Annotated in this window: 37 protein-coding genes and 1 riboswitch; of the genes, 20 read left to right on the top strand and 17 right to left on the bottom strand. The window is 70.1% G+C overall.

Annotated elements, in window-relative coordinates; all coding sequences use genetic code 11:
• Nucleotides 1–74: 74 nt before the first annotated feature.
• Nucleotides 75–1949: an FAD-dependent monooxygenase gene (locus tag ACFC3F_RS10630; protein ID WP_376129210.1), complete on the bottom strand. Its 1875-nt coding sequence runs from the start codon at nt 1947–1949 to the stop codon at nt 75–77.
• Between the two features lie 35 nt (nt 1950–1984).
• Nucleotides 1985–3373 (bottom strand): MFS transporter, encoded by a 1389-nt coding sequence (locus ACFC3F_RS10625; RefSeq protein ID WP_376129209.1) that lies wholly within the window; start codon nt 3371–3373, stop codon nt 1985–1987.
• Nucleotides 3374–3477: 104 nt separating this feature from the next.
• Here ACFC3F_RS10625 and ACFC3F_RS10620 point away from each other — a divergent pair, with 104 nt between their 5' ends.
• The 11 genes from ACFC3F_RS10620 (at nt 3478) to ACFC3F_RS10570 (ending at nt 18197) form a co-directional block, all read left to right on the top strand.
• A complete protein-coding gene (locus tag ACFC3F_RS10620) occupies nt 3478–4974 on the top strand; it encodes a fumarylacetoacetate hydrolase family protein (protein ID WP_376129207.1) in 1497 nt (498 codons plus the stop codon).
• Between the two features lie 41 nt (nt 4975–5015).
• Complete coding sequence (locus tag ACFC3F_RS10615; RefSeq protein ID WP_376129212.1) at nt 5016–5696, top strand: GntR family transcriptional regulator; 681 nt, start codon at nt 5016–5018, stop codon at nt 5694–5696.
• 25 nt (nt 5697–5721) lie between these two features.
• Complete coding sequence (hpaE, locus tag ACFC3F_RS10610; RefSeq protein WP_376129205.1) at nt 5722–7272, top strand: 5-carboxymethyl-2-hydroxymuconate semialdehyde dehydrogenase; 1551 nt, start codon at nt 5722–5724, stop codon at nt 7270–7272.
• 29 nt (nt 7273–7301) lie between these two features.
• Nucleotides 7302–8468, top strand: a complete 1167-nt coding sequence (hpaD, locus tag ACFC3F_RS10605; protein ID WP_376129204.1) for a 3,4-dihydroxyphenylacetate 2,3-dioxygenase — start codon at nt 7302–7304, stop codon at nt 8466–8468.
• A 143-nt stretch (nt 8469–8611) separates the two neighbouring features.
• Nucleotides 8612–9397: a 2-keto-4-pentenoate hydratase gene (locus tag ACFC3F_RS10600; protein WP_376129203.1), complete on the top strand. Its 786-nt coding sequence runs from the start codon at nt 8612–8614 to the stop codon at nt 9395–9397.
• The gene (locus tag ACFC3F_RS10595) at nt 9382–10182 is read left to right on the top strand and encodes an HpcH/HpaI aldolase/citrate lyase family protein (protein WP_376129201.1); all 801 of its coding nucleotides are present in this window, start codon (nt 9382–9384) and stop codon (nt 10180–10182) included. The genes ACFC3F_RS10600 and ACFC3F_RS10595 overlap by 16 nt, the downstream gene beginning before the upstream one ends.
• 42 nt (nt 10183–10224) lie before the next feature.
• Nucleotides 10225–13926 (top strand): nitrate reductase subunit alpha, encoded by a 3702-nt coding sequence (locus tag ACFC3F_RS10590; protein ID WP_376129200.1) that lies wholly within the window; start codon nt 10225–10227, stop codon nt 13924–13926.
• Nucleotides 13926–15602: a nitrate reductase subunit beta gene (gene narH / locus ACFC3F_RS10585; RefSeq protein ID WP_376129198.1), complete on the top strand. Its 1677-nt coding sequence runs from the start codon at nt 13926–13928 to the stop codon at nt 15600–15602. Before ACFC3F_RS10590 ends, narH begins: the two co-directional genes overlap by 1 nt.
• The gene (narJ, locus tag ACFC3F_RS10580) at nt 15599–16219 is read left to right on the top strand and encodes a nitrate reductase molybdenum cofactor assembly chaperone (RefSeq protein WP_376129196.1); all 621 of its coding nucleotides are present in this window, start codon (nt 15599–15601) and stop codon (nt 16217–16219) included. The genes narH and narJ overlap by 4 nt, the downstream gene beginning before the upstream one ends.
• The gene (narI, locus tag ACFC3F_RS10575) at nt 16219–16989 is read left to right on the top strand and encodes a respiratory nitrate reductase subunit gamma (protein ID WP_376129195.1); all 771 of its coding nucleotides are present in this window, start codon (nt 16219–16221) and stop codon (nt 16987–16989) included. Before narJ ends, narI begins: the two co-directional genes overlap by 1 nt.
• Nucleotides 16986–18197 (top strand): nitrate/nitrite transporter, encoded by a 1212-nt coding sequence (locus ACFC3F_RS10570; RefSeq protein ID WP_376129193.1) that lies wholly within the window; start codon nt 16986–16988, stop codon nt 18195–18197. The genes narI and ACFC3F_RS10570 overlap by 4 nt, the downstream gene beginning before the upstream one ends.
• A 10-nt stretch (nt 18198–18207) precedes the next feature.
• Here the strand turns inward: ACFC3F_RS10570 and ACFC3F_RS10565 are convergent, their stop codons facing one another.
• The 12 genes from ACFC3F_RS10565 to ACFC3F_RS10510 form a co-directional block, all read right to left on the bottom strand.
• The gene (locus ACFC3F_RS10565) at nt 18208–19866 is read right to left on the bottom strand and encodes a PucR family transcriptional regulator (protein WP_376129192.1); all 1659 of its coding nucleotides are present in this window, start codon (nt 19864–19866) and stop codon (nt 18208–18210) included.
• 19 nt (nt 19867–19885) lie between these two features.
• Entirely contained in the window at nt 19886–20986 is a 1101-nt protein-coding gene (gene menC / locus ACFC3F_RS10560; protein ID WP_376129190.1) for an o-succinylbenzoate synthase, read from the bottom strand.
• A complete protein-coding gene (locus tag ACFC3F_RS10555; RefSeq protein ID WP_376129189.1) occupies nt 20983–21789 on the bottom strand; it encodes a GNAT family N-acetyltransferase in 807 nt (268 codons plus the stop codon). The genes menC and ACFC3F_RS10555 overlap by 4 nt, the downstream gene beginning before the upstream one ends.
• On the bottom strand, nt 21786–22910 hold the full coding sequence (locus ACFC3F_RS10550) for a M20 family metallopeptidase (protein ID WP_376129187.1): 1125 nt from the start codon (nt 22908–22910) through the stop codon (nt 21786–21788). Before ACFC3F_RS10550 ends, ACFC3F_RS10555 begins: the two co-directional genes overlap by 4 nt.
• Complete coding sequence (locus ACFC3F_RS10545; RefSeq protein WP_376129185.1) at nt 22907–26311, bottom strand: serine hydrolase; 3405 nt, start codon at nt 26309–26311, stop codon at nt 22907–22909. Before ACFC3F_RS10545 ends, ACFC3F_RS10550 begins: the two co-directional genes overlap by 4 nt.
• Nucleotides 26308–27081, bottom strand: coding sequence for an ABC transporter ATP-binding protein (locus ACFC3F_RS10540; RefSeq protein WP_376129183.1), 774 nt, complete (start codon nt 27079–27081; stop codon nt 26308–26310). The genes ACFC3F_RS10545 and ACFC3F_RS10540 overlap by 4 nt, the downstream gene beginning before the upstream one ends.
• On the bottom strand, nt 27078–28982 hold the full coding sequence (locus tag ACFC3F_RS10535) for a dipeptide/oligopeptide/nickel ABC transporter permease/ATP-binding protein (RefSeq protein WP_376129182.1): 1905 nt from the start codon (nt 28980–28982) through the stop codon (nt 27078–27080). Before ACFC3F_RS10535 ends, ACFC3F_RS10540 begins: the two co-directional genes overlap by 4 nt.
• Nucleotides 28982–29977 carry an ABC transporter permease gene (locus ACFC3F_RS10530; RefSeq protein WP_376129180.1) on the bottom strand — a complete coding sequence of 332 codons (996 nt, stop codon included), beginning with the start codon at nt 29975–29977 and terminating at the stop codon, nt 28982–28984. Before ACFC3F_RS10530 ends, ACFC3F_RS10535 begins: the two co-directional genes overlap by 1 nt.
• 53 nt (nt 29978–30030) lie before the next feature.
• Nucleotides 30031–31626 (bottom strand): ABC transporter substrate-binding protein, encoded by a 1596-nt coding sequence (locus ACFC3F_RS10525; protein ID WP_376129179.1) that lies wholly within the window; start codon nt 31624–31626, stop codon nt 30031–30033.
• A gap of 41 nt (nt 31627–31667) precedes the next feature.
• A complete protein-coding gene (locus ACFC3F_RS10520) occupies nt 31668–33056 on the bottom strand; it encodes a serine hydrolase domain-containing protein (RefSeq protein ID WP_376129177.1) in 1389 nt (462 codons plus the stop codon).
• 75 nt (nt 33057–33131) lie between these two features.
• Nucleotides 33132–34025: a serine hydrolase gene (locus tag ACFC3F_RS10515; protein WP_376129175.1), complete on the bottom strand. Its 894-nt coding sequence runs from the start codon at nt 34023–34025 to the stop codon at nt 33132–33134.
• Nucleotides 34022–35398, bottom strand: coding sequence for a serine hydrolase domain-containing protein (locus ACFC3F_RS10510; RefSeq protein WP_376129173.1), 1377 nt, complete (start codon nt 35396–35398; stop codon nt 34022–34024). Before ACFC3F_RS10510 ends, ACFC3F_RS10515 begins: the two co-directional genes overlap by 4 nt.
• A gap of 53 nt (nt 35399–35451) precedes the next feature.
• Here ACFC3F_RS10510 and ACFC3F_RS10505 point away from each other — a divergent pair, with 53 nt between their 5' ends.
• The 3 genes from ACFC3F_RS10505 to ACFC3F_RS10495 are packed head-to-tail and all read left to right on the top strand — an operon-like array spanning nt 35452 to nt 38024.
• A complete protein-coding gene (locus ACFC3F_RS10505; RefSeq protein ID WP_376129171.1) occupies nt 35452–36120 on the top strand; it encodes a TetR/AcrR family transcriptional regulator in 669 nt (222 codons plus the stop codon).
• A complete protein-coding gene (locus ACFC3F_RS10500; RefSeq protein WP_376129169.1) occupies nt 36104–37456 on the top strand; it encodes a serine hydrolase domain-containing protein in 1353 nt (450 codons plus the stop codon). The genes ACFC3F_RS10505 and ACFC3F_RS10500 overlap by 17 nt, the downstream gene beginning before the upstream one ends.
• 31 nt (nt 37457–37487) lie before the next feature.
• Nucleotides 37488–38024, top strand: coding sequence for a hypothetical protein (locus tag ACFC3F_RS10495; RefSeq protein ID WP_376129168.1), 537 nt, complete (start codon nt 37488–37490; stop codon nt 38022–38024).
• A 567-nt stretch (nt 38025–38591) separates the two neighbouring features.
• Here the strand turns inward: ACFC3F_RS10495 and ACFC3F_RS10490 are convergent.
• The gene (locus ACFC3F_RS10490) at nt 38592–39473 is read right to left on the bottom strand and encodes a bifunctional methylenetetrahydrofolate dehydrogenase/methenyltetrahydrofolate cyclohydrolase (protein WP_376129166.1); all 882 of its coding nucleotides are present in this window, start codon (nt 39471–39473) and stop codon (nt 38592–38594) included.
• A gap of 158 nt (nt 39474–39631) precedes the next feature.
• Nucleotides 39632–40906: a serine hydroxymethyltransferase gene (gene glyA, locus ACFC3F_RS10485; RefSeq protein WP_376129164.1), complete on the bottom strand. Its 1275-nt coding sequence runs from the start codon at nt 40904–40906 to the stop codon at nt 39632–39634.
• 43 nt (nt 40907–40949) lie between these two features.
• A riboswitch (ZMP/ZTP riboswitch) is annotated at nt 40950–41034 on the bottom strand.
• Between the two features lie 9 nt (nt 41035–41043).
• Between glyA and ACFC3F_RS10480 the strand changes: the two genes are divergently transcribed.
• The 5 genes from ACFC3F_RS10480 to ACFC3F_RS10460 all read left to right on the top strand — a co-directional run bounded on the left by ACFC3F_RS10480 (nt 41044) and on the right by ACFC3F_RS10460 (nt 47665).
• Entirely contained in the window at nt 41044–42033 is a 990-nt protein-coding gene (locus tag ACFC3F_RS10480) for an N-acetylglucosamine-6-phosphate deacetylase (protein WP_376129162.1), read from the top strand.
• Between the two features lie 385 nt (nt 42034–42418).
• Nucleotides 42419–44236, top strand: coding sequence for a sigma-70 family RNA polymerase sigma factor (locus ACFC3F_RS10475; protein ID WP_376129160.1), 1818 nt, complete (start codon nt 42419–42421; stop codon nt 44234–44236).
• Between the two features lie 46 nt (nt 44237–44282).
• The gene (locus tag ACFC3F_RS10470) at nt 44283–44675 is read left to right on the top strand and encodes a YrdB family protein (RefSeq protein ID WP_376129158.1); all 393 of its coding nucleotides are present in this window, start codon (nt 44283–44285) and stop codon (nt 44673–44675) included.
• A complete protein-coding gene (locus ACFC3F_RS10465) occupies nt 44672–46063 on the top strand; it encodes an FAD-binding oxidoreductase (protein ID WP_376129157.1) in 1392 nt (463 codons plus the stop codon). The genes ACFC3F_RS10470 and ACFC3F_RS10465 overlap by 4 nt, the downstream gene beginning before the upstream one ends.
• Before the next feature lie 117 nt (nt 46064–46180).
• The gene (locus ACFC3F_RS10460; protein WP_376129155.1) at nt 46181–47665 is read left to right on the top strand and encodes a L,D-transpeptidase family protein; all 1485 of its coding nucleotides are present in this window, start codon (nt 46181–46183) and stop codon (nt 47663–47665) included.
• A gap of 92 nt (nt 47666–47757) precedes the next feature.
• On the opposite strand, the gene ACFC3F_RS10455 is transcribed toward ACFC3F_RS10460, so the two are convergent.
• Nucleotides 47758–49974 (bottom strand): NADP-dependent isocitrate dehydrogenase, encoded by a 2217-nt coding sequence (locus ACFC3F_RS10455; protein ID WP_376129153.1) that lies wholly within the window; start codon nt 49972–49974, stop codon nt 47758–47760.
• Nucleotides 49975–50137: 163 nt separating this feature from the next.
• Between ACFC3F_RS10455 and ACFC3F_RS10450 the strand changes: the two genes are divergently transcribed.
• Nucleotides 50138–50596, top strand: coding sequence for a GNAT family N-acetyltransferase (locus ACFC3F_RS10450; protein ID WP_376129151.1), 459 nt, complete (start codon nt 50138–50140; stop codon nt 50594–50596).
• The last annotated feature ends 146 nt before the right edge of the window (nt 50597–50742 follow it).

The following is a 50742-nucleotide window of genomic DNA, read 5'->3' as shown; positions in this document are numbered from 1 at the left end:
GGCCGAGACAGCGGGGTTAACCCACGGTCTCGGCCTCCCGTTGCAGTCTCGCGGTCAGGAGCGGTCAGGCGCGGTCAGGACATCGAGCGGGCGAAGAACGCGGCGAGCTCGGAGGTCGCGGTGAGCGGAAGCACGGCGGCGACGTACTGGTCGGGGCGCACCACGACCACGACGCCGTCGCGCGAGAGACCGCGCTCGGCGAAGATGTCGACGGTGTTCCACCGGGCGGGCCCGGCGGCGAACACCTTCTCCCAGTCGGTCAGCGCGAGCGGACCCGACTGCGGACGGAAGATCCCCGGCACGGTCGACAGGTCGACCTCGTCGTAGGACTGCGGGTAGATCGCCTTGACGTCGAAGACCGCGTCGAGGTCGGCACCCTCGGGCGTGTGCCGCCGCACGGGCGAGTCCTCGGCCGTGGCCATCCACTCACCCCATTCGGCGAGCGCCGTGCCCGCGGCATCCGCGAAGGCGTACACGCGCCAGCGACCGTCGGCCGTCGCGTGGTGCCCGAGGTGCACGGCGTTGCCGTCGCACACGAGCGTTACGGGAGCGGACTTGAAGCGCTTGCCGAGCGGGAAACCCGTCGCGAGCCCCTGGTGCGCGGCATCCCCGACGATCGAGGACTCGTCGTACTGCGTCATGAACCCCGACGGGAACTCCGCCGTCGCGAGGTAGTGGGTCGCCAGGTCCTGAGGGTCGGAGATCTCCTCGGGCTTGCGCGCCATGAGCGCCGACCACTCGCGGTCGAAGTCGATGAGCTGCTGGGCGACGGGCTGACGCTCGGCCGAGTACGTCGACAGCAGATCGACGCCGCTGCGGCCCGTGAGCACCGAGCCGAGCTTCCAGCCGAGGTTGAAGCCGTCCTGCATCGAGACGTTCATGCCCTGGCCGGCCTTCGCGCTGTGCGTGTGGCACGCGTCGCCCGTGAGGAAGACCCGGGGTGCGCGATCGGAGCCCACCTCGACGTCGTCGAACTTGTCGGTCACGCGGTGCCCGACCTCGTAGACGCTCGACCAGGCGACCTCTTTCACGTCGAGCGTGTAGGGGTGCAGGATGTCGTTCGCCCGCTGGATGACCTCTTCGACGGGCGTCTGGCGCACGCGGTGGTTGTCGTCTTCGGCGACCTCACCGAGGTCGACGTAGATGCGGCTCAGGTAACCGCCCTCGCGCGGGATGTGCAGGATGTTGCCGGCGGCCGAGTTGATCGCGCACTTCGTGCGCCAGTCGGGGAAGTCGGTGTTCACGAGCACATCCATGACACCCCACGCGTGGGCGGAGATGCCGCCGATGTGCTTGCGCCCGATCGCCTCGCGCACCCCGCTGCGCGCGCCGTCGCTGCCGACGACGTATTTCGCACGGATCGTGCGCTCCTGCCCCGCGCGCTCACCCCCGACGAACTTCACGCGCACCTCGACGGGGTACTCCCCCTCGTCGTGCACCGTGAGACCGAGGAACTCGACGCCGTAGTCGGGCACGATGCGCCCTGGACCGTGCGCCGCCGCTTCGGCGAAGTAGTCCAGCACGCGCGCCTGGTTGACGATGAGGTGCGGGAACTCGCTGATGTCGTACGCGTAGTCCTCGGTCCGCGACGTGCGGATGATGTTCTTCGGGTTCTCGGGATCGGCGTTCCAGAAGTTCATGTAGCCGATGTTGTACGCCTCGGCGATGATCCGCTCGGCGAAGCCGAACGCCTGGAACGTCTCGACGCTCCGCGGCTGGATGCCGTCGGCCTGACCGAGCGGCAGCCTCCCTTCGCGGCGCTCGATGATGCGCGTCGCGACGTCGGGGAACTGCGACATCTGCGCCGCCAGGAGCATTCCGGCCGGGCCCGACCCGACGATGAGCACATCCATCTCGTCGGGAAGGTCGGCCGGTCGGTCGAGGCCGATCCCGGCGGCCGGCTGCACGCGCGGATCCTTCGAGACATAGCCGTGGTGATGGAACTGCATGGGTCCTCCTCGCTGTCGTCAGGCTACGGGTCGGCTCACGCCTTGGACAGCCCGTAGATCGGGCTGACCGACTGCTCTTCCTCGTGGTCGGGTCCGAGCGGAATGCCCGAGCGGTCGCGCAGCAGCAGCGTCGCGATGAGCCCGATGACCGTCATGCCGGCCAGGTACCAGGTGACCGAGTCTGTCGTGCCGGTCGTCTGCACGAGCCACTGGGCGATCGTCGGTGCGAAGGCGCCACCGGCGATCGCGCCGATCGCGTACGAGATCGACACACCCGAGAAGCGGATGCTGGCGGGGAAGAGCTCGGAGTAGAGAGCCGCCTGCGGGCCATAGGTGAAGCCGAGGCCGATCGTGAGGATCGCCAGGCCCGCGAAGAGCAGTCCGACGTTGCCCGTGTTGACGAGCGGGAAGAGCGCGAACACGCCGCCCAGCTGCAGGACCCAGCCGATGAGGTACGTCGTGCGGCGGCCGATCTTGTCGGCGATCCAGCCGGCGAACAGCGTCGAGAGCAGCCACGTGACGGCCGAGCCGGTGACAGCCCACAGCACGGGACCGCGCTCGAGCTGCAGCGGACCCTCGGGGTTCGTCGCGTAGCCCTGGATGTAGCCGCCGGTCGTCATGTAGCCGACGGCGTTGTTGCCCGCGAAGACGAGTGCGGCGATGATCACGAGCAGCAGGTGGCGCTTGAACAGCTGCACGATCGGCATCTGCGCCTTCTCCTTGCGCTCGGCGAGCTCGGTGAACACCGGGCTCTCCTCGACCTTGCGACGCACGTAGTAGCCGATGACGATCAGCACGATGCTGAGCAGGAACGGGATGCGCCATCCCCACTCGAGGAACGCGTCACCGGGCGCGATGATCGCCATGAGCGCCATGATGCCCGAGGCCAGCAGGAGGCCGAGCGGCACGCCGATCTGCGGAGCGGCGCCGAAGATGCCACGACGGGTCCGGGGTGCGTGCTCGACCGCCATGAGCACGGCACCGCCCCACTCGCCACCGGCCGAGATTCCCTGCAGGATGCGCAGCAGGATGAGCAGGATCGGAGCGGCGATGCCGATCATCTCGAACGTGGGAAGGACACCGATCAGGGTCGTCGCCGCGCCCATCAGGATGAGGGTGACCATCAGCACGAACTTGCGGCCGTACTTGTCGCCGAAGTGTCCCGCGAGGAACGCGCCGAGCGGGCGGAACAAGAAGCTCACGCCGACGGTCGCGAACGAGATCAGCAGGCTGTTCGCACCGAGGCCCTCGAAGAAGAGCTGGCCGAAGACGAGGCCCGCCGCCGAGGCGTAGACGAAGAAGTCGTACCACTCGACGGTCGTGCCGACGACCGTCGCGAAGACGACGCGTCGGCGGTCTTTGTGTGACGCGATGGTGCCGGTGGGGGTGAAGCCCCCGGCGCGGTCCTGTTCTGGTGTGCTCATCGTCGATGCTCCCGTGTGACGTCGATGTCGGGCAAGGATCCTCGCTTGCCCCTTTCCGACGAATCATATACGATTTCGGATACGACGCAAGAGCGAGGGAGCTCATGACTGACAACATCGCACGCGGAACCCGGAACGAAGACCCCCGGTTCGCCGCGTTGCCCGTCCGCCCGGGCAAGATCATCGCCATTCACCTCAGCTACGCCTCACGCGCGGATCAGCGGGGTCGGCGCCCCGCGCACCCGTCCTATTTCTTCAAGGCGTCCAGCTCGGTCGCCGCGAGCGGCGGCACGGTCGAGCGCCCCGCGGGCACGGAGCTGCTCGCGTTCGAGGCTGAGATCGCGCTCGTGATCGGCGCCCCCGCGCGTCGCGTCTCGATCGACGAGGCCTGGGACCACGTCGCCTTCGTCACGGCGGCCAACGACCTCGGCGTCTACGACCTGCGCGCGAACGACAAGGGCTCCAACGTCCGCTCGAAGGGCGGCGACGGCTTCACGCCCATCGGTCCCGACCGGATCGACGCGCGCGCCGTGACGCCCGATGCCCTCCGTGTCCGCGCGTGGGTCAACGGCGAGATCGCGCAGGATGACACGAGCGCCGGGATGATCTTCCCCCTGACGCAGCTCGTCGCCGACCTGTCGCAGCACTTCACGCTCGAAACGGGCGATGTCATCCTGACCGGAACGCCGGCCGGATCTTCCGTCATCGAGCCCGGCGACGTCGTCGAGATCGAGGTGGACGCGCCCGACGCGGGGCTCACGACCGGTCGCCTGGTCACGACGGTCGTCGCGGGTGACATGCCGTTCGACGCCGAGCTCGGTTCGCTGCCGGCCGTCGACGACACGCAGCGCGCCGAGGCGTGGGGTTCGCGCGAAGCCGCGGGCCTGCCGCCCGCCGATGCCCCCACCCTCTCGCCCGAACTCCGCGCCAAGCTCGAGCGCGTGCCCGTCGCGGGCCTCTCGCAGCAGCTGCGCAAGCGTGGGCTCAACAACGTCACGATCGACGGCGTGCGGCCCCTGCATCCCGAGGCCAAGATCGTCGGCACGGCCAAGACCCTGCGGTTCGTCCCGAGCCGCGAAGACCTCTTCAAGAGCCACGGCGGCGGATACAACGCGCAGAAGCGCACGTTCGACGCCGTCCGTGACGGCGAGGTCATCGTCATCGAGGCGCGCGGCGAGAGCGGCTCGGGCACACTCGGCGACATCCTCGCGATCCGCGCCCATGCCCAAGGGGCAGCCGGCATCGTGACCGACGGCGGCGTGCGCGACATCGACGCCGTCACGGCGGTCGGCATCCCCGTCTACACGACCGGCGCGCACCCGGCCGTGCTCGGCCGCAAGCACGTGCCGTGGGACCACGACATCACGATCGGATGCGGCGGCACGACCGTGCAGCCGGGCGATGTCATCGTCGGCGACGCGGACGGAGTCATCGTGATCCCTCCCGCCCTGGCCGAAGAGGTCGCCGACGCGGCGCTCGCGCAGGAGGACGAAGATGCGTGGGTCGCCGCGCGCGTCGCGGAGGGACACCCCATTGAGGGCCTCTTCCCGATGAACGCCGAGTGGCGCGCACGGTACGACGCGGCGGTGAGCGGATCGTGACGCTCCGAGAGGCGTCGGCGAGCCGTCAGGAGACGACGGGGCTGCAGGAAGCGCAGCCCAGCAAGTCGCAGCTGGCGTACCGGTGGATCAAGGAGCGCATCGCCAGCCAGGAGTTCACGCCCGGCTACCGCCTCGTGCTCAGCACGATCGCCGGTGAGCTGGACATGAGCGTCGTGCCCGTGCGCGAGGCGATCCGCCACCTCGAGGCCGAGGGCCTCGTGATGTTCGAGCGCAACGTCGGCGCACGCGTCTCGATGGTCGACGACTCGCAGTACCGGTACAGCATGCACGCGCTGTCGATCCTCGAGGGTGCGGCGACGGCGTTGTCGGCACGCAGCCTGAGTGTCCAGGACATCCGCCAGGCACGGTCGATCAACGAGCTCATGATCGAGACGCTCGACCATTTCGATCCGCGCGCCTTCACGCGACTCAACCAGGATTTCCACACCGTCCTGTTCTCGACGTGCCCCAATCCGCGCATGACCGATCTCGTGCGCGGCGAATGGGCGCGCCTGGGCCACCTGCGCGATTCGACGTTCAGCTTCGTCCCCGGCCGCGCGGCGCAATCCGTCCGCGAGCACGAGGACATCCTCCACCTCATCGAGACGGGTGCCCCGCTCGACGAGATCGAGAAGACCGCGCGGCGCCACCGCTCGGCCACCCTCGACGCATACATGACACACGAACACCCCGACGAGAGCCTCGGGCTCCCGGCATTCTGACCCCCTCCCGCGAAGGAGCAATCCCATGACCGACACCGTCACGCGCCACGTCCCCACCGACCTGCCCGACCGCATCCAGCACTACATCGACGGCGAGTTCGTCGACTCGGGAGACGGCGACACCTTCGATGTGCTCGACCCCGTCTCGAACGAGGTCTACGTGCAGGCCGCCTCGGGCAAGAAGGCCGACATCGACCGCGCCGTCGCCGCCGCCGACCGCGCATTCCGCGAAGGACCCTGGCCGCGGATGCTGCCGCGCGAGCGGTCGCGGATCCTGCACCGCATCGCCGACCTGGTCGAGTCCCGCGATGCGCGACTCGCCGAGCTGGAATCGTTCGACTCCGGGCTGCCGATCACGCAGGCCCTCGGACAGGCGAGGCGGGCGGCCGAGAACTTCCGGTTCTTCGCCGACCTGATCGTCGCGCAGGCCGACGACACCTACAAAATGCCGGGCCGCCAGATCAACTACGTCAACCGCAAGCCGATCGGCGTCGCGGGGCTCATCACCCCCTGGAACACGCCGTTCATGCTCGAGTCCTGGAAGCTGGGACCCGCTCTCGCCACCGGCAACACCGTCGTGCTGAAGCCCGCGGAGTTCACGCCCCTGTCGGCATCACTGTGGGCCGGAATCTTCGAAGAGGCCGGACTCCCGAAGGGCGTGTTCAACCTCGTCAACGGGCTCGGCGAAGAGGCCGGCGACGCGCTGGTGAAGCACCCCGACGTGCCGCTCATCTCGTTCACGGGCGAGAGCAGCACGGGGCAGCTGATCTTCGGCAACGCCGCGCCGTACCTCAAGGGGCTGTCGATGGAGCTGGGCGGCAAATCCCCCGCCGTGGTCTTCGCCGATGCCGACCTCGACGCCGCGATCGACGCGACGATCTTCGGTGTGTTCTCGCTCAACGGCGAGCGCTGCACGGCAGGCAGCCGCATCCTCGTGCAGCGCGAGGTGTACGACGAGTTCGTCGAGCGGTACGCCGCGCAGGCGAAGCGCGTCGTCGTGGGCTACCCGCACGAGCCCGAGACCGAGGTGGGGGCGCTCGTGCACCCCGAGCACTTCGACAAGGTCATGTCCTACATCGAGATCGGCAAGTCCGAGGGCCGGCTCGTCGCCGGCGGCGGCCGCCCCGAGGGCTTCGACACGGGCAACTTCGTCGCTCCGACGGTGTTCGCCGACGTGGCATCCGATGCCCGCATCTTCCAGGAGGAGATCTTCGGGCCGGTCGTCGCGATCACGCCGTTCGACACCGACGAGGAGGCGCTCGAACTCGCGAACGGTGTGAGGTACGGCCTCGCGGCCTACGTCTGGACGAACGACCTCAAGCGCGCACACAACTTCGCGCAGGCGATCGAGGCCGGCATGGTCTGGCTCAATTCCAACAACGTGCGGGATCTGCGCACGCCGTTCGGCGGCGTCAAAGCCTCGGGCCTCGGCCATGAAGGCGGCTACCGCTCGATCGATTTCTACACCGACCAGCAGGCCGTGCACATCACGCTCGGCAAGGTGCACAACCCGACGTTCGGCAAGCAGTCGCCGAAAGCCGAGATCACCGAGGCGTCCGAAGACGCCGAGTCCTGACATCCGACACGACAAGCAAGGAAGCTGACATGACCCACCGTGACGACATGACCCTGACCTCCTCGGGCTTCTTCGTGAGCCAGGAGGCGCCGATCCACTCCGACGATCCCGTCCCGACCCCCTCCGCGCCGGCGCCCGACATCCTGCGGTGCGCCTACATGGAGCTCGTCGTGACCGACCTCGCCGCTTCGCGCGACTTCTATGTCGACGTGCTCGGCCTCACCGTGACGGCCGAGGACGACGACGCCGTCTACCTGCGCTCGCTCGAGGAGTTCATCCACCACAACCTCGTGCTGCGCCAGGGCCCCGTCGCCGCCGTCGCCGCGTTCTCGTACCGCGTGCGCACGTCGGAGGACCTCGACAAGGCGGTCGCGTTCTACGAAGAGCTCGGCTGCGACGTGCGCCGCAATCCCGAGGGCTTCACGAAGGGCATCGGCGACTCCGTGCGGGTCACCGATCCGCTGGGCTTCCCGTACGAGTTCTTCCACGACGTCGAGCACGTCGAGCGGCTCGCCTGGCGCTACGACCTGTACACGCCCGGTGCGCTCGTGCGGCTGGACCACTTCAACCAGGTGACCCCCGACGTGCCGCGTGCTGTGAAGTTCATGCAGGACCTCGGCTTCCGCGTCACGGAGGACATCCAGGACGAAGAGGGCACGGTCTACGCGGCATGGATGCGTCGCAAGCCGACCGTGCACGACACCGCCATGACCGGCGGAGACGGCCCTCGCATGCACCACGTCGCCTTCTCGACGCACGAGAAGCACAACATCCTCGCCATCTGCGACAAGCTCGGCGCCCTGCGGCAGTCGGATCGCATCGAACGCGGCCCGGGCCGGCACGGAGTCTCGAACGCGTTCTACCTCTACCTGCGCGACCCCGACGGGCACCGCGTCGAGATCTACACGCAGGACTACTACACCGGCGACCCCGACAACCCCGTCGTGACGTGGGACGTGCACGACAACCAGCGTCGCGACTTCTGGGGCAACCCCGTCGTTCCGTCGTGGTACACCGAGGCGTCGCTCGTGCTCGACCTCGACGGCAATCCGCAGCCGCTGGTCGCGCGCGAGGAGGAGAGCGAGATGGCAGCGACGATCGGCGCCGACGGGTTCTCCTACACGCGCCGCGACGAGGGCGAGGAATCGATGCCCGATTACAAGAAGGGCGAGTTCAAGCTGGGCAACCAGCTCTGAGCCCCCACCCGTCCGGTCGCTGAGCTTGCCGAAGCGTCGACCCTTCGGCAAGCTCAGGGACCACCCTTCGGCAAGCTCAGGGACCACCAAGCTCAGGGACCGGTGGAGAGACCAGTGGACGCGATGAACACCAAGGAGGACGGATGCTGGACCCAGAAGTGATCGCCGCGATCGCGGACGAACTCGCCGAAGCAGATCGCACGCACGGCGTGATCCCGCGGATCACGGCGCGCTACCCCGACGCGACGATCGAGGATTCCTACGCGATCCAGGGCGTGTGGCGTGACAAGAGCATCGCGGCCGGGCGCCGCCTCGTGGGCCGCAAGATCGGACTGACGTCGAAGGCCATGCAGGATGCCACCGGCATCACCGAGCCCGATTACGGCGTCATGTTCGACGACACCGTGTATGCGACGGGCGCGGACATCCCCGCTGACCACTTCTCGAACATCCGCATCGAGGTCGAGCTCGCGTTCGTGCTGAAAGAGCCGCTCGCGGGCCCGGACTGCACGCTCGAGGACGCCCTCGCTGCGATCGATTACGCCGTGCCCGCCCTCGAGGTGCTGAACTCGCACATCGAGATGGAGGGGCGCACGATCGTCGATACGATCGCCGACAACGCCGCGTACGGCGCCATGGTGCTCGGCGACGTGCACAAGCGCCCCGACGAGATCGACCTGCGCTGGGTGCCGGGCGTGCTCGCGCGCAACGGCGAGATCATCGAGACGGGTGTCGCGATGGGCGTGCTCGGGCACCCCGCGACGGGCGTCGCGTGGCTCGCGAACAAGTTCCACCAGCACGGCGCGCGTCTCGAGGCGGGCGAGCTTATCCTCGCGGGATCGTTCACGCGCCCGATGTGGGTTTCGCGCGGCGACGAGGTGCGCTGCGACTTCGGACCGATGGGAGTGATCGAATGCCGCTTCGTCTGACGCCGACCTTCCGCGACCGGCTCGGCGAAGCCACGCGCCCGCTCGCGGGCATGTGGATCTGCTCGGGCTCGCCGCTGGTCGCCGAGATCGGCGCCGGCTCTGGCCTGGACTGGCTGCTGATCGACATGGAGCATTCCCCCAACGGGCTCGAATCCGTACTCGCGCAGCTGCATGCCGTGTCGGCGTACCCGGCGACTCCCGTCGTGCGGGTGCCGATCGGCGACGTCGTGACGATCAAGCAGGTGCTCGACCTCGGTGCGCAGAACCTTCTGGTGCCGATGATCTCGTCGGCCGACGAAGCCCGCGAGGTCGTCGAGGCCGTGCGGTATCCGCCACGCGGCCGACGGGGCGTCGGGTCGGCGCTCGCGCGCTCGGCCCGCTGGAACCGCATCGACGACTACCTCGCGAACGCTGACGACCACGTCTCGCTGTACGTGCAGATCGAGACGGCGGCCGGTGTCGACGCCGCTGCCGAGATCGCGGCGGTCGACGGGGTGGACGGCGTCTTCGTGGGCCCGAGCGACCTCGCGGCATCCATGGGTCTTCTCGGACAGCAGACGCATCCCGACGTCGTCGCCGGTGTGCACCGCGCGTTCGAGGCGGTGAACGCCGCCGGAAAGCCCGTCGGCGTCAACGCCTTCGACCCGGGCGCCGCCCAGTCCTACCTCGATGCGGGCGCCGCTTTCGTGTTGGTCGGCGCCGACGTGGCGCTGCTCGCTCGCGGATCCGAAGCCCTCGCCGCACGGTGGAGCGCGGGCGGCGAAGGGGAGCGCGCCTCGTACTGAAGCCTCTTCCACTGACCCCACGGTTCCGATATCGTCCGGGGCATGACGCCCGCCATCGGTGTTGACGGTCCGGCTTCCGACGCTCTGCTGAAGGTCGGCAGGTTCTTCACGCGGTGGGAGGAGACATCCGACGGGCGTGCCGTGTTCCGTGAGGGCGGGCGCGAAGGAGACGCGTTCTACCGCGAGCGCTGGAGCCACGACAAGGTCGTCCGTTCGACGCACGGCGTCAACTGCACGGGCTCGTGCTCGTGGAAGGTCTACGTCAAAGACGGCATCATCACGTGGGAGGCGCAGCAGACCGACTACCCGTCGGTCGGCCCCGATCGCCCTGAATACGAGCCCCGCGGTTGCCCCCGCGGGGCTGCTTTTTCGTGGTACACCTACTCGCCGACGCGCGTGCGCTACCCGTACGTGCGCGGTGTTCTGCTCGAGGAGTACCGCAGAGCGAAGGCGCGCACGGGCGATCCCGTCCTCGCCTTCGGCGAAGTGACGAAAGATCCCGAGACCCGGCAGGAGTACCAGCGCGCGCGGGGCAAGGGCGGTCTCGTACGGGCATCGTGGCGCGAGGCGGTCGAGCTCGTGGCGGCCGGTTACGTCCACACGATCAAGGAGTACGGTCCCGACCGGGTCGCCGGGTTCTCGCCGATCCCCGCCATGTCGATGGTGTCGCACTGCATCGGCACGCGATTCACCCAGCTCGTCGGCGGCGTCATGACGTCGTTCTACGACTGGTACGCCGATCTGCCGGTCGCCAGCCCCCAGGTGTTCGGCGACCAGACCGACGTGCCCGAGTCGGGTGACTGGTGGGATGCCACCTACCTCATGATGTGGGGCTCGAACGTGCCCGTCACGCGCACCCCCGACGCGCACTGGATGGCCGAAGTGCGCTACCGCGGCACGAAGGTCGTGACGGTCTCGCCCGACTACGCCGACAACACGAAGTTCGCCGACGAGTGGCTGCCCTGCCAGGCGGGCACCGACGCGGCGCTGGCGATGGCGATGGGGCACGTGATCCTCAAGGAGCGCTACGTCGACCAGCGCGTGCCGTTCTTCGTCGACTTCGCCCGCACCTACACCGACCTGCCGCACCTCATCACGCTCGTGCCGCACGCGAGCGGCGGTCTCGTGCCCGGCAAGTTCCTCACGGCCGCCGACCTCGGCGAGACGGCGCCCGAGGACGCCTGGAAGACGGTCGTGCTGGATGCCGCGTTGGGCGAGCCGCGCGTGCCGAACGGCTCGCTGGGGTTCCGCTATGCCGAGTCGGGCGAAGGCCGGTGGAACCTCGACCTCGGCGACGTGCTGCCGGCGCTGTCGGTGCGCGACGCGAAGGTCGCGGAAGAGCCCACCGAGGTGCTCTTCCCCCGGTTCGACGCCCCCGACGGCTCGGGCGACGTGCTGCGCCGCGGAGTGCCGGCGACCCGGGTGAACGGCGTGCTCGTGACGACGGTGCTCGACCTCATGCTCGGGCAGTACGGCGTCGGCCGCGACGGGCTGCCGGGCGACTGGCCGACGGGCTACGACGACGCCTCGACCCCCTACACCCCCGCGTGGCAGGAGGACATCACGGGCGTTCCCGCCGAGGCGTGCACGCGCATCGCGCGCGAGCTCGCGCAGAACTCGGCCGAGTCCAACGGCCGCACGATGATCATCATGGGCGCCGGGATCTGCCAGTGGTTCCACGGCGACGCGACGTATCGGTCGATCCTCGCGCTGCTGATCCTCACCGGCGCGATGGGGCGCAACGGCGGCGGATGGGCCCACTACGTCGGCCAGGAGAAGTGCCGCCCCATCACGGGCTGGCTGTCGCTCGCGAACGCCCTGGACTGGGCGCGCCCGCCGCGCACGATGATCGGCACGGCCTACTGGTACATGCACACCGACCAGTGGCGCTTCGACGGATACGCCGCGGATGCGCTGGCCTCACCGCTGCACGAGGGCAACCTCACCGGCATGCACACCGCGGACACGATCGCGCAGTCCGCGCGCCTGGGGTGGATGCCGTTCTATCCGCAGTACGACGCGAACCCGCTCGATCTGGCCGATGAGGCCGCTGCCGCCGTCGATGCGGGCGAAGCGAAGGATGCCGCATCCTATGTCTCGTCGCGGCTCGTCGACGGCACCCTCAAGACCGCGATCTCCGACATCGACGCGCCCTCGTCATGGCCCCGTCTGCTCACCCTGTGGCGGTCGAACCTGATGGGCTCATCGGCCAAGGGCAACGAGTACTTCCTCAAGCACCTGCTCGGCACCCACCACAACGTGATGGGCGCCGAAGAGGCGACCATCCGGCCGCAAGAGGTGGCCTGGCGCGACGAGGCCCCCGAGGGCAAGCTCGATCTGCTCGTCTCGGCCGACTTCCGCATGACGTCGACGACGCTGCTCTCCGACGTCGTCTTTCCCGCCGCCACCTGGTACGAGAAGCACGACCTGTCGTCGACCGACATGCACCCCTTCGTGCACGCCTTCACCCCCGCGATCGACCCGCCCTGGGAGGCGCGCAGCGACTTCGACCTGTTCCACGCGGTCGCGCGCGAATTCTCCGAGATGGCCAAGACGCACCTCGGTGTGCGCCGCGACATCGTGTCGGTGCCCGTCCAGCACGACACCCCCGGAGAGACGGCGCAGCCCGGTGGCGTCGTGCGCGATTGGGCGCGCGGTGAGGTTCCGCCGATCCCGGGCACGACGATGCCGGCGCTGGCTGTCGTCGAGCGCGACTACACGGCGGTCGCCGACAAGCTCGCGACGGTCGGACCGCTCGCCGACAGCGCCGGGTTCACGATCAAGAACGTCACCTACGACGTGTCGGCCGAGGTCGGACTCCTGGCGCAGAAGAACGGGGTCATGCTCGGCGGCGCGGGCGACGGGCGGCCCGCGATCGACACCGACGTCAAGATGGCCGAGGCGATCCTGGCATTCTCGGGCACGACCAACGGCGAACTCGCGGTGCAGGGCTTCACGACGCTCGAGAAGCGGGTCGGCAAGAAGCTGCACGATCTCGCCGAGGGGTCGGAGGAGAAGCGCATCACCTTCGCGATGACGCAGGCCGCTCCCATGCCCGTCATCACCTCACCGGAATGGTCGGGGTCCGAGACCGGCGGCCGGCGCTACGCCCCCTTCACCGTCAACATCGAGCGGCTCAAGCCCTTCCACACCCTGACGGGACGCATGCACTTCTACCTCGACCACGACTGGATGCGCGATCTCGGCGAAGCCCTGCCGATCTACCGACCACCGCTGGACATGCACCGCCTGTTCGGCGAGCCCAAGCTCGGGCCCGACGGACGTCAGCAGGTGGTCGTGCGCTATCTCACGCCGCACTCGAAGTGGTCGATCCATTCGGAGTACCAGGACAACCTGTTCATGCTGTCGCTCTCGCGCGGCGGGCCGACCGTGTGGATGAGCCCCGCGGATGCCGCGGCGATCGGCGCCGCCGACAACGAATGGGTCGAGTGCGTCAACTCCAACGGCGTTCTCGTCGCCCGCGCGATCGTCTCGCACCGAATGCCCGAAGGCGTCGTCTACGTGCATCACGCGCAGGAGCGCACGATCGACGTGCCGAAATCCGAGGCGACGGGCCGGCGCGGCGGCATCCACAATTCGGTGACGCGTTTGCTCGTGAAGCCGACGCACCTCATCGGCGCATACGCGCAGCTCTCGTACGCGTTCAACTACCTGGGCCCGACGGGCAACCAGCGCGACATGACGGCGACGATCCGCCGTCGCAGCCAGGAGGTGACCTACTGATGCGTGTCATGGCCCAGATGGGCATGGTGATGAACCTCGACAAGTGCATCGGATGCCACACCTGCTCGGTCACGTGCAAACAGGCCTGGACCAACCGGGCCGGCACCGAGTACGTGTGGTTCAACAACGTCGAGACCCGACCGGGGCAGGGGTATCCGCGACGGTACGAGGACCAGGAGACCTGGCGCGGCGGGTGGACCGTCACCAAGCGCGGACGCCTCAAGCTGCGCACGGGTTCCCGGCTCAGCCGGCTGCTCACGATCTTCTCGTCGCCCGTGCAGCCCAAGCTCGAGGACTACTACGAACCCTGGACGTACGACTACCGCACCCTCATCGATGCGCCGCTCGGCGACGATTTTCCCGTCGCGCGGCCGAAGTCTCTCATCACGGGCGAAGACACCCAGATAACGTGGTCGGCCAACTGGGACGACGACCTCGGCGGCGCGACCGAGATGGGCCATCTCGATCCGATGGTCGAGAAGGTGCGGCGCGAGTCCGAGGACAAGATCAAGTTCCAGTTCGAGCAGACGTTCATGTTCTACCTGCCGCGAATCTGCGAGCACTGTCTCAACCCGTCGTGCATGGCGTCGTGCCCGTCGGGGGCGATCTACAAGCGCAGCGAAGACGGCATCGTGCTCGTCGATCAGGACCGCTGCCGCGGCTGGCGCATGTGCATCACGGGCTGCCCGTACAAGAAGATCTACTTCAACCACAAGACCGGCAAAGCCGAGAAGTGCACCCTGTGCTATCCGCGGCTCGAGGTGGGCCTGCCGACGGTGTGCTCCGAGACGTGCGTGGGGCGCCTGCGATACCTCGGGCTCTTCCTCTACGACGCCGACCGGGTCACCGCCGCCGCCGCGACCCCCGACGAACGCGACCTGTACGAAGCGCAGCTCGATCTCATACTCGACCCCGACGACCCCGAGGTCATCGCGCAGGCTCGCGCAGACGGGATCCCCGACGACTGGATGGATGCCGCGCGCCGATCCCCCGTCTACATCCTCGCCAAGAAGCACAAGGTCGCGCTGCCCCTTCACCCCGAGTACCGCACGATGCCGATGGTCTGGTACATCCCGCCGCTGTCGCCCATCGTCGACCTGCTGAGCGAGCAGGGCCACGACGCCGAGTCGGCCGGCACCCTGTTCGGCGCGATCGAGGCGCTGCGGATCCCGGTCGAATACCTCGCCGAGATGTTCACCGCCGGCGACACCGCCGTCGTGACGGAGGTGCTGCGCAAGCTCGCCGCGATGCGCGCGTACCTGCGCGACATGACGCTCGAGCGCGAACTCGACGAGTCGATCCCCGCGTCGGTCGGCATGGACGGCGAATCGATCTACGCGATGTACCGGCTGCTGGCGATCGCGAAATACGAGGACCGGTACGTCATTCCCACGGCCCACTACGAGCAGGCGCACGAGCTCGAGGAGCTCGGCTGCTCGCTCGACTTCGACGGCGGCCCGTACGAGAGCGCGTCGGGACCGTTCGGCGAGGCGAGCGGCCTGCCGACCCCCGTCGCGGTCGAGACCTTCCAGGCGCTGCAGGAGCGACAGACCTCCGGCGCGATGGCCAGCGGCGAACAGCTGCGCGGTCGCGTCAACCTGCTCAACTGGGACGGCAACGGCAGCCCCGACGGGCTGTTCCCCGAGCGCGGCGCCGACGGCGGGACGCCGACATGAATCGCGCCGTCGTCTATCAGGCCGCCTCGATCGTGCTGAGCTATCCCGACGACGACATCCTCGCCCTGCGGGAGGTCGTGCGCCGCGCGCTCGACGAGTCGGCGCGGGGTGCATCCGCCTCCTTCGCTCCCCTGCTGGAGTGGTGGGATGCCTCGACGCCCGAGGCCGTGCAGACCTCCTATGTCGACACGTTCGACATGTCCAAGCGGCACGCGCTGTACCTGTCGTACTGGACCGACGGCGACACGCGTCGGCGCGGACAGGTTCTCGCCGACCTCAAGCGCCGCTTCCGTGAGCAGGGCCTGGAGATCTCGGGCACGGGCGAGCTGCCCGATCACGTGCCCCTCGTGCTGGAATTCGCCGGCAGCAGGCCCGAAGCGGGGGCAGCGCTTCTGCAGGAGTACCGCGCGAGCCTCGAGCTCATCCGCCTCGCCCTCGCCGAGCGCGCATCACCGTATGCGGGCGTCGTCGCGGCGGTCTGCGCGACGCTGCCCGGACGGTCGCCGCAGGACCGGCAGCAGGCGATGGCGATGGCCGCCCAGGGCCCGCCGACGGAGACCGTGGGCTTGGACGCGTACGACCCGAGACTCCTGCCGATGGCGAGCGGAGGGCGCTGATGGATCTGTTCCTGTGGGGCATCCTGCCGTACATCATGGTGGCGATCCTCGTCGGCGGCCTGATCTGGCGCTACCGCTACGACCAGTTCGGCTGGACGACCCGCTCCTCGGAGCTGTACGAATCGCGGCTGCTGCGAATCGGGTCGCCGCTGTTCCACTTCGGCATCCTCGTCGTCGTGATCGGCCACGTGATCGGGCTGGTCATCCCCGAGTCCTGGACAGCGGCGGCCGGCGTGACCGAGGACACGTACCACGTCGTCGCCCTCAGTCTGGGCGGCGTCGCGGGCTTCGCGACGTTCGTGGGCATCGGCATCCTCATCTACCGGCGCCGCACGACGGGGCCCGTCTTCATGGCCACGACGAAGAACGACAAGCTGATGTACGTCGTGCTCCTCGCGGCGATCGTCGCCGGGCTCGCGACGACCGTCATCAGCGTCTTCGACCCGCATCCCGACCAGAACTACCGCGAGACGGTGTCGCCCTGGTTCCGGTCGCTGTTCGTCTTCCAACCGCAGATCGAGGCGATGGCGGCTGCGCCCTTCGCGTTCCACCTGCACACGCTCATCGGCATGGCGCTGTTCATCATCTGGCCCTTCACGCGGCTCGTGCACGCCTTCACCGCACCCGTGCACTATCTCTTCCGCCCCTACATCGTCTACCGCTCCCGAGATGCACGCCCGACGACCGCGGGCGCGACGAAACGCGCCTGGGCGCCCATCGGGACCCCCGATCGCGGCGAGCGCCGACCGAGCCGACGGAGACGTCGATGAGCGCCCCGGCGCCCGCCGCCGACGCGCTGCCCGGCCGCGGGCGCAACCTGGGACTGGCGCTGCTGGCCTTCACGATGACCTTCTGGGCCTGGAACATCATCGGCCCGCTCGGGGTGAGGTACGCCGACGAGCTCGACCTCACCCCGACGCAGCTGTCGGTCCTCATCGCGACCCCCGTGCTCGTCGGGTCGCTGGGGCGCATCGTCACGGGTGCTCTGACCGATCGCTTCGGCGGCCGCGCCATGTTCACGATCTTCACCGCGATCTCGGCCGTCCCCGTGCTGCTGGTGCTGTGGGCGGGCGAGTCCGGCTCGTACGCCCTGCTCATCGTCGTCGGCTTCGTGCTCGGCATCGCCGGGACCACGTTCGCGATCGGCATCCCGTTCGTCAACGCGTGGTATCCGCCCGCCAAACGCGGCTACGCGACGGGCCTGTTCGGCGCGGGAATGGGCGGCACGGCCCTGTCGGCGTTCTTCACACCGCGGATGGTGCAGTGGTGGGGATACACCGCGACGCACATCGCGATCGCGGGCGCGCTGCTCGTCGTCGCCGTCATCGTGTGGTTCGGGATGAAGGACTCCCCCGCGTGGAAACCCAATCGCGACCGCGTCGTGCCCAAGCTCGCGGGTGCCGGCAAGCTCGCCGTCACCTGGCAGATGGCCTTCCTGTACGCCGTGACGTTCGGCGGCTTCGTCGCCTTCTCGACCTATCTGCCGACCTACCTCAAAGAGGTGTACGGCTTCGACCTCGCCGACGCGGGTGCGCGCACGGCGGGATTCGCGATCGCCGCCGTCGTCGCGCGTCCCATCGGCGGATGGCTCTCGGACCGGATCGGTCCCGCCACGATCCTGGGCATCTCGCTCGGCGGCGCGGCCGTCATGGCGGTCGTCATCTCGCTCAAACCTCCTCCCGAGCTGCTCGCCGGGGCGACCTTCGTCGGGATGGCGGTCTTCCTGGGGCTGGGGACCGGAGCCGTGTTCACGTGGGTCGCGCAGCGGGCTCCCGCCGAGCGCGTCGGATCCGTGACCGGCATCGTCGGGGCGGCGGGCGGCCTCGGCGGCTACTTCCCGCCGCTGGTGATGGGTGCGACGTACGACACGGCGACGCACAGCTATACGACGGGACTCCTGCTGCTGTGCGCGACGGCGATCGTGGCGCTCGCCTTCACGATCTTCCTCGGAGCCCGCTCGCGGCAGCGTCGTCCCTGAGCGATCGGCGTCAACGGCCGAGCATGCGCAGTTGCAGCATCGCGGTGAACCGCGCATCAGCGTCGCCGAGGTCGAGCCGGCCGACCTCGGCAGCCTTGCGCAGCCGGTAGCGGAACGTGTTGGGATGCACGAACATCGTCGCCGCCGCACGCCCGACGTCACCGAAGTGGTCCAGCCACGCACTCAGGGTCGCGACGAGGTGGCCGCCCGCGCGATCATCGTGCTCGACCAGGCGCGCGACGGCGCCCGTCACGACGTCACCGCGCGCCGCGACGAGATCCCTCAACTCCAAGAGCAGCGATTCGGTCAGCACATCCGCCATGCGCGCGACGAGGCGCACGGGGCGGTCATCGGACGGCGGATGCTGCTCGCGGAGCACCCGCAGCACGCGCTGTGCCGCGGCGCGCGACCGCGCGACACCGGCGATGTCGTCGGCGCACGGGCCGACGGCGATGACGGCCGGCATGCGCGTGCCCACGCGCTCGAGGAAATCCCGGGCGATCCGCACGGCGCGCACCTGGTCGTCATCGCCCGCGACGGGGAGCAGACCGTAGACGGTGTCGCCCACGAGCGCCGCGGCCGAGCCCGGCCGCACCGCCGACAGGTGCACGGCGAGCGCATCGGCGAAGCGCTCCCGGTCGGCGAGGAGCTGCTGGTCATCCCGTGACGCCCCGTTCGGCGTCGCCGCCGTGAGGGATGCCGCCACGACGCTGACCGGCTCGCCCGCCAGACTCAAGCGCGCGAGGGCGTCACGCGCACCGGCGCCGCCCTCGAGCGCCGTGCTCACGAGCTCGGCGCGCAGGCGCCGCTGCACGTCGGCGCCCGCGCGCACGCGCAGCAGATGGAGCGCCACGAGCTTCGCCGCATCGCGCAGGGTCGCGACGCGCTCGTCGGTGAGCGGCCCGTCCATCGCCGCCCAGATCGAGCCGAGCATCTCATCGCCCGCGCGCACGGCGATCGCGACGCGCTGCGTCGTGACGCCCTCTCCGAGCTGGATCGGATCGATCACGACGGGATGGTCGTGACGGTACAGCTCGCGGAACACCCCGAGCTCGGTCAGCGTCCGGGCGTAGCGCTCGGGCACCTGGCGCCCGATGATCGTCTCGGCGCGCGAGGGGTCGGCCTCGTCCTGTCGTCCCGAGAAGGCGAGCACACGCGATGAGCGGTCTTCGATCGTGATGGGGGCGTCGAGCAGTGCCGCGATGGCGTTCGCGACCGCGAAGAGGTCCCCTGAAGGAAGCCCGCCAAGCGATTCGATCTGCTCTTCGCCGACGTCGTCTTCGGCCAGGAGCGACCGCAGCAGGGCCGCGAGCTGCGTCCAGGTCGCACCGCGCGCCAATCCGAGCAGCGTGACGCCCCGTCGATCCGCCGCGGCGCGCACGGCGTCGGTCACCGGAACGGGTGAACGCACGACGACGGCCGCGATCGAGCGCGGCGCGAGGTCGTCGAGCAGCGCCGTCAGGCCCGCGGCATCCTGGATACCGATCCCCAGAACGATCGCGTGCTCGGGGTAGACGGGTTCGTCGGCGGGGTCATGGATGACGACACCTCCGACGAGCCGCGCCGCGTCGATGCCGCCGTGCGCGATCTCGAGCAGCGTGATGCCGAGGTCGTCGTAGATGCGGCCGAGACTGGACCGCGCGAAGCCGTGCTCCGGAGCGGATGTCATGAGCGGGAGCATATCCGTCTCAGAGGGGAAGCCACTCCGTGTGGGTCGTGAGCTCGTCGAGCACGTCGGTCAGCGGGGCGACGCCGAGACCCGGCCCGTCGGGCACCGCGAGGTGCCCATCCTGCATGACGAACGGCTCGGTGATGTCGGTCCGGTAGAACCGGTCGCTCGCCGAGACATCACCGGGAAGCGTGAAGCCCGGCAGCGACGCGAGCGCGATGTTCGCTGCGCGCCCGAGACCCGATTCGACCATGCCGCCGCACCAGACCGGCACGCCGTGAGCCGCCGCCAGATCGTGGATGCGGCGCGCCTCGAGGTAGCCTCCAACACGGCCGGGCTTGATGTTGATGATGCTCGTCGCGCCGAGCCGGATCGCCGCCGCCGCGGTCTGCGCCGACGTGATCGACTCGTCGAGACAGATCGGGGTGCGCACGATCTTCGCGAGGTCGGCGTGGCCCAGCACGTCTTCCTCTTCGAGCGGCTGCTCGATCAGCAGCAGGTCGAAGTCGTCGAGCTTCGCGAGGTGGCGTGCGTCGCGCAGGGTGTACGCCGTGTTGGCGTCGACCTGCAGCAGCACGTCGTCGCCGAACCTCTCGCGCACGGCACGCACGACGTCGACGTCCCACCCCGGCTCGATCTTGAGCTTGATCCGCACGTACCCCTCGTCGAGGTACCCGCCGACCGCTTCGAGCAACTCGGGAGTGGAGTCCATGATCCCCACCGACACCCCGCACGGCACCGTGTCGGTGATCGAGCCGAGCTCGCGGGCGAAGGACCGACCCTCGCCGCGCAGCTCGGCATCGAGCACGGCCATCTCGATCGCGGCCTTCGCCATGCGGTGACCCTTGAAGCGGTGCAGCGCCGCCGCGACGCCGTTCGCATCGCGGACGCGCGCGACAGCGGGCAGGAAGAACCGCTTCATGACGTCGACGGCACCCTCGGTGTACTCGGGCGAGTACACGGGGTCGGGAAGCGTGACGCATTCGCCCCATCCCTCGGCGGCATCCGTCACGGCCCGCACGAGCAGGATGTCGCGCTCGGTCTGCGTTCCGAAGGACGTGCGGAACGGCGAGACGAGCGGCATCGCGACGCGTCTCAGCTCGAAGCCCTCGATCTTCATCGGCTGTCTCCTTCTTTCACGATGTAGCCCGCCGCCCGGTCGTAGCCGACGATGCGTCCTCCTGCGGCGAGCAGCCCGGACAGCTGCTCCCGCACGTCTCGGCGCCACACGCGGGCCCGCGCCGGGTCGCTCGATCGCAGCTGCTCGATCCGCTCCGGCAGCGCCACGCTGACGTGCCCCGGTGCGCGCGGATCGATGCGCCGAGCGGATCCGGATGCCGCGGCCCGCACGACGTCGTCGTTCAGCTCCCACCGCACGAGCAGACGGTCGGTCTCGTCGTCGCCGTTGATGGCATCGGACATCGCCCCGTAGAAGTTCGGAAGGTACTCGAGGGGTCGCGCGCGCAGCTTCTCGACGTTGAAGTACGCGTTGCGCGAGATGAGCGGATCGAAGGTCCACTCGATCGCCTCGATGTCGCGCTCGAGCGCCCAGCCGCGCTGATGCAGTTTGAGCGCGAACCCGACCGAGCGACCGCCGTGCGGATCCCGCACGCCCGCGATGTGACTGTGCATCGCGTGCCGGTCGGGCGAGGCATGGAAGGCGACGGCCGCACCGATCAGCTCGTCGCCGTCGAACGCCCCGCCGATGTAGTTCCCCGCCTTCGCGAAGGCGCGCAGCAGCTCGGGCGCCATCGGCGGATTCTCGGCGCTTCGACCCCAGATGCCGCAGAGCAGTTCGACCACGGCGTGCTCCTCGGCGATGTTCGAGATCTCGCGCACCGTGACCCCCGCTGCCCGGGCGGCGGTGTGTGCCGCCGCCCGGGCGTCGCCCACGGTGTCATCGGCGTGCAGCAGATCGGTCACGATGGGCCCTCTTCCGTGTCCGAACGCAGCTCCTCGACGAGCTCGGCGAGCAGCAGGGTGCGCGGCACGAGGTCGGCGATCTGCACGTGCTCGTGCTCGGCGTGCGCTCCGCCGCCGACGGCGCCGAGACCGTCGAGGGTCGGCACGCCGACACCCGCGGTGAAGTTGCCGTCGCTGGCCCCTCCCACGGCGACCCCTTCGAGGGGCGCCAGGCCGAGGCGCTCGGCGGTCGCCTGCGCGAGCGCGAACAGACGAGCGGATGCCGCAGCCTCGAGCGGCGGACGGTTGATGCCGCCGTGCACCTGGACGTGCGCGCCCGGGACCGTCGGCACGAGCGCGCGCAGCGCAGCATCCACCCGTTCCTGCTCGAGAGCCGTTTGCGCACGGACATCGATCCAGAACGAGGCCCGAGCGGGCACCGTGTTGGTGGTCGTGCCGGAACCCGCGACCGTCGGGGTCACCGAGGTGCCGGCGGTCGCGTCGCCGAGGGCGGCGACGGCGAGCACCTGATGGGCGAGCTCGATCGTGGCGTTGACGCCCTTCTCGGGCTCGAGGCCCGCGTGGGCGCCGAGCCCGTCGACGGCGATCTCGTAGAGCGAGACGCCCTTGCGTGCGATCTTGAGGGCGCCGCCGTCGGCGGAGGCCTCGAGAACGAGCGCGGCGTGCGCGCCGACAGCGGATTCCTCGATGAGGCCGCGCGAGGTCGGCGAACCGAGCTCTTCGTCGCCCGTCACGAGCAGCGTCACGCCATCGCGATCGTCGAGGGCGGCCAGGGCGTGCAGTGCCATCGCGAGGCCCGTCTTCATGTCGAAGCATCCGGGTCCGCGCATCACTCCGTCGATCACCGAGAACGGCAGGCGTTCGAGCGTGCCGATCGGCCAGACCGTGTCGTGGTGCGCGACGACGAGCACGCGGGTCGAGTCGCCGAAGCGCCAGCGCACGTGCGTCACACCGTCGATCACGATCCGCTCCGCGGGAACGCCGAGGAGCTCTTCACCCACGGCGGCGACGACGTCGGCCGAGCGGGCGACGGCGGCGAGGTCGGCCGAGGGCGACTCGCACTCGACGAGTCGGCGGATCGAGGCGACGAGCGTGTCGACGTCGGCGGGGGCGGTGATCATGCCTGTGTCCCGACCTTCTCACGGACCTCGGCGGACGCGGCCGGGGCGACGTCGCTCGAGACCTTCGGCGTCGCGCGCGCGCCGAAGTGCACGTACTCCTCACCCGTGGGCAGGGCATAGAAGGTCAGCGTCATCCAGGTCTGCGTCCCGGGTGCCCGCACGGCCCACAGTCGGTCGTCGAGTCCGACGAGGTCGTATTCCTCGACGGGGTCGGGCATCATCTCGGCGAGCGGACCGAGGGTCGTCGTGCGCAGCTTGGCACCGCCGTCGGCCTCGAGGATCTCCATGCGCACCGACGCCCGCTCGTACGTGCCGACGAGCGGGGTGATGTCGATGTCGAGCGGCTCGTCGGGCACCGACACGGGCGCCTTCATCTGCAGCCCCGAGAGTTCGGCGAAGATCTCGCGGTAGAGGTCCTCATAGAGGTCTCGCGTGTTGCCGCCGTTCGTGAGCAGCGTCACGGCGACGCCGGACTCGGGATGGATGCGCAGGAACGCCGCCTGTCCGAGCGTGTTGCCGTCGTGGCCGTAGAGACGCTCGCCGTTCCACTCGAAGCGGATCCAGCCGAGGCCCCACGAATCGCCGAGCACATGCTTGTCGGGCACCTCGGCGTGGAACTCGTTCATCGCGGCGACCGTGCGCTCGTCGAGCAGCCGCGTGCCGTCGGCGGCGAGGCCGCCCGCGAGGTGCAGGCGCGCGAAGGCGAGGACGTCCTCAGCACGTGCCGTGATGAGTCCGGCGGGGCCGACCGAACGCGGCAGCAGGAAGGCGGGCGTCACGATCTGCTCGCCGCCCGCGTCGACGTGGCCGACGGCGGCGCCGTAGAGGATCGCATCCTCGGGCAGCGTCACCGTGTGGGTGAGGCCGAGGGGCTCGTAGAGCAGCTCGCTGAGGGCCGCATCCCACGTCTTGCCCGTCACGACCTCGATGATCCGGCCGAGGATCGAGTACCCCGAGTTGCAGTACGACCAGGTCACGCCGAGGGGGTGGTTGCGGCCGGCCGTGTCGAGCGAGTCGACATACTTCTCGACGGCGTCGTCGCCGCGACCGGTGTCGGTGAAGATGTCGCCGTCGATGCCGCTCGTGTGAGTGAGCAGATGCCGGACGGTGACGCCGTCGGTCGTCTCGTCGTCGACGAGACGCACACCGGGAAGGATGTCGGCGACCTTCGTGTCGAGGTCGATCCTGCCCTCGTCGACGAGGCGCATGACGACGGTCGCCGTCCACACCTTCGAGATCGAGCCGATCTGGAAGATCGAGTCCTTCGTGACGGGTGCGACCTCGAGGTTCTTGTTGAGCGTGCCGTGCACGGCCGTGACGACCTCGTCGGCCCGGCCCTCGTGCATCCGCAGAATGCCCAGCTGCGCGCCGGGCACGTTGTGGCGCTTCGCGAGGGCGGTCAGCCGTCGTTCCCAGTGCCCCGCGTCGATCGCAGCCGGGCGGGGACCTGCGGCATCGCCGGCGTAGCGCTCGACCCAGTCGACGACACGCTCGTTGTAGTCGATGCGGTGGCTCGGACGCCCGAGGATCGGGAAGATGTGGCTGCCGCCGGGATAGAGCACGAGACGGGTCGGGATGCCGCGCTCGCGCAGCGCCGTGTGCCACTGGCGCGCCTGGCCGACGGGGCAGCGCAGGTCGTCATCGCCGTGCAGCACGAGCGTCGGCGTCGTGACGTTCTCGACCTGCGAGTAGGGCGACATCTCGGCGAGACGTTCGCGATCCGCGCTGCTCCACGGCATCGCCCCGATCTCGAAGACGTTGAGCAGGTGCGCGTCGTCGCTCGTTCCCCCCATACTCACGAGGTCGCTCACGACACCGCCCGCGACGGCGGCGGCGAAGCGGTCGTCGCGGCTCGTGAGATAGCACGTCATGAAGCCGCCGTAGCTGTAGCCGGTCACCGCGAGCCGCGCCGCGTCGACGACGCCCTCGGCGACGAGCTGGTCGATCGGCTCGAGGAAGTCGTTCGCGTCGCTCACGCCCCACGCGTCGTTGACGGCCGTGAAGAACTCCTCGCCGTACCCGTCGCTGCCGCGCGGATTGAGCATCAGGATGGTCCAGCCGCGTGCGGCGAGCACCTGGTGATACAGGTGCATGTCGTCGACGGCACCGTTCCACGCGTTGTGGGGGCCACCGTGCACGTCGACGAGGAGCGGCGTGGCACCGGACACCTCGGGGTCGCGCAGGATCCACCCCTGCACCCTCACGCCGTCGCCGATCTCGAACTCACGCGACTCCCGCACGAACAGCTCGACGCCCTCGGGTGCCGAGCCCTGCGCCGTCACGATCTCGTGCGTGCCGGTGGTGACCTCGAGCCGCACGATCTCGCCGAACGAGGCGGGCCCCGAGGCGGCGAAGGCCGCGACATCGCCGGCGACCGACAGACCCGCCACGACGATGCCGTCGCCGCCGTGGACGAGTCGGGGCTCACCACCCGTGAGCGCAACGGCATACAGGTGCGAGCATCCGCGGTCGCGCACGGCGAAGAGCACATCGCCCGATGCGGTCACCTGCGGAATCGCGCCGGGATACGCGGGGGCACCGGGCATGACGTTGCGATCGAGGGATGCCGCGAGTTCGACGGCATCGCCCGTGACGGCGTCCACGCGGTACAGCCGCGCGATGCCGACGGGCTCGGCCGCCCAGCCCACGACGACGAACTGCTCGCCGTCCGGCGTGTAGGAGACCGTCATGGCGCAGCCCTCGGCGAACCCGACGACCTTCGGCGCGGCGGCGGGGTCGGCCGGGTCGATGACGTGCACCGCCGCGCGGAAGACGAGGTCGCCCGCCCCTTCGGACGCCGCCGTGTACGCGATCCGCGAGCCGTCGGGCGACCACGCGGGGCTCATCGCCTGGGCGTCGGCCGATGTGAGCTGCCGCACATCGCCCGAGGCGAGGTCGAGAACGTGCACCTGCATCCGCATGCCGCGGAGGAATCCGGTGCCGTCGACCTCGTAGCCGACGCCGTCCGTCACGATGGGACTCGTCGAGCGCTCAGCGCGGTCGTCATCGGTCTCATCGCCGTGCGCCTCGAGCTCGACCGGCGCCACGAAAGCGATGCGGGTGCTGTCGGGCGAGAACACCGCGGAGCCGGCGCCGAGCGGCAGGTGCGTGCGCTGCTGCCCCTCTCCGCCGGCGACCGGCAGCGTCCACAGCTGGCCGTCGCGCAGGAAGGCGAGGGTCTGTCCGTCGGGCGAGAACACCGGCGCCGAGTCGGACGAGCCCTGCGTGAGGCGGCGGGCCGCGCCCGCGGCATCCGTCATCCACAGCGTCGTCGTCGGCCGGTCGGTGTCGCCGTCGACACCGGCGAGGACATAGGCGATGCGGTCGCCGCCGGGTGCGAGAGCGGGCTGGCTCGGGATGGTGAGGTCGAGCAAGTCGTCGATGCGGAGTCTGCGGGTCACGGGGTGCTCCTCGAAGGGTCGGGATGGGAACGGACTCGGCCGGGGATGGCGGCCAGAAGCTCGCGCGTGTACTCGTCGCGGGGGTGGGAGAGGACCTCAGCGGCCGGCCCCTCTTCGACGATACGGCCGCCGTGCATGACCGCGACGCGCGAGGCGACGTAGCGGACGACCGCGAGGTTGTGCGAGATGAACAGCATCGACAGCCCGAGCTCGGCCTGCAGTTCGCGGACGAGGTTCAGGATGGCGCCCTGGATCGAGACGTCCAGGGCCGAGGTGATCTCGTCGGCGATCAGCACGTCGGGTCGCCCCGCGAGGGCGCGCCCGATCGCGACGCGCTGCCGCTGGCCGCCGGACAGCTGCGACGGATAGGCACCGGCACGGGCGGGGTCGAGGTGCACGAGCTCGAGCAGTCGCTCCACCTCGAGACGCTGCGCCGCACGGGTCAGACCCCTCGGCAGGGTCTCGGCGATGCTCGCGCCGATCGTCATGCGGGGATCGAGCGACGAATAGGGATCCTGGAACACCATCTGCAGGGGCCGGCGGCCGCGGCGGACGTCGATCGGCCGTCCGTCGAGCAGGATGCGCCCCGCGTGCAGCGGGGTGAGACCCACCGACGCACGGGCGAGCGTGGATTTGCCCGAACCGGATTCGCCCACGAGGCCGAGCACTTCGCCGTCGGGCACCGTGAGGCTGACGTCGTCGACGGCGGTCGTCGCACCGCGGCCCGACCCGAAGCGCACCGAGACGGCGTCGAAGCGCAGCTCGCTCATACGACCGCCTCCTCGGCGTCGCGCACGGGATCCGTCACGACCGGCAGCGGCTCCCCGGCATGCCAGCACGCGACGCGGCGACCCGCCGCATCCGTCACGAGGTCGGGGTCGACCTCGCGACAGTGGTCGTCGGCCAAGGGGCATCGGGCGGCGAAGGCGCAGCCGGCAGGCACGAGCGCGGGGTCGACGGGTCGGCCGGCGACCGTCGCGAGAGGGCGATCGAGGTCGGTCTGCATGTCGGGGACGGCCGCGAGGAGGGCCCGCGTGTAGGGATGCTGCGCGTGCGACAGCTGCGCGGCGGGCAGGTCCTCGACGATGCGGCCGGCGTACATGACCAGCACGCGATCGCAGATCTCGGCGACGACCGACACGTCGTGGCTGATGAGCAGGATCGCGACGTCGTCGTCGTCCCGGATCGCGCGGAGCAGATCGAGCACCTGCCGCTGCACCGTCACGTCGAGGGCCGTGGTCGGCTCGTCCGCGATGATGAGCCGCGGACTGCCCATGAGTCCCATGCCGATCATCGCGCGCTGACGCATGCCACCGGAGAACTCATGAGGGTACTGGCGGGCGCGGTGCTCCGGGTCGGCGATCCGCACGGCACCCAGGCGGTCGACGGCGCGAGCGTGCGCTTCGCGGCGCGTCATGCCGTGGTGCTGCGTCGACAGTTCGGCGAGCTGACCGCCCATGCGCTTGGTCGGGTTGAAGCTCGTCATGGGGTCTTGGAAGACCATCGCGAGCGACGTGCCGAGCAGGCGTCGGTGATCGGCCGGTGCGCCGTCGAGCAGGTCCGCTCCGATGAACCGCAGAACGTCGGCGTCGACGACTCCGGGCGACTCGACCAGCTGCGCGATCGACAGTGCCGTCAGCGACTTGCCCGAGCCGGATTCGCCGACGATGCCGACGACCTCGCCCGCGCGCAGCGAGAAGGTGATGCCGCGCACGGGTCGGACGAGCCCGTGCTCGCCCGGGAACGTCACCGTGAGGTCGCGGACGGTGAGCACGTCGTCGGCCGGGACGGAGGCGGACGTCGCGGGCTTCGCGCGCCGCGGCTGCACGCTCGCGAGTTGCGCGACGATCCCCGAGGACTGGATACCGAGTGCACGCGCCGCCGCTTCACCCACGAGGTTGAACGCGAGGCCCGCGATCACGACAGCGAGGCCGGGCGCGAGCGCCGCGAGCGGATTGATGTAGATGCCCGACAGGCCCTCCATCATGAGCCGGCCCCAGTCGTACTCGGGCGGCTGGACGCCGAGGCCGAGGAAGGAGAGCCCGGCGAAGGCCAGCAGGCTTCCGCCGGCGCCGATCGTCGCGTTGACGATGAGCGGCTCGCCGATGTTGGGGAGGATGTGGCGGAAGAGCACGCGCACGCGACCGACCCCGCCGATGCGCGCCGCCGCGACGAAGTCGCGCGCCGCGATGCCCGCGACGAGCGTGTGGCACAGGCGCGCGAACGCCGGCGCCCCGGCCAGACCGATCGCGAGCGTGGCCCCGAACCATCCGGTGCCGAAGATGACGGCGAAGAAGAGCGCGAGGAGAAGACCCGGGAAGGCCACCGCGATGCCGACGAACCACGTCACGGCGCGCCCCGCACGGCCGAGGAGGAACGGCGCGACGCCCAGCAGAACGCCCGCCGTGACCGCGACGACGGTCGCCGTCAGGGCGAGCAGCACCGACAGCTGCGTCGCGACGAGCACGCGCAGCAGCAGGTCGCGACCGAGTCCGTCGGTTCCGATGGGATGCTGCGCCGACGGCCCCGCGAGGATGTTGTCGGTGTTCGTCACGTCGGCCTGCGCACCCCACAGCACGGGTGCGAGCACGGCGGTGAGCAGCACGACCGCGAGGAGGATCGCGGCCGTGAGGCCTAGGGGCGTGCCGAGCGTGCGGCGGACGGCGCGCATCAGTGCTCCGCCACCGTCGTGCGCGGGTCGAGCACCGCGAGGATCGCGTCGACGACCGTGTTGATGATGAGGACCCCCGCGCCGTAGACGAGCACCGTCGCCTGCACGACGGGGTAGTCCTTCATCTGGATGGACGACACGATCGTCGAGCCGAGACCCGGCCACGCGAAGACGTTCTCGACGAGAACCGTGCCGACGACGAGCGTGCCGAGCAGGAGGCCCGCGAGCGTGAGGGCAGCCGTCACGGCGTTCGGCAGCGCGTGACTGAGATAGATCCGCCACGCCGGCAGGCGCTTCGCCCGCGCCGTGCGGACGAAGTCCGCCTCGAGCACGCCGAGCATCTCGACGCGCACGATGCGCGCGAGCACGGCGGCGGGTCCGAGAGCCAGGGCGATGACGGGCAGGATGTAGGACTCGGGGCCCGTGCGGCCCGCGATCGGCAGCCAGCCGAGCGACACGCCGAAGACCGCGACGAGAGCGACGCCCAGGAGGAAGTCGGGGATCGCCGAGACGAAGACGCTCCCGGACGCGAAGCCCAGCTCGAGCTTGCGTCCGCGCCCGCGACGCGTCGCGACGGCCACCGCGACGCCGATCGGGATCGAAATGACGAGGGCGAAGAGGAACGCGAGGACGGCGAGGCTCGCGGTCGCCGGCAGACGCTGCGCGATGACGTCGACGACGGGGACGTTCGTCTGGATCGAGGTGCCGAAGTCGCCCGTGAAGACACCGCGGAAGTAGTTGACGTATTGCACGAGGAGCGGGTCGTTGAGCCCGAGCGCCTCACGACGGGCGGCGACGAGCTCGGCCGAGGCCGTCGGGCCGAGCGCAGCGCGCACCGGATCGCCGGGGATGAGGTGCACCATGAGGAACGCCGCCGTCATGAGCACCCACAGCGACACCACCAGTCGCCCCGTCCGGCGCAGGATGAACCGGAGCCAGCGATGATCGCGGGCTGGGCGCACCTCTGCGGCGGGCGGGGCGACGGCGGTGGTCATGCGGAGGGGTCCTTTCCGCGCCCGACCGGGTCCGACGCGTTCACGGGTTGATGTCAGCCGGCCAGCATCCGGATGCTGGTGGGGATGATCGTGTCGAGCTGATCGAACTGCACGCTCTTCCCGAAGGTCTTCACGACACTGTTCGCGAACGGCACGACATCGGCCGCACGATAGAGCTCGGCCTCGGCCTCGGCCCATGTGTCGCACCCGTCGATGCCCGGGATCGTCATCGCCTCGGCGACGCCCGCTTCGTACGCGTCGTTCTGGATGCCGGCGAAGTTGGTGCCCTCGGGAGCAGCCGGGCCCGACACGAAGCCGACGACCTGGTCGGGATTGTTGACGTTGAGCGGCACCCACGCGATGTCCCACGCGCCCGTGCCGAAGATCGCGTTCGTGAGGGTCGTCGAGTCATTCTGGGTCGGGCTGGCCTTGACGCCGATCTCTTCCCACGCCTTCGCCGCGAGCTCAGCGGCCGACGTGCCGCCCGTGCCCAGCGTGTTGGCGTAGAGGAAGGTGAACTCGAGTCGCTGACCATCCTTCTCACGCACGCCGTCGGACCCGAGTGTCCAGCCCGCGTCGTCGAGCATCGCGTTCGCCGCATCGACGTCGGTCTCGGGCAGGTTCCCCGTCACGGCGTCATATGTGCACGCCGAGGGAGCGACGATCGTGAGGCGCTTCGCGGGAGCGCCGGTGCCCCCGGTCAGCACTTTCTGCAGTTCAGCGAAATCGAGCGCCTGCGTGAGGGCCATCCGCACGGCGGGGTCGCTCGTCGCGTGCGCCTCGCCCTGGTTGTACCACTGCTCGCCGGTCAGGGCTTCGATGCTCGTCGAGAAGAGGTCTGCCGCCTCGAGGCGCTGCATGTCGGGGCCGACGATCTGCGCGGCGTTGATCTCGCCGGACATCACGAGGTTCGCCGCCGTCGTCTCGTTGGGGATGATGCGCGAGGTCACTGTCGCGGGCATCCCCAGCTCGGCTGTCGTCGCGCCCCCGGGACCCCACGTGTACCCCTCGCGGAGCTCATACGTGTAGTGATCGTTCGGCACCGCCTCGGTGAGCACGTATGGCCCGGTGCCGAACGTCTGCGTCGCGAGCTGACTGCGATCGGCCATGCCGGCATCGCAGACCATCGGCACGTTCGACAGCCCCTGCAGCACGAAGGGCGTCGATCCCGCCAGCGTCAGGGTCACGGTGCTGCCCTCGGCTTCGGCCGTCGACCCCGGAGGGTAGAACGACCCGAGGAACGGGCTCTGGTTCTCGGGGTCCGAGATCCAGTCCAGGTTCGCCACGACGGTGTCCGCGGTGAAGTCCGCGCCGTCCGCGCAGGTGATGCCGTCGTTCATGACGAAGGTCACCGTCTGGCCGTCGACATTCCATTCCTTCGCGAGCTGGCTGCCCACCGTGCCATCGGCGTCGACCGAGACCAGACTGTCGTAGGCGAAGACGCTCAGCTGGAACAGCGAGCTGACGGCGGATGCCTGCGGGTCGAGCGCGCCGGGATCGGCGACCTGCGCGAGGGTGAACGATGCTCCGTCGACGTACTCGCCTCCGTCGCTGGGCTGTCCCCCGCCCCCGCCCGAGCAGGCGGTGAGGGCGGCGACGGCGAGTAGTGCTGTGGCGGCGGTCAGCGCCGGCCTGGTGAAGGCGGTCATGCGGTTCTCCTGGAGTGTCGGGCGGTGTCGTGCTTTCGGTGTCAGTCCGCGCGGCTCATCGCGCGGCCGTAGTGCAGGTACTTCCGGCGACCTGAGCCGTCATCGCCGAGGAACGTGTAGACCATGTGCATGTCCTTCATCGCGGGCTCGAGCGCGATGAGCGAATTGGCGGCGAGCCCGACGATCTCGACGCGCTGGGGCTTCTCACCCATCTCGGCGGCGAGCCCCTTGGGCGTCGTGTCCATCCACAGGCGGCCGTCGTCGTCGACGCTCACGCTCATGTCGAACGTCGAGTTCGAGAAGGCGCCGACGAACGGGGCGGGATCGACGGCCAGCGGCTCGGCGGGCGGCAGCGGGAACCCGTGCAGCTCAGCGCCCGCGGCATCCTTCACGATGCGTCCCACGACCGCGTTGAACAGTCCCATCACGTCGCCGCCGTTGGTGAGCAGCGCCACGGCGATCCCCGCCTCGGGCAAGACGCGCAGGAACGATGATTGGCCGATCGTGCCACCGTCGTGGCCGACGATGCGCGGTGCCCTGTCGGCGAAGATCTCCCAGCCGAGCCCCCACGCGTCGCCCATGCCGGTGACGAGCGGAAGGTCGACGTGCGTGTCCTGCATGGCGCGGACGGATGCCTCGGCCAGCACGCGCGTGCCGTCTGCGGCGGCCCCGCCCTCGATGTGCATACGCGCGAACGCCACGAGGTCGCGCGCCCGCATCGCGAGCATCGATCCCGCCGGCTCGTTCGACTTCGCGAGGGCCCACACCGGCGCGGGCGTCTCGACGCCGTCCTCGCCCGGACCGACGTGACCGACGGCGACGCGGTGCAGGATCGCCTCGTACGCGCTCGGCGCCGTGTGAGTGAGACCCAGCGGCGCCACGAGGTGCTGCATGAGCGCGGCCTCCCAGGTCGTCTCGCGCAGCACCTCGATGAGGCGGCCGAGCACGATGTAGCCGGCGTTGTTGTAGGCGAAGAGCTCCCCGGGAGCGAAGACCTGCGGCAGCTCGGCGAGCGTCGCGACGTACTTCTCGATCGCGTCGTCTCCGCGGCCGGTGTCGGTGAAGACGTCACCCTCGAAGCCCGCCTGATGGCTCAGAAGCTGCCGCGTCGTGATCGCCGAGGCCGCGCCCTCGTCAGCGATCCGGAAGTCGGGCAGATAGTCGCGCACCGGGGCGTCGAGGTCGACAAGCCCCTCGTCCACGAGTTGCATGACGAGCGTCGCCGTCCACACCTTCGTGATCGATCCGATCTGGAAGACGGAGTCGGACGTCGCTTCGACACCCGTCGCCGTGCTCAGCACGCCGGCTGCGGCATCGATCACCTCGCCGTCCTTCAGCACGGCGACGGCGGCACCGGGCACTCCGTGCTCTGCCACGAGGCGAGCGAAGTCGGTGCGGAGGAAATCGGCGACATCGGCGATGTTCTGCATCCCCTCACCATAAGAACCGAAGCCGTCGCAGTTTTTGTTCAATCGGATGAAACTGACGCGGAGGATTGGTCCAGCTCACCCAAAGTCACGCAACGCGTCGACGGCCAGACGCGCAGCGACGCCGATCGCACGATCCACCTCGGGGCGATGACCCTCGAGCGAGTCCGCACGGGTGAACACGGCCACGGCGTAGACCCGGCCATCGGGGTACGTCACGGCTCCCACCTCGTTGCGGATCGCCGGAAGCGTGCCGGTCTTGCCTGCGACGCGCACGCCCGCCGGAAAGCCCGACGACAGTCGGTGGGGCCAGACCCGCTGCGCCATCGCGGCGCGCACGCGAGCGCACGCGTCGGGAGGTGCGGCGCGGTCGGTCCAGAGGGCGTCGATGAGCGTCGTCATCTCGCGCGGGGTCGACGATGTCGATCGCGTGGGATCGAGCGCCGAGAGGGCCCAGAGTCGCTCGGCGGGCTGCCGGCCCAGCGCCGCGTCGATGTCGGGGACGTCGCGCGGGATGCCCAGCTCGTCGACCATCGAGTCGATGATGTCCTCGCAGCATCCGTCGATCCGCGTGCCGGCCAGGCCGAGATCGGCGAGCACCCGATCGACGGCGGCCTGGCCGACACGATGGAAGAGAGCATCGGTGGCGGCGTTGTCGCTGAGGGTCAGCATGAGATGCGCCAGGTCGCGCCAGGTCAGTACGGCGTCGTCGCGGAGCCCGGCGAGCCCGACACCGCCACGGCGATAACGTGCGGTGATCGTCGTCTGCTCGTGCGGCAACAGCTCGCCCGCCGACACCGCGCGTTCGACCGCGACGGCGACGGGGATCTTGAACACCGACGCCAGCACGACTCGCGCGTCGGCCGAAACGTCGACCTCGGCTCCCGCACGGCTGCCCACGGGACGCGCGTGGAGGAAGCCCGAGACCCCCGCTTCGTCGAAAACGGTCCGGATGTCATCCTCGACGGTCATCGCTGCGCACCCGCGGGCGACTCCGTCCGCCGCAGCGTGCGGCCCTGCGTCTTCAGGCGGACGACGGCACCGTCTGCGCCGCGCTCGAACCGCCCGAAGACCGTCTGCGGCGCTTCGGGACGCACCACTTCGTCGCGCACCCCCGTGAACGCCAGGCGCAGCGGCGGCGGGAGCACCCGCTGCTCGTCGTCGGACGGCGAGGTGAAGAAGAACGTCGCGCGCAGCATTCCCTCGTCGGCGATGAGGTCGATCCCCCAGGTGCCTGCATCGAACCGTCCGCAGTAGGGCGCCAGCTCGCGCGGTTCTTGCGAGACCGCGGCGCGGGGCTCATCGGGCACGCGCCCGAGCAACGTGCGGAAGCACCATTCATCGACCGCGGCACCGAGCGCGCCGCCCGCCCCCGAGTTCGCGAGCACCGTGACGCCCAGCCCCTCGTCGGGAACGAGCGTCATCGTGGAGCGCTGGATGCCCGCGACGTTGCCGCCGTGGGTGACGGCGGTCGTGCCGTACTCCCGCACGAGGAGCCACGGGAGCCCCACCGCGTCGAACGGCACGGCGGCATCGGCCTGCGCCGTCTGCATCAAGCGACGCCGTTCCGGCGAGACGGGCGCCGAGACGGCGGCGGTGCCGTCGAGGTGGAACCGGAGGTATCGCGCCTGGTCGGCGATCGATGAGACGAGGCCGCCCTCGGGGAGCGCGGACCGGCCGAGACCCCACGTGTGCACGACGGTCGAGGCGCCGTCGGGTCCCACCTCGTGTCCGGCGACGTGGGGCCGGGAAAAGACATCCCACGGCAGGAACAGGCTCGATCCCATGCCGAGGGGCTCGAGCACGCGGCGGCGCACCACGATGTCGTAGTCGTCGCCGTCGACCACCTCGAGCAGACGACCGAGCAGCCGGAACCCGGCGTTGCTGTACGAGAAGCTCTCCCCCGGCGGCGCGTACTGCGGCAGTTCCCCGTACTGGGCGATGCTGCGCTCGAGAGCCGCACGCGACCAGTCGGACTCGTCGTCGGCGATGTCACCCTCGAAGCCGCCCGTGTGGGTGAGGAGGTGCCGCGGCGTCAGTGCCGCGAGTGCGCGCGAGCTGCTGAGCCGCAGCTCGGGCAGAAGGTCGGCGACGGGCCGGTCGAGGTCGAGACGCCCTTCCTCGACGAGAGCGAGCACCGTCGTCGCCGTCACCGTCTTGGTGGTCGAACCCGTCATGAAGAGCGTGTCGATCGTGACCGGAGCGGGGGCCGCGACGCTGGCGACGCCGGTCGTGAACAGTCGTTCGACACCGTCGTGCACCACCGCGACCGCCGCGCCGGGGATTCCGGCATCCTCGGCCGTGCGATCGATGAGCTCCTGGAGCGCCGCGAACGTGGCATCCATTGCATACACCTCGTATCCATTGTTGGAATCTGCCTCTTGATCAAGACTTGATCATGTCGATACAGTCTGTATCGAGGAGGCAAACCTTGGCAAGAGATCCCCGCGATGTGACTCGCGCACGAATACTCGAAGCGGCACGGCGCCTGTTTCTGGCACGCGGGTTCACCCGTGTGGCCATAGAGGATGTCGCGGCGAAGGCCGGCTACACGCGAGGAGCGGTCTACTCGAACTTCGCGAACAAGGGCGAGCTCTTCCTCGCGCTCGTGGACGAGCGGTTCGACAGGCAGCAGGACCGCTCGTCTTTCGTCGCACCCGCCACCGCGACGGCCGCACAGCGCGTGGACCTGCTGGCGCGCTGGCTCGCGGCGGAAGCATCGCAGACGCGCGAATGGCTGTCGGCCGAGGTCGAGTTCACCGCCTTCGCGTCCACCGATCCGGCGCTCAGCGTCCGGGTGATGCAGGCCCAGCGGGCGGGTCGCAGCGCTCTGGCCGAGCTGCTTGCCGAGCAGTGTCGCCTGATCGGCGTGACGCCGCCCCTCGCGGCCGACGATCTCGCCGCCGTCGTCACGAGCCTCATCCGAGGACTCACGATCGAATACCTCGTCGACCTGCACACCGACGTCGGGGGCCTGCTGGCAGCGACACTGCGCCGACTGCTGGGGGTGCCCGACGATTCCCCTGCCCCACCGAGAAAGGACTCCCCCGATGACCATCGACCGTGACGCCTGGCAGGCCAGGCTCGACGATCTCGCCTCCCCCGATTCCTTGCCCGGCCTGTCGCTCGGCATCCTGAGCGACGGCGAGGTGCACACGTTCGCCTCCGGGGTGCTCAACCTCGCGACCGCCGTCGACGCGACGCCCGACTCGGTCTTCCAGATCGGCTCGGTCACGAAGGCGTACACGGCGACGCTGCTGCTGATGCTCGCCGACGACGGCCTGCTGGACCTCGACGCACCGCTCGTGTCGGTCATGCCCGAGCTCGCCTGGGGCGATGCCGCCGCGCGAGAAGCGGTGACCGCCCGACACCTGCTCACGCATACGAGCGGCATCGACGGCGATCACTTCCTCGACCTCGGACGCGGCGAAGACGTGCTCGAGCGCTACGTCGCCACCTGCGGCGAACTCGCCCAGGTCTTCGCGCCGGGCGCGGCCTGGTCGTACAGCAACACCGGGTTCGCGATCGCGGGCCGACTCATCGAGAGGGTGACCGGCCTCACGTACGACGAGGCACTCGCCCAACGACTGCTGCGCCCTCTGGGGATGACGCACTCGTGCACGCTGCCCGAAGAGGCGCTGCGGCATCGAGCGGCGTTCGGCCACGTTCCGGGTGCCGACGGCCTCGAGCTGGCTCCCCTGGTCGCGACACCGCGGACCATGGGCTCGGCCGGAGGCCTCGCTGCATCCGCGGCCGACGTGCTCGCGTTCGCGCGCCTCTACCTCGACGGCGGCACGGGACCGGGCGGCGGGCGGCTGTTGTCCGAGAGCGCTGTCGCGGCGGCGTTCGCGCCCGCGGTGCGCGTGCCGGACCCGTCGCTCGCCGACGACTGGGGGCTCGGGTTCATGCTGCGCACGTGGGACGGCACCCGGATCACTGGCCACGACGGTGGCACGGTCGGACAGGGCGCGTCGCTGCGGATCCTGCCCGACCACGGCACCGCCGTCGTCGTGCTCGGAAACGGTCCGGGCCTCGGCGCCGCGATGGAGTCGCTGACCGCCACGGCGATCGAGGAGATCTGCGGCATCCGCCCTCCGGCACCGCTCGAGCCGAGCACCGGCGCGGCTGATGTGAGCGAATGGGCAGGTGTCTACGAGCGGGTCAACATGCGCATCGCCGTGTCGGATGCCCCATCGGGCGCCCCCGCGGTGCAGATCGACATCGGCGGGCTCGCGGCGGAGAGCCTCGGGCGCGACAGCTTCTCGGGCACGATCCGGCAGGCGGCCGACGGCACCTTCCTGACCGACGCCCTCGGCGCCTTCATGCCTATCGTGCCGTTCTCGCTCTCCGACGGCACACGCTGCCTGCACTTCGCGGGACGCGCGCAGCCCGAGGTGCGCTGACAACGACGACTCGACATGCCACGCTGGGGCCATGAAGGCCTGGCTCGTGCGTTTCGTGTCGCTCTACGTGTTCAACGTCGTCGTGCTGCTCATCGTCGGCATGCTGCTGTCCTCGGTGCGCGTCGGGTGGGCGGCCCTGTGGGCGGGCGTCGTGCTGACGGCCGCGACGATCTGGCTCAAACCCCTCGTCGGTCGGATGTTCCGCGGCGCCGCGGCGAAGTCGGCCGGTCAGCGCACGCGGCTCGGCGAGAAGCTCGTGCAGTTCGGGCTCGTGTTCGTCGTCGAGCTCATCGTGTGGATCCTCGTCGTCGTCCTCTCGGGCGTCAACGTGTCGGGCTGGTTCTGGGGCTGGGTCATCCCGCCCCTCGCCCTGCTGCTCGCCTGGGTCATCTACGACGCCGTCGACGACAAGATCGAGGCGCGCGCGGGGGCTCTCTACGACCGTGCGACCGGGGGTCGGGTCCGGTCAGCGGACGCGACCCCCGAAACGCCCGCCTCGGCGGCAGGCCGCCGCGAACTGAACGACGGCCTCACCGACGAGCAGCGGAAGATGCTCGACGGGCTCTGAATCGCCGCGGCGCCGCGGGTGCGGCCACGGGGTGGCGGGATCCGCTGGTCTGCTCTCGCGTCGTGGGCGGCGGGTGGCGGCCACGGGGTGCGGCATCCGCTGGTCTGCTCTCGCGCCGTGGGCGGCGGGTGGCGGCATCCGCTCGTGTCGACCTCGGAGAACCGCGCCAAGCTCGGACCCGCAAGCCCGTCCAGCCCGAACCCCGCGCGAGCCTCCGAACCCCGCGCGAACCTCCGAACTTCGCGAAGCCCCCACCCGACTCCACATCCCAGCCCCGGAGAATCGCGCCGCGGGCGGCAGGTGGCGGCATCCGCTCGTGTCGACCTCGGAGAACCGCGCCAAGCTCGGACCCGCAAGCCCGTCCAGTCCGAACTCGACGCGAGCCTCCGAACCCCGCGCCAACCTCCGAACTTCGCGTGACGCGCGACGCCTGACGCGCACGGTTGCGCATCTCGACCTCGGAGGTCGGCGCGAAGCTCGGACTCGCGCGGCCATCCCATCCGGACTCCGCGCGAAAGTCCGAACTTCGCGCGAAGCTCCGAACTTCGCGACCCGCACGCCGCGCGGTCAGGCCAGGGAGCGTTCGGCGGCCTCGACGACGTTCGTCATGAGCAGGGCGACCGTCATGGGCCCCACGCCCCCGGGGTTGGGTGAGAGGTAGCCGGCGACCTCGGCGACATCGGGATGCACATCGCCGTGGACCGTGCTCTTGCCCGTCTCGGGGTCGGTCTCCCGCGTCACGCCGACATCGAGCACGGCGGCCCCGGGCCTGACGTGCTCGGGCCGCACGATGTGCTTGACCCCCGCTGCCGCGACGATGACGTCGGCCTCGCGCAGGTGGCGGTCGAGGTCGGTCGTGCCGGTGTGGGTCAGGGTCACGGTCGCGTTGATGTCCCGGCGCGTCAGCAGCAGGCCGATCGAACGGCCGATCGTGACGCCGCGTCCGACGACGACGACGTGCTTGCCGTTCAGGTCGTAGTCGTTGCGCAGCAGCAGCTCGATGACGCCGCGGGGCGTGCACGGCAGGGGGGTCGTGATGGGCTTGTTGACGTTCAAGACGAGGCGCCCGAGGTTGGTCGGGTGCAGTCCGTCGGCGTCCTTCGCGGGGTCGATCCGCTCCAGGATCGCGTCGGTGTCGATGTGCTTCGGCAGCGGCAGCTGCACGATGTAGCCGTGGCACGCGGCATCCGCATTGAGGTCGTCGATGACGGCTTCGACGTCGGCCTGCGACGCGTCGGCGGGAAGCTCGATCTGGATCGAGTTCATGCCGATCGCCTCGGACTGACGGTGCTTCATGCCCACGTAGAGCTGCGACGCGGGGTCGGCGCCGACGAGCACGGTCGCGATGCCGGGCACGACGCCGCGCTCGCGCAACGCGTCGACGCGGCCCCTCAGCTCGTCCTTGATCGCCGCCGCCGCGGCCTTCCCGTCGAGTGTGTTCGCGGTCACTTCTGCGTCTCCATCAGGTCGAATTCGGCTCGCCCGCTCCGAGGATCGCCTCGAACCGTACCTTTCGCGGCGAACCCGACGCCCTCGACGTCTGTCTCGACGGAAAGGGTACGGTTCGGCGAAAGGCGCGGCGCCGGGCGGCTCCGGGCGGCTCCGGGCTACTGCTGCAGGTCGGGGTAGAGCGGGAACGCGGCGGTGAGGGCGGCGACGCGGGCGCGCAGCGCCTCGGTGTCGGCGTCCGGCAGCAGCGCGAGCGCGATGATGTCGGCGACCTCGGTGAACTCCGCATCGCCGAACCCGCGCGTCGCGAGCGCGGGCGTGCCGATGCGCAGACCCGACGTCACCATCGGCGGACGCGGGTCGTTCGGGACGGCGTTGCGGTTCACCGTGATGTGGATGTCGTGGAGCAGGTCTTCGGCCTGCTTGCCGTCGATCGCGGCGTCGCGCAGGTCGACGAGGACGAGGTGCACGTCGGTGCCGTCCGAGCGCAGCGTGATGCCGGCATCGGCGACGTCCTGCTGCATGAGCCGGTCGGCGAGGATCGCGGCCCCGCGCAGCACGCGCTCCTGACGCTCGGCGAACTCGGGGGTGCGGGCGAGCTTGAACGCCGTCGCCTTCGCGGCGATGACGTGCATGAGCGGACCGCCCTGCTGACCGGGGAAGACCGCCGAGTTGATCTTCTTCGCGATGTCGGGGTCGTTCGTGAGGATGAAGCCCGAGCGCGGACCGCCGATCGTCTTGTGCACGGTCGACGAGACGACGTGCGCGTGCGGCACGGGGTTCGGGTGAAGGCCCGCCGCGACGAGCCCCGCGAAGTGCGCCATGTCGACCCACAGGAGCGCCCCGACCTCGTCGGCGATCGCGCGGAACGCGGCGAAGTCGAGCTGGCGGGGGTAGGCCGACCAGCCCGCGATGATGACCTTCGGCTTGTGCTCGAGGGCGAGGCGGCGCACCTCGTCCATGTCGACGACGGACGTCTCGGGGTCGACGCCGTACGCGACGATGTTGTAGAGCCGGCCCGAGAAGTTGATCTTCATCCCGTGCGTCAGATGACCGCCGTGATCGAGCGACAGCCCGAGCAGCGTGTCGCCGGGGCGCGCGATCGCGTGCAGCACGGCGGCGTTCGCCGACGCGCCCGAGTGCGGCTGGACGTTGGCGAACTCCGAGCCGAACAGCTCCTTCGCCCGCTGGATCGCGAGCTCTTCGGCGACGTCGACCTCTTCGCATCCGCCGTAGTAGCGCCGGCCGGGGTACCCCTCGGCGTACTTGTTGGTGAGCACTGACCCCTGCGACTGGAGCACCGAGACGGGAACGAAGTTCTCGGATGCGATCATCTCGAGGTACCCGCGCTGTCGCTCGAGTTCGCGCTCGAGCACCTGCGCGATCTCGGGATCGACCTCGGCGAGCGGGGCGTTGAAGAACTGGTCGGTCATGACGGTCTCCTTGACTGCGGCAATCGGAGGGTTCGAAAGGTCACACATCGGCCCAGGCGTGCGGTCGAATGCCGTCGTCAGCCGCTCCCCGGTGGTGACCCACCTCAACGCCAGTCGCGACGCTCCGAGCATAACGGATGCCGCCGCCCGGCTTCATCGATCTGCACACGCACGGCGGCGGGGGCGCCGCGCACGAGGACGGGCCCGACGCGATCCGTGCCGCACGCCGGTTCCATCTCGGCCACGGCACGACGCGCGCCGTCGTCTCGCTCGTGACGGCTCCGCTCGATCGGATCGCCGAGCGGGCGGCCGTCGTCGCCGACCTGACCGGCTCGGAGCCGACCGTGCTGGGTGCGCACCTCGAGGGGCCGTTCCTCGCCCCCGACCACAAGGGCGCGCACGACGGGGCGCAGCTGCGGCATCCCGATGCGGACTCGGTCGCGCGCCTGCTCGATGCGGGGCGCGGCACGGTGCGCCAGGTGACGCTCGCCCCCGAGCTGCCGGGCGGTCTCGACGCCGTGCGCGCCGTCGTCGCCGCGGGCGCCGTGGCCGCCGTCGGGCACACGGGCGCCGATCTCGATCGCACCGCAGCGGCCTTCGCCGCGGGGGCGACGCTCCTCACCCACGCCTTCAACGCGATGCCGGGCCTGCACCACCGCGCGCCCGGTCCGGTCGGCGCCGCGACCCTCGATCCCCGCGTGACCCTCGAGCTGGTCGTCGACGGCCTGCACGTGCATGCCGAGGTCGTGCGCATCGCGTTCGCCGCGGCGCCGGGGCGCATCGCTCTCGTGACGGACGCCATGGCGGCGGCAGGGCAGCCCGATGGGCGCTACGAGATCGGCTCTCTCGCCGTCGACGTCGTCGGCGGCGCGGCCCGGCTCACCCGCGGCGGAGCGATCGCGGGTTCGACGCTCACCCAGGATGCCGCCTTGCGGCGCACGGTCGCCGCGGGCGTGCGCCTCGGAGACGCCGTCGCGGCTCTCACCACGACACCCGCACGCGTGCTCGGCCGCGACGACCTCGGTGCGCTCGAACCCGACCGGCTCGCCGATGCCGTGCTGCTCACGGGCGACTTCGAGGTCCGTGGCGTGTGGCTCGGCGGCCAGCGCGTCGAGACCGAGGAATGAGGCGGCCGCTGCATCCCCATGTGCAGCGGCCGCGACTCCCCCTGGCGAGACATCCGGCGGACTCGGAACCCCTCCCCCGAGCGGTTCTCCGAGTCCGCCTCCGGCTGCTCCGGACGGTTCGCCCATCGCGCCGTGCCCGGCTCCTGCCCCCCGACGGGAGTGCGGGCAATGTCTCTCACACCATGAGACGGGGGTCATGCCGATCTATTACGCGGGTTCCGGGAAATTCTTCTCCGCACCCGTCAGAAGGCTCATCCGGCGGCCGGAGAACAGGAGACAAACGGCCGTAGGGCGAGCAGAATGGGAAAGTCGCGTGATGATTCCCGTCTTCGCGCGTCTCATGAGTGGAAGGTGCTCGACCTTCCCTCAGCCACGTGGAGTCCGCATGACGATGAACGACACGCCCGGCGCCACCGAGCTCGGCGACGCCGACCTCGTGCTGCGCGCACGCTCGGGCGATGCGTCCGCGTTCGGCGAGCTGTGGCGGCGCCACTACCGGTCCGGTGTGACGGTCGCGCGTTCGGTCTCGTCGTCGCTCGATGCCGACGACCTCGTGCAAGAGGCCTACACGCGGATCTATCAGTCGATCCAGAAGGGCGGCGGACCGACCGGCTCGTTCCGCGCCTACCTGTTCACGAGCATCCGCAACACGGCGGCCGGTTGGGGACGCGCCCGCAAGGACACCGCCGTCGACGTCCTCGACACGGTCGAGGATCCGGCGACGACCGAGCAGGCGACGGATGAGGCCCTCGATCGCGGGCTCACGCACCAGGCATTCCGGAGCCTGCCGACGCGCTGGCAGGAGGTGCTCTGGTACTCCGAGATCGAGGGCATGAAACCCGCCGAGATCGCGCCGCTGCTCGGGTTGAAGGCGACCGCCGTCGCACAGCTGACGTTCCGTGCGCGCGAAGGCCTGCGCGAAGCCTGGATCCAAGCTCACCTGCGCTCGGTCACCGACGGCTCCCCCTGCCAGTGGACGATCGAGCGTCTCGGCGCGTACGCCCGCAGCAATCTGGGGCGCCGCGACCACGGCAAGCTCGAGTCGCACCTGGCGGAGTGCACGCGCTGCACGATCGTCGCGAGCGAGGCGAAAGAGGTGGGCAGTCGCCTGGCGCTCGTCCTGCTGCCGCTCACGATCGGCACCGCGGGTGCGGCCGGATACCTCGCCTCGCTGCAGGGCGGCGGTGCACCTCTCGTCGCCCTCGCCGCCATGCCCTCCACCGTCGTCGAAGGAGCCGTGACGATCGGCGGCTCGGGTGCCGCGACCCTCGCCCCCGCGGGATCGGCCGCCGGCAGCGGCGGGGCGCAGTCCCTGCTCGTGCCCGTCGGGCCGGCGAGCTCGGCAGCTTCGCTCGGCGGCTCGGCGTCGACGACGGCGGCAGTGACCTCGGGTGGCGCGGCAGCGGGAGTCGCCGGCGCGACGGTCACGGGCGGCGCCCTGTCCGGCATCGGCGCGATCACGGGGATCGCCGCCGCGAGCCTGCTCGTCGCAGGGTCGGTCGTGACGGCAGCCGTCATCGTGCCCGCCCTCACCTCGTCGCCCGTCTCGGCGCAGAATGCGATCGTGGAGACCGTCGCCGAAGCACCCGTCGACACCGACGAGCCCCTCGTGATCTCCACGCCCGCCCCCACTCCGTCCGCGCCGCTCACCGAGCCGACACCGCCCGCCGCGACCGTGCCGTCGCCGGATCCGCGCGAGACGGCACCGCGTCCGAGCGCTCCGCCCGTCCCGGCTCCGACGCCGCCCGCCGCGGACCCCGCGACGCCCACGCCGACACCGGCGCCGGATCCCGACCCCACCCCGACCCCGGATCCCGAACCGACCCCGACGCCGGATCCCGAGCCCACGCCCGATCCCGATCCCACGCCCGATCCCGAGCCGACCGACCCGCCCGAGCCCGTCCTTCCCGAGGGAACACCCGCGATCGACGACGTCTCGACGTGGTTCGAGGGCACGCGTCTGACGATCGGGTTCGACGTCACAGGAGACCCGGGCACGCAGGTGCACGTCACCTACAGCGGTGCGGATCGCGGCATCCTGACCCTCGACGGGGCCGGCGCCGCGCCCATGATCCTCCGCCCGACGGTCCTCGACCTGCTCATCGGTGCACGGCTCCAGCTCCAGTACATCGCGGGAGATCAGACCGGCCTCGTGCAGTCGTACAACGTGCAGGATCTCGTGTCGCTCGGCGACGGGCTCTGACCCGGCGAAGACAGCGCGGAGGACACCCGAGCGTAGACTGGAGCCCATGGCCGAGACCCCGTACGTGACGCCTCAGACGCCCGCCGCACCGGCGGCCGGAATGCGCACCCCGCTCTCCGGAATCGACGTGCTCGCGTTCCTCTGCCAGATCCTCGCGTTCGGCTCGCTCGCGTTCTGGGGCTTCGTCGCGTGGCCCTTCCCGTGGAACATCGTCGCCGGCATCGGCGCCCCCGCCCTCGCGATCCTCGTCTGGGCGTTGTTCGTCTCACCGCGCGCCGTCTTCGCCGTGCATCCCTTCGTGCGCGCCGTCGTCGAACTGCTCGTCTATGTCGCCGCGACGATCGCCTGGTGGAGCATGGACATGGCCTGGGTCGGCCTCGCCTTCGGCGTCGTCGCCGTCACGGTGGGCGTCTTCGCGGGCCGGCGGCGCTTGGCGTGACCGACCGCGCCGGTGTGCTCGCGCAGTTGCGCGCGGTGCTCGGCGATCGAGTCGACACGACGGATGCCGCGCGCGAAGCCGCGCGCGCCGACAAGTCCGGCCACGTGGCATCCGGAACGCCCCTCGCGGTCGTCCACGCGCGCAGCGTCGACGATGTGCAGCAGACCATGCGGATCGCGAACGCGACGGGCACGCCCGTCGTGACGCGCGGGGCCGGCACGGGACTCGCGGGCGCCGCGAACACGGGCGACGGTGAGATCGCGCTGTCCGTGCGCGGCATGGGACGCATCCTCGAAGTGCGCCCCGACGACCTCGTCGCCGTCGTCGAGCCGGGCATCCTCAACGCCGACCTCAACGACGCCCTCGCCGTCGAGGGACTGTGGTGGGCACCGGATCCGGCGAGCCGCGCGATCTCGACGGTCGGCGGCAACATCGCCACCGGCGCGGGCGGGCTTCTCTGCGCGAAGTACGGCGTCGTGCGCGATGCGGTCCTCGGTGTCGACGTCGTCCTCGCCGATGGGCGCTTCCTGCGGCTCGGACGACGCACCGTCAAGGGCGTCACGGGCCTCGACCTGACCTCGCTCATGATCGGGTCCGAGGGCACGCTCGGCGTCATCGTCGGTGCGACGCTCAAGCTGCGCCGTCTCGTGCCCGGCGAGGTGCGCACGATCGCCGCGACCTTCCCCGACGTGCGCGCCGCCGCGACGGCGTCGTCCGCCGTGACGGCCGCGGGACTGCAGCCTTCGATCATGGAGCTGATGGATGCCGCATCCCTCGCCGCCGTCCACGCGCTGCTGGCCCTCGCCGCGCCGACCCCCGGCGCCGCGCAGCTGACGATCCAGACCGACGGACCCGCGAGCGGCGATGAAGCCGCCGCCATCGCCGACGTACTGCGCGCCGCGGGCGGAGCCGTCGTGGTCTCCCGCGACCCCGAAGAGGGCGAGCGGCTGCTCGCGATCCGCCGCTCGATGCACCCCGCCATGGAGACGCTGGGCACGACGCTCATCGAGGACATCGCGGTTCCGCGCAGCGCCATGCCGGCGATGTTCGACGAGATCGCCCGTGTCGAGCGCGAGCACGGCGTCTCGATCCCGACGGTCGCCCACGCGGGCGACGGCAACCTGCACCCGAACTTCGTGTTCGACGGCCGACCCGACGAACACGGCATCGTCGAAGCCCCGCCCTCTATCTGGGATGCCGCCGACGACCTGTTCCGCGCGGCTCTGCGGCTCGGGGGCACGCTGACCGGCGAACACGGGGTGGGGGTGCTCAAGCGCCGCTGGCTCGCCGACGAACTCGGCGATGACCAGTGGCAGCTGCAGCGCGAGATCGCCCGCGTGTTCGATCCGCACGGCATCCTCAACCCCGGAAAGGTGTTCGACAGCTGAGCCGTCCACGGGCGTTTACCGAAACGTTAACGTCGTGGCGATCGGACCGCGCCCCGCGCGCCTGACACGCTCGGATACGATAGGGGGATATATCCGTTCAAGCCGGGGGGTTTCTGCGTGACGGATCTCGCGATCAAGCCTGGAGCCGAAGAGCCGACCAGCGCCGACGGCACGTCCGTCGATCCAGCTGAGTCGACGACCGCGGCGATTCCGCGCGCCGATGCCTCCGACCAGCCCGAGTGGGCTCCGCGCGACCCCGCGCCCAAGAAGAAGCACACGGGCATCTGGATCGGCGCCGGAGCCGGCACCCTCGCGGTCGCCCTCGTCGCGACGTCGCTCGTGCTCATCGCCCCGGGCACCTCCGTCGCGGGTGTGCCCGTCGGACTGCTCACATCGGGCGCGGCGACGGATGCCATCAACGAACGACTGGCCGAGACCGACGTGGTCCTGACCGGGGCCGGCGGCGACGTCGCGGTCAACGCACTGGATCTGGGCGCCACGGTCGAGGCCCGCGCTCTCGCCGACACGGCGTTCGCGGCGAGCCCGATGTGGAACGTCACGCAGTGGTTCCCCGAACCGATCGAGGCGTCGATCAGCATCGACCCCGAGATCGCGACGGCTGCGCTGCGCGCTGCGGCACCCGACCTCTACGTCGACCCGGTCGACGCGACACTCGCCTATGACGCCGAGAGCGTCAGCTTCATCACGACTCCCGCCGTCGAGGGCACCGGCGTCGACCTCGTCGAGCTCGGCGCGAGCCTCAACGCCGCGTTCGCCGAGGGTGAGACGACGGTCGCATTCGACCCGGTCGCCGCCCCCGTCGTCGCCGGCACCCCGACGTTCGTCGCCGAATCCGCCGCCGTCAAGCTCAACGGCGTCCTCGACACGGCCGGCTTCTACATCGGCGACGAGCGCACCGTGCCGATCACCCGCGAGCAGGTCGCCTCATGGCTCACCGTGACTCCGGGGCCGCGCGGCACGTTCGAGGTCGGTGTCGACGAGGCCGCCATCCAGGCCGTCGTCGATACGCTCCCCGCCGCGGTCAACCGCGAGGCGGCGAACGCGACGGTCGTCACCGATTCGGGGGGCGGCGTGCTCAATGAGCTGGCCACGGGCGTCGTGGGCCGCGAACTGGGCGATACGTCCGGCATCGCGGCGGCGTACGCCGAGCAGCTCGCGGCCGGCGAAGCCGCATTCGCCCTGCCGGTCACCGAGGTGCCGTTCGCGACGACGACACTCGCCCGCAACGTCGTGGTCGATCTCGGCGATCTGCGCACCTACCTCTACGAGAACGGCAACCTCGTCAACTCGTATCCCATCTCGGCCGGCAAGTCCTCGACGCCGACGTTCACCGGGTCGTTCCGCATCAACTGGAAGCGCAATATCCAGGACATGGGATGCTTCCCCGGAGCGCCGTACTGCACCGAGAACGTTCCGTGGGTGGCGTACTTCAACGGCGACCAGGCGTTCCACGGCGCCTACTGGCACAACAGCTTCGGTGCCGCGCACATCAGCAGCGGCTGCGTGAACATGCCCGTCGGCGCTGCCAAGTTCCTCTTCGACTGGGCGCCCGTGGGCACCGAGGTGCAGGTCCGCGCCTGACCGCCCCCGCATACGCCCCTGCCACGCGGCATCCGGTGTGAACGACGAAGGCCCTGCCCGCTGAGCGGACAGGGCCTTCGTGATCGGGCGGGTCAGATCCCGTCGATGATCGCGTTGAGCGTCGCAGACGGCCGCATGATGGCGGTCACGAGCTCGGTGTCGGGGCGGTAGTAGCCGCCGATCTCGGCGGGCGCGCCCTGCACGGCGAGCAGCTCCGCGACGATATCGTCTTCGGCCGACGCGAGTGCGTCGGCGACGGGTGCGAAGGCCGCGGCGAGCTCAGGGTCCGCCTGCTGGTTCGCGAGCTCCTGTGCCCAGTACAGCGCGAGGTAGAAGTGGCTGCCCCGGTTGTCGGTCGTGCCGAGCGCACGGCCCGGCGACTTGTCGTTCTCGAGGAAGGTCCCCGTCGCGGCGTCGAGCGTATCGGCGAGGACCTGCGCCTTGACGTTGCCCGTCACGGTCGCGAGGTGCTCGAGCGAGGCCGCGAGAGCGAAGAACTCGCCCAGCGAATCCCAGCGCAGGTAGTTCTCGGCCAGCAGCTGCTGCACGTGCTTGGGCGCCGATCCGCCGGCACCGGTCTCGAAGAGGCCGCCGCCCGCGAGGAGCGGCACGATCGAGAGCATCTTGGCGCTCGTGCCGACCTCGAGGATCGGGAAGAGGTCCGTGAGGTAGTCGCGCAGCACGTTGCCGGTCACCGAGATGGTGTCCTCGCCCTTGCGCAGCCGGTCCAGCGAATACCGGGTCGCCTCGGCGGGCGCGAGGATCTCGATCGTGAGGCCCGTCGTGTCGTGATCGGCGAGGTAGGTCTTCACCTTCTCGATGAGCGCGGCGTCGTGTGCGCGGTTCTCATCGAGCCAGAACACGGCCGGCGAGCCGGTCGCCCGCGCGCGCGTGACGGCGAGCTTGACCCAGTCGCGGATCGCGATGTCCTTCGTCTGCGTCGCGCGCCAGATGTCGCCCGCCTCGACCTCGTGCGAGAGCAGCACCTCGCCGGTGCCGCTGAGCACCTGGACCACGCCGGGCGCCTCGATCTCGAACGTCTTGTCGTGGCTGCCGTACTCCTCGGCCGCCTGGGCCATGAGACCGACGTTGGGCACCGTGCCGATCGTCGCGGGGTCGAGCGGGCCGCGCGCGATGACGTCTTCGATGACGGTCTGGTAGACCCCCGCGTAGGACGAGTCGGGGATGACCGCGAGCGTGTCCGCTTCGCCGCCGTCGGCGCCCCACAGCTTTCCTCCGTTGCGCACGAGCGCCGGCATCGACGCGTCGACGATGACGTCGGAGGGCACGTGCAGGTTCGTGATGCCCTTGTCGGAGTTGACGTAGGACAGCCGCGGGCCGTTCTCGAGGTCGGCCTTGACGGCGGCGGCGATCTCCTCGCCGCGCTCGAGGGCCGGCAGACCCGCGAGGATCGCACCGAGGCCGTCGTTCGGGCTCAACCCCGCCTGGGCGAGCTCGGCACCGTAGCGCTCGAAGACGTCGTCGAAGTAGGCCTTCACGACGTGGCCGAAGATGATCGGGTCGCTGACCTTCATCATCGTGGCCTTCAGGTGCACCGAGTAGAGCACGTCGTCGGCCTTGGCCGTCTCGAGCGTCTCGGCGAGGAAGGCGTCGAGCGCCTTGGCCGACAGGAAGGTCGCGTCGACGATCTCGCCGGGGAGCACCTTCAGGCCGGTCTTGAGCGGGGTCACGCTGCCGTCGGCGGCGACGTGCTGGATCGACAGCACATCGTCGGCTTCGATGAGGACCGACGTCTCGTTCGCCTTGAAGTCGTCGTGGCCGAGCGTCGCGACGCGCGTCTTGGATCCCTCGGCGAACGGCTTGTTGCGGTGCGGGTGCTTGCGCGCGTAGTTCTTCACCGACAGCGGCGCACGACGGTCGCTGTTGCCCTCGCGAAGCACGGGGTTCACCGCCGAGCCCTTGATGCGGTCGTACCGCGCGCGGACGTCCTTCTCTTCGAGCGTCGTGGCCTCGTCGGGGTAATCCGGGACGTCGTAGCCCTGGGCCTGGAGCTCGGCGATCGCGGCCTTCAGCTGCGGGATGGACGCCGAGATGTTCGGGAGCTTGATGATGTTGGCCTCGGGCAGCGTCGCGAGGCCACCGAGCTCGGCCAGGGCGTCACCGACCTGCTGCTCGGGCGCGAGCGCCTGCGGGAACGCCGCCAGGACACGGCCTGCCAGAGAGATGTCGCGCGTTTCGACGTCGACGCCCGCCCGGCCGGTGACGGCCTTGACGATCGGCAGGAACGATGCCGTCGCGAGCGCCGGAGCCTCGTCGGTGTAGGTGTAGATGATGGTCGAATCTGTCACCGGTCACGTCTTTCGTTCAGTCGGGATTCAGGTCTTCAGTCAAGATTCCAGGCTACCTCAAACCATCGAGATATCTCGATATCAAGATAATCTGCGCCGTCTTCGCACGGATGTGACGACGGATGCGTGACCCGCGACCGAGAATGCGGTTAGCCTGTCGTCTATGGGTGATCTGCGATTGGTCGAACTGTCAGCGGCGACGATCGTCGCCGTCAACAACATGTCCCTCAAGCCCGGCCAGGAGCAGTTCCTCGCGCCGGTGAGCTACGGGATCGCAGCGACCGTCGTGAATCCGCAGACGACGTGGCAGCGCGTCGTCCTCGACGGCGACGACGACGAGGTCGTCGGCTTCGTCAGCGCGAGCTTCGACCCCGAGGCGCCCATCGAGCACTTCCAGTCGATCCTGTGGCGCATCAACGTCGACGCCGATGACCAGGGCCGCGGCGTCGGCCGGTTCGCCGTCGAGCAGCTCCTCGAAGAGGCGCGCTCCCGCGGCATGGGCCGCGTCACGGTGATCTACGAAGCCGGCGAGGGCGGCCCCGAGGCGTTCTTCCGCCGCGTCGGCTTCACGCCCGTGGGCGAGACGGAGTACGGCGAGGTCATCGCCGAATTCGGCCTCTAGACCCGGCATCCCCCACTTCGCGAGACGGTCGTCGTCCGCGATCCTTTCGAGGACCCTTTCGGATGCCGGCACCCGGCCGCATCCGCCCGCCTCGGCGTGCCCCGATGTCCGCGCATACAAGACGAGGACGGGCCCCGGAGCATGTG

The organism is Microbacterium sp. NPDC055910, assembly GCF_042271185.1.
Taxonomy (GTDB): domain Bacteria; phylum Actinomycetota; class Actinomycetes; order Actinomycetales; family Microbacteriaceae; genus Microbacterium.
This window is presented reverse-complemented; position numbering and strand designations above follow the sequence as displayed.

Excerpts from the sequence above, each read along its gene's own strand:
- ACFC3F_RS10520 (WP_376129177.1), bottom strand. The coding sequence starts at position 33,056 with ATGCAGAACATCGCCGATGTCGCCGATTTCCTCCGCACCGACTTCGCT.
- narJ (WP_376129196.1), top strand. The coding sequence starts at position 15,599 with ATGAATCGCGCCGTCGTCTATCAGGCCGCCTCGATCGTGCTGAGCTAT.
- ACFC3F_RS10600 (WP_376129203.1), top strand. The coding sequence starts at position 8,612 with ATGCTGGACCCAGAAGTGATCGCCGCGATCGCGGACGAACTCGCCGAA.
- hpaE (WP_376129205.1), top strand. The coding sequence starts at position 5,722 with ATGACCGACACCGTCACGCGCCACGTCCCCACCGACCTGCCCGACCGC.
- ACFC3F_RS10565 (WP_376129192.1), bottom strand. The coding sequence starts at position 19,866 with ATGACATCCGCTCCGGAGCACGGCTTCGCGCGGTCCAGTCTCGGCCGC.
- ACFC3F_RS10500 (WP_376129169.1), top strand. The coding sequence starts at position 36,104 with ATGACCATCGACCGTGACGCCTGGCAGGCCAGGCTCGACGATCTCGCC.
- ACFC3F_RS10525 (WP_376129179.1), bottom strand. The coding sequence starts at position 31,626 with ATGACCGCCTTCACCAGGCCGGCGCTGACCGCCGCCACAGCACTACTC.
- ACFC3F_RS10550 (WP_376129187.1), bottom strand. The coding sequence starts at position 22,910 with ATGATCACCGCCCCCGCCGACGTCGACACGCTCGTCGCCTCGATCCGC.
- narI (WP_376129195.1), top strand. The coding sequence starts at position 16,219 with ATGGATCTGTTCCTGTGGGGCATCCTGCCGTACATCATGGTGGCGATC.
- ACFC3F_RS10540 (WP_376129183.1), bottom strand. The coding sequence starts at position 27,081 with ATGAGCGAGCTGCGCTTCGACGCCGTCTCGGTGCGCTTCGGGTCGGGC.
- ACFC3F_RS10450 (WP_376129151.1), top strand. The coding sequence starts at position 50,138 with ATGGGTGATCTGCGATTGGTCGAACTGTCAGCGGCGACGATCGTCGCC.
- ACFC3F_RS10625 (WP_376129209.1), bottom strand. The coding sequence starts at position 3,373 with ATGAGCACACCAGAACAGGACCGCGCCGGGGGCTTCACCCCCACCGGC.
- ACFC3F_RS10515 (WP_376129175.1), bottom strand. The coding sequence starts at position 34,025 with ATGACCGTCGAGGATGACATCCGGACCGTTTTCGACGAAGCGGGGGTC.
- ACFC3F_RS10530 (WP_376129180.1), bottom strand. The coding sequence starts at position 29,977 with ATGACCACCGCCGTCGCCCCGCCCGCCGCAGAGGTGCGCCCAGCCCGC.
- ACFC3F_RS10505 (WP_376129171.1), top strand. The coding sequence starts at position 35,452 with ATGTCGATACAGTCTGTATCGAGGAGGCAAACCTTGGCAAGAGATCCC.
- ACFC3F_RS10510 (WP_376129173.1), bottom strand. The coding sequence starts at position 35,398 with ATGGATGCCACGTTCGCGGCGCTCCAGGAGCTCATCGATCGCACGGCC.
- ACFC3F_RS10630 (WP_376129210.1), bottom strand. The coding sequence starts at position 1,949 with ATGCAGTTCCATCACCACGGCTATGTCTCGAAGGATCCGCGCGTGCAG.
- ACFC3F_RS10620 (WP_376129207.1), top strand. The coding sequence starts at position 3,478 with ATGACTGACAACATCGCACGCGGAACCCGGAACGAAGACCCCCGGTTC.
- ACFC3F_RS10470 (WP_376129158.1), top strand. The coding sequence starts at position 44,283 with ATGGCCGAGACCCCGTACGTGACGCCTCAGACGCCCGCCGCACCGGCG.
- narH (WP_376129198.1), top strand. The coding sequence starts at position 13,926 with ATGCGTGTCATGGCCCAGATGGGCATGGTGATGAACCTCGACAAGTGC.
- ACFC3F_RS10475 (WP_376129160.1), top strand. The coding sequence starts at position 42,419 with ATGACGATGAACGACACGCCCGGCGCCACCGAGCTCGGCGACGCCGAC.
- ACFC3F_RS10535 (WP_376129182.1), bottom strand. The coding sequence starts at position 28,982 with ATGCGCGCCGTCCGCCGCACGCTCGGCACGCCCCTAGGCCTCACGGCC.
- ACFC3F_RS10495 (WP_376129168.1), top strand. The coding sequence starts at position 37,488 with ATGAAGGCCTGGCTCGTGCGTTTCGTGTCGCTCTACGTGTTCAACGTC.
- ACFC3F_RS10570 (WP_376129193.1), top strand. The coding sequence starts at position 16,986 with ATGAGCGCCCCGGCGCCCGCCGCCGACGCGCTGCCCGGCCGCGGGCGC.
- glyA (WP_376129164.1), bottom strand. The coding sequence starts at position 40,906 with ATGACCGACCAGTTCTTCAACGCCCCGCTCGCCGAGGTCGATCCCGAG.
- ACFC3F_RS10595 (WP_376129201.1), top strand. The coding sequence starts at position 9,382 with ATGCCGCTTCGTCTGACGCCGACCTTCCGCGACCGGCTCGGCGAAGCC.
- menC (WP_376129190.1), bottom strand. The coding sequence starts at position 20,986 with ATGAAGATCGAGGGCTTCGAGCTGAGACGCGTCGCGATGCCGCTCGTC.
- ACFC3F_RS10590 (WP_376129200.1), top strand. The coding sequence starts at position 10,225 with ATGACGCCCGCCATCGGTGTTGACGGTCCGGCTTCCGACGCTCTGCTG.
- ACFC3F_RS10480 (WP_376129162.1), top strand. The coding sequence starts at position 41,044 with ATGCCGCCGCCCGGCTTCATCGATCTGCACACGCACGGCGGCGGGGGC.
- hpaD (WP_376129204.1), top strand. The coding sequence starts at position 7,302 with ATGACCCACCGTGACGACATGACCCTGACCTCCTCGGGCTTCTTCGTG.